The 57,671-nt window shown below is 61.0% G+C and carries 46 protein-coding genes (2 of these 46 only partly in view); 36 read left to right on the top strand and 10 right to left on the bottom strand.

Features of this window, described 5'->3' with window-relative positions:
• The 5 genes from ACEN8R_RS21040 to ACEN8R_RS21060 form a co-directional block, all read right to left on the bottom strand.
• Nucleotides 1-1,303, bottom strand: the 5' portion of a protein-coding gene (locus tag ACEN8R_RS21040; protein WP_086944040.1) for a contractile injection system protein, VgrG/Pvc8 family. The gene continues 20 nt to the left of window position 1, outside the view; the window shows 1,303 of its 1,323 coding nt (coding positions 1-1,303); the start codon lies at nucleotides 1,301-1,303; the stop codon falls past the left edge of the window.
• Nucleotides 1,304-1,536: 233 nt separating this feature from the next.
• Nucleotides 1,537-3,450 (bottom strand): arginine decarboxylase, encoded by a 1,914-nt coding sequence (gene speA / locus ACEN8R_RS21045; protein ID WP_018928415.1) that lies wholly within the window; start codon nucleotides 3,448-3,450, stop codon nucleotides 1,537-1,539.
• 220 nt (nucleotides 3,451-3,670) lie between these two features.
• Nucleotides 3,671-4,042 (bottom strand): translation initiation factor Sui1, encoded by a 372-nt coding sequence (locus tag ACEN8R_RS21050; RefSeq protein WP_007914613.1) that lies wholly within the window; start codon nucleotides 4,040-4,042, stop codon nucleotides 3,671-3,673.
• Between the two features lie 175 nt (nucleotides 4,043-4,217).
• A complete protein-coding gene (locus tag ACEN8R_RS21055) occupies nucleotides 4,218-4,775 on the bottom strand; it encodes an NUDIX hydrolase (RefSeq protein WP_019582277.1) in 558 nt (185 codons plus the stop codon).
• Nucleotides 4,776-4,778: 3 nt separating this feature from the next.
• The gene (locus ACEN8R_RS21060; RefSeq protein ID WP_018928417.1) at nucleotides 4,779-5,846 is read right to left on the bottom strand and encodes a DUF2333 family protein; all 1,068 of its coding nucleotides are present in this window, start codon (nucleotides 5,844-5,846) and stop codon (nucleotides 4,779-4,781) included.
• Nucleotides 5,847-6,136: 290 nt separating this feature from the next.
• Between ACEN8R_RS21060 and gcbA the strand changes: the two genes are divergently transcribed.
• From gcbA to ACEN8R_RS21130, 14 genes are all read left to right on the top strand, one after another.
• Nucleotides 6,137-7,807: a diguanylate cyclase GcbA gene (gcbA, locus tag ACEN8R_RS21065; RefSeq protein ID WP_477812998.1), complete on the top strand. Its 1,671-nt coding sequence runs from the start codon at nucleotides 6,137-6,139 to the stop codon at nucleotides 7,805-7,807.
• A gap of 51 nt (nucleotides 7,808-7,858) precedes the next feature.
• Nucleotides 7,859-9,805, top strand: a complete 1,947-nt coding sequence (locus tag ACEN8R_RS21070) for a methyl-accepting chemotaxis protein (protein WP_495624336.1) — start codon at nucleotides 7,859-7,861, stop codon at nucleotides 9,803-9,805.
• Between the two features lie 98 nt (nucleotides 9,806-9,903).
• Nucleotides 9,904-11,646, top strand: coding sequence for a protein-disulfide reductase DsbD (locus ACEN8R_RS21075; RefSeq protein WP_018928420.1), 1,743 nt, complete (start codon nucleotides 9,904-9,906; stop codon nucleotides 11,644-11,646).
• Nucleotides 11,647-11,778: 132 nt separating this feature from the next.
• Nucleotides 11,779-12,231 (top strand): type II 3-dehydroquinate dehydratase, encoded by a 453-nt coding sequence (aroQ, locus tag ACEN8R_RS21080; RefSeq protein WP_007937215.1) that lies wholly within the window; start codon nucleotides 11,779-11,781, stop codon nucleotides 12,229-12,231.
• A 48-nt stretch (nucleotides 12,232-12,279) separates the two neighbouring features.
• Nucleotides 12,280-12,744 carry an acetyl-CoA carboxylase biotin carboxyl carrier protein gene (gene accB, locus ACEN8R_RS21085; protein WP_495624337.1) on the top strand — a complete coding sequence of 155 codons (465 nt, stop codon included), beginning with the start codon at nucleotides 12,280-12,282 and terminating at the stop codon, nucleotides 12,742-12,744.
• Nucleotides 12,745-12,761: 17 nt separating this feature from the next.
• A complete protein-coding gene (gene accC, locus ACEN8R_RS21090; protein ID WP_018928422.1) occupies nucleotides 12,762-14,120 on the top strand; it encodes an acetyl-CoA carboxylase biotin carboxylase subunit in 1,359 nt (452 codons plus the stop codon).
• Nucleotides 14,121-14,445: 325 nt separating this feature from the next.
• Nucleotides 14,446-15,324 carry a 50S ribosomal protein L11 methyltransferase gene (gene prmA, locus ACEN8R_RS21095; protein WP_018928423.1) on the top strand — a complete coding sequence of 293 codons (879 nt, stop codon included), beginning with the start codon at nucleotides 14,446-14,448 and terminating at the stop codon, nucleotides 15,322-15,324.
• Between the two features lie 30 nt (nucleotides 15,325-15,354).
• Nucleotides 15,355-16,593 (top strand): DUF3426 domain-containing protein, encoded by a 1,239-nt coding sequence (locus ACEN8R_RS21100; RefSeq protein ID WP_495019411.1) that lies wholly within the window; start codon nucleotides 15,355-15,357, stop codon nucleotides 16,591-16,593.
• Between the two features lie 185 nt (nucleotides 16,594-16,778).
• A complete protein-coding gene (dusB, locus tag ACEN8R_RS21105) occupies nucleotides 16,779-17,789 on the top strand; it encodes a tRNA dihydrouridine synthase DusB (RefSeq protein WP_018928425.1) in 1,011 nt (336 codons plus the stop codon).
• Nucleotides 17,786-18,106 carry a DNA-binding transcriptional regulator Fis gene (fis, locus tag ACEN8R_RS21110; RefSeq protein WP_007907419.1) on the top strand — a complete coding sequence of 107 codons (321 nt, stop codon included), beginning with the start codon at nucleotides 17,786-17,788 and terminating at the stop codon, nucleotides 18,104-18,106. Before dusB ends, fis begins: the two co-directional genes overlap by 4 nt.
• Nucleotides 18,107-18,187: 81 nt before the next feature.
• On the top strand, nucleotides 18,188-19,795 hold the full coding sequence (purH, locus tag ACEN8R_RS21115) for a bifunctional phosphoribosylaminoimidazolecarboxamide formyltransferase/IMP cyclohydrolase (protein ID WP_018928426.1): 1,608 nt from the start codon (nucleotides 18,188-18,190) through the stop codon (nucleotides 19,793-19,795).
• A gap of 189 nt (nucleotides 19,796-19,984) precedes the next feature.
• Complete coding sequence (gene purD, locus ACEN8R_RS21120) at nucleotides 19,985-21,280, top strand: phosphoribosylamine--glycine ligase (protein WP_064616059.1); 1,296 nt, start codon at nucleotides 19,985-19,987, stop codon at nucleotides 21,278-21,280.
• 99 nt (nucleotides 21,281-21,379) lie between these two features.
• Nucleotides 21,380-24,154 carry a hybrid sensor histidine kinase/response regulator gene (locus ACEN8R_RS21125; RefSeq protein ID WP_018928427.1) on the top strand — a complete coding sequence of 925 codons (2,775 nt, stop codon included), beginning with the start codon at nucleotides 21,380-21,382 and terminating at the stop codon, nucleotides 24,152-24,154.
• 82 nt (nucleotides 24,155-24,236) lie between these two features.
• A complete protein-coding gene (locus tag ACEN8R_RS21130; RefSeq protein ID WP_018928428.1) occupies nucleotides 24,237-24,833 on the top strand; it encodes a MarC family protein in 597 nt (198 codons plus the stop codon).
• A gap of 119 nt (nucleotides 24,834-24,952) precedes the next feature.
• Here the strand turns inward: ACEN8R_RS21130 and ACEN8R_RS21135 are convergent, their stop codons facing one another.
• From ACEN8R_RS21135 to cobG, 5 genes are all read right to left on the bottom strand, one after another.
• Nucleotides 24,953-32,020 (bottom strand): TcdA/TcdB pore-forming domain-containing protein, encoded by a 7,068-nt coding sequence (locus ACEN8R_RS21135; RefSeq protein WP_495624338.1) that lies wholly within the window; start codon nucleotides 32,018-32,020, stop codon nucleotides 24,953-24,955.
• Nucleotides 32,021-32,495: 475 nt separating this feature from the next.
• Nucleotides 32,496-34,196: a precorrin-3B C(17)-methyltransferase gene (gene cobJ, locus ACEN8R_RS21140; RefSeq protein WP_495624339.1), complete on the bottom strand. Its 1,701-nt coding sequence runs from the start codon at nucleotides 34,194-34,196 to the stop codon at nucleotides 32,496-32,498.
• Nucleotides 34,196-34,927, bottom strand: a complete 732-nt coding sequence (locus ACEN8R_RS21145; protein WP_018928431.1) for a precorrin-2 C(20)-methyltransferase — start codon at nucleotides 34,925-34,927, stop codon at nucleotides 34,196-34,198. The genes cobJ and ACEN8R_RS21145 overlap by 1 nt, the downstream gene beginning before the upstream one ends.
• Nucleotides 34,927-35,553: a precorrin-8X methylmutase gene (locus tag ACEN8R_RS21150; protein WP_007937188.1), complete on the bottom strand. Its 627-nt coding sequence runs from the start codon at nucleotides 35,551-35,553 to the stop codon at nucleotides 34,927-34,929. Before ACEN8R_RS21150 ends, ACEN8R_RS21145 begins: the two co-directional genes overlap by 1 nt.
• Complete coding sequence (cobG, locus tag ACEN8R_RS21155) at nucleotides 35,546-36,847, bottom strand: precorrin-3B synthase (RefSeq protein ID WP_495624340.1); 1,302 nt, start codon at nucleotides 36,845-36,847, stop codon at nucleotides 35,546-35,548. Before cobG ends, ACEN8R_RS21150 begins: the two co-directional genes overlap by 8 nt.
• Nucleotides 36,848-36,990: 143 nt before the next feature.
• Here cobG and ACEN8R_RS21160 point away from each other — a divergent pair, with 143 nt between their 5' ends.
• From ACEN8R_RS21160 to ACEN8R_RS21265, 22 genes are all read left to right on the top strand, one after another.
• On the top strand, nucleotides 36,991-38,202 hold the full coding sequence (locus ACEN8R_RS21160) for a bifunctional cobalt-precorrin-7 (C(5))-methyltransferase/cobalt-precorrin-6B (C(15))-methyltransferase (RefSeq protein ID WP_019582259.1): 1,212 nt from the start codon (nucleotides 36,991-36,993) through the stop codon (nucleotides 38,200-38,202).
• On the top strand, nucleotides 38,195-39,292 hold the full coding sequence (locus ACEN8R_RS21165; protein WP_111455273.1) for a cobalt-precorrin-5B (C(1))-methyltransferase: 1,098 nt from the start codon (nucleotides 38,195-38,197) through the stop codon (nucleotides 39,290-39,292). Before ACEN8R_RS21160 ends, ACEN8R_RS21165 begins: the two co-directional genes overlap by 8 nt.
• Nucleotides 39,289-40,011 (top strand): cobalt-precorrin-6A reductase, encoded by a 723-nt coding sequence (locus ACEN8R_RS21170; protein ID WP_495624341.1) that lies wholly within the window; start codon nucleotides 39,289-39,291, stop codon nucleotides 40,009-40,011. Before ACEN8R_RS21165 ends, ACEN8R_RS21170 begins: the two co-directional genes overlap by 4 nt.
• Before the next feature lie 253 nt (nucleotides 40,012-40,264).
• Nucleotides 40,265-40,576, top strand: a complete 312-nt coding sequence (locus ACEN8R_RS21175; RefSeq protein WP_018928436.1) for a hypothetical protein — start codon at nucleotides 40,265-40,267, stop codon at nucleotides 40,574-40,576.
• A gap of 48 nt (nucleotides 40,577-40,624) precedes the next feature.
• Complete coding sequence (locus tag ACEN8R_RS21180; RefSeq protein ID WP_019582256.1) at nucleotides 40,625-41,023, top strand: DUF2946 domain-containing protein; 399 nt, start codon at nucleotides 40,625-40,627, stop codon at nucleotides 41,021-41,023.
• 48 nt (nucleotides 41,024-41,071) lie between these two features.
• Complete coding sequence (locus ACEN8R_RS21185; protein ID WP_430954336.1) at nucleotides 41,072-41,551, top strand: copper chaperone PCu(A)C; 480 nt, start codon at nucleotides 41,072-41,074, stop codon at nucleotides 41,549-41,551.
• A gap of 21 nt (nucleotides 41,552-41,572) precedes the next feature.
• On the top strand, nucleotides 41,573-42,040 hold the full coding sequence (locus tag ACEN8R_RS21190) for a DUF2946 domain-containing protein (protein ID WP_026286604.1): 468 nt from the start codon (nucleotides 41,573-41,575) through the stop codon (nucleotides 42,038-42,040).
• Nucleotides 42,041-42,265: 225 nt separating this feature from the next.
• Nucleotides 42,266-44,383 (top strand): TonB-dependent copper receptor, encoded by a 2,118-nt coding sequence (locus ACEN8R_RS21195; protein WP_495624342.1) that lies wholly within the window; start codon nucleotides 42,266-42,268, stop codon nucleotides 44,381-44,383.
• Nucleotides 44,384-44,507: 124 nt separating this feature from the next.
• Entirely contained in the window at nucleotides 44,508-45,887 is a 1,380-nt protein-coding gene (locus ACEN8R_RS21200) for a PepSY-associated TM helix domain-containing protein (protein WP_495624343.1), read from the top strand.
• A gap of 246 nt (nucleotides 45,888-46,133) precedes the next feature.
• A complete protein-coding gene (locus ACEN8R_RS21205) occupies nucleotides 46,134-46,922 on the top strand; it encodes an ABC transporter ATP-binding protein (protein WP_413697090.1) in 789 nt (262 codons plus the stop codon).
• Nucleotides 46,919-47,866, top strand: coding sequence for an ABC transporter substrate-binding protein (locus ACEN8R_RS21210; protein ID WP_413697091.1), 948 nt, complete (start codon nucleotides 46,919-46,921; stop codon nucleotides 47,864-47,866). The genes ACEN8R_RS21205 and ACEN8R_RS21210 overlap by 4 nt, the downstream gene beginning before the upstream one ends.
• Nucleotides 47,863-48,873: a FecCD family ABC transporter permease gene (locus ACEN8R_RS21215; RefSeq protein ID WP_495624344.1), complete on the top strand. Its 1,011-nt coding sequence runs from the start codon at nucleotides 47,863-47,865 to the stop codon at nucleotides 48,871-48,873. The genes ACEN8R_RS21210 and ACEN8R_RS21215 overlap by 4 nt, the downstream gene beginning before the upstream one ends.
• Nucleotides 48,874-49,277: 404 nt before the next feature.
• Complete coding sequence (locus tag ACEN8R_RS21220; protein ID WP_495624345.1) at nucleotides 49,278-49,646, top strand: DUF6124 family protein; 369 nt, start codon at nucleotides 49,278-49,280, stop codon at nucleotides 49,644-49,646.
• Between the two features lie 237 nt (nucleotides 49,647-49,883).
• The gene (urtA, locus tag ACEN8R_RS21225) at nucleotides 49,884-51,149 is read left to right on the top strand and encodes an urea ABC transporter substrate-binding protein (protein WP_007937152.1); all 1,266 of its coding nucleotides are present in this window, start codon (nucleotides 49,884-49,886) and stop codon (nucleotides 51,147-51,149) included.
• Nucleotides 51,150-51,339: 190 nt separating this feature from the next.
• On the top strand, nucleotides 51,340-52,842 hold the full coding sequence (gene urtB, locus ACEN8R_RS21230) for an urea ABC transporter permease subunit UrtB (protein WP_495624346.1): 1,503 nt from the start codon (nucleotides 51,340-51,342) through the stop codon (nucleotides 52,840-52,842).
• Nucleotides 52,842-53,921 (top strand): urea ABC transporter permease subunit UrtC, encoded by a 1,080-nt coding sequence (gene urtC / locus ACEN8R_RS21235; RefSeq protein WP_018928447.1) that lies wholly within the window; start codon nucleotides 52,842-52,844, stop codon nucleotides 53,919-53,921. Before urtB ends, urtC begins: the two co-directional genes overlap by 1 nt.
• Nucleotides 53,918-54,787, top strand: a complete 870-nt coding sequence (gene urtD / locus ACEN8R_RS21240; protein ID WP_018928448.1) for an urea ABC transporter ATP-binding protein UrtD — start codon at nucleotides 53,918-53,920, stop codon at nucleotides 54,785-54,787. Before urtC ends, urtD begins: the two co-directional genes overlap by 4 nt.
• A 57-nt stretch (nucleotides 54,788-54,844) precedes the next feature.
• The gene (urtE, locus tag ACEN8R_RS21245; RefSeq protein WP_019582243.1) at nucleotides 54,845-55,543 is read left to right on the top strand and encodes an urea ABC transporter ATP-binding subunit UrtE; all 699 of its coding nucleotides are present in this window, start codon (nucleotides 54,845-54,847) and stop codon (nucleotides 55,541-55,543) included.
• Between the two features lie 31 nt (nucleotides 55,544-55,574).
• Complete coding sequence (locus tag ACEN8R_RS21250) at nucleotides 55,575-56,414, top strand: urease accessory protein UreD (RefSeq protein WP_495019423.1); 840 nt, start codon at nucleotides 55,575-55,577, stop codon at nucleotides 56,412-56,414.
• 48 nt (nucleotides 56,415-56,462) lie between these two features.
• Nucleotides 56,463-56,765 (top strand): urease subunit gamma, encoded by a 303-nt coding sequence (ureA, locus tag ACEN8R_RS21255; RefSeq protein WP_007937143.1) that lies wholly within the window; start codon nucleotides 56,463-56,465, stop codon nucleotides 56,763-56,765.
• A gap of 9 nt (nucleotides 56,766-56,774) precedes the next feature.
• On the top strand, nucleotides 56,775-57,308 hold the full coding sequence (locus ACEN8R_RS21260; protein WP_018928451.1) for a GNAT family N-acetyltransferase: 534 nt from the start codon (nucleotides 56,775-56,777) through the stop codon (nucleotides 57,306-57,308).
• Between the two features lie 6 nt (nucleotides 57,309-57,314).
• A protein-coding gene (locus tag ACEN8R_RS21265) for a GNAT family N-acetyltransferase (RefSeq protein ID WP_018928452.1) crosses the window boundary here: on the top strand, nucleotides 57,315-57,671 show its 5' portion. It continues 177 nt past the right edge of the window; 357 of the gene's 534 nt are visible here — the first part of the coding sequence; the start codon lies at nucleotides 57,315-57,317; the stop codon falls past the right edge of the window.

Here is a 57,671-nt window from a genome sequence, read left to right on the forward strand (position 1 = left end):
CAAGCTGCGTCGCTGCCCGGCAAGTGCATAAGGATTGCGCGCAATGACTGAAACTGCCCCCACCTGGCAGCAAACACAGGAGTACCAAGGGTTCGCTGGATTGCAGCAAGCCCAATAAACCATCAACCGCGCGGCTGGCTTCAGTGGTCGAGGCGGATAGCAGCTCGACCATGCCCGGCTCTGCGCTGGACGGTGCACCGGGAAGAAATCCGCTGATCAACGGTTGATCAGGATCACCTTCGATAAAGCTCACCAGCACTTGCGTGCCCTCACTCAAGGGCATGACACCCGCGCTTTCCAGCTCGCCAGACAACGGCAACCAACAGTGGCTGGGGGCTGCGCCTTCGCCCTGATATAGCCAGTCAAACTGCACGGCGACCGATCTGCCGGGATCGGGGCGAGATTCACCGACGTCGACTACCCATCCCCTTTGCAGGCTGTGCATCCTGGGTTTCACAACGGGATGAGCCGCGATGTAAGGCACCTCCTGCGCAACGACGCGCAGCTGGTTGCGATACAAAAAATCTGGCTGTTGTCCTCCCTGATGCTCGACATGGGTCACTAGCCAGAGACGATTCCAGTCCGCATACGGATGACCGGACAACGGCATCAGTTGACCGCTGCGCAGCGTTGGCAGGTTCGTCTGCCCCTCGGCAATCTGCCCGCAGCCATGAAGCTTGAACTGATGCACTCCCGGTCGTTCGCTCACATCCTCGAAGACCCTCTCTTCGCCACGGCGAAACTGCCCCGGACCGTCGCCCAAGACCAGACAATGCCCGCGCGTACGGTGCTCGAAGTAGTAATGAAGCCGCTCCTGGGCGCATAGACGCTGGAAAAACTGCAGGTCCGACTCCCGGTACTGCGTGCAGAAATCACGGGACGGGTAATCGCCGTTCAGGTCGAAACGACGATCCTTGCCGGCAATGCCGTGCTCCTTGAGAACCTGGGCGAGAATGTCCGGCACCGAGCGATCGCTGAAAATTCGCTGATTGAAGCGCTGGGCCAGGCAAGCAAGCCTGGGGCCCAGACGCACACGACAAAGCCTGGGCTCATTGCCATGGCCGGGTTGAACGAGGCCAAGCAACTGTCCGTGAATACCCTCCCCCTGCGGCCCGAAGTGCAAAAAGGCCGAGCGGTACAGCAGGCTTGCAAGGTCCAGTGTCGGGTCATCGTTCAGTAGATCCACGTCGAACGCAAAAGGCTCGCTGATCGCTTCACTACCGGTAAAGGTCAAGACCTCAAAGGGGTCGGCAAGACCCGCTATATCCAGACGAAATGACGGCTCGTTGACTGAATCGAACATCGGCGATTCTCTACAGGAGGGGCGGCCGGGGATTCTCGCTGAGAGACATGGCCGAGTAGAGTGCCGAAGTACAACTTAGGAAATGACCTACGCGAAAAGAAGACCACATCGCTTGGATTGCTCGGTATGTGGGCTATTTCGCGTGACAAAAGAGAAGCCCCGCACCAGGTCATCTGAAATTTCCGCAACCTACGGAGAAATTTCAGACAACCTGATGGGCGCGGTGCCCTACCTCAAGAAGACAGGTAAGACGAACGGGTCAGGCCCAGACGCAAGGCATCAAGGAACTGGGTGCGCTCGCTGGCGCTGATGCGGGCACTGGCGCACTTGTCGCGGTAGTGAGTCATCAGCTCTTCCGGCGACAAGTGCACGTAACGCAGCATGTCTTCGATGGTGTCGTGGGTTTCGATACCAGCGTGGTACACGCTGCCGTCAGCATTCTGATAGATGTTCACCGAGTCGGTGTCACCGAACAGGTTGTGCATGTCGCCAAGAATTTCCTGGTAGGCACCGACCAGGAAGATCCCCAGCAGGTAGTCTTCACCCTCGTTCAGACCGTGCACCGGCAGGCTGGTCTCGATGCTCTGCTCGTCGACGTACTGCTTGATCTTGCCGTCGGAGTCGCAGGTCAAGTCTTGCAGCACTGCACGGCGCAGCGGCTCTTCGTCGAGACGGTGCAGCGGCAGGATCGGCAGGACCTGGCCGATGGCCCAGGTGTCCGGCAGGCTCTGGAATACCGAGAAGTTGCAGATGTACTTGTCGGCCAGCTTGTCATTGAGTTCGTCGAGCACCTGACGGTGGGAACGCTGACGGGCCTTCAACGAGTTGTGCAGGCGGCGGCAAACGGCGAAGTAGCATTGCTCGGCCAGGGCTTTTTGCGCCAGGGTCAGCTTGCCATCGGCGTATTGGGTGGCCACGTCACTCATGTAGTGCGTGGCGCGCCAGTAGGTCTCGGTGACCATTTCGATGTCGGTCGGGCCGAGCAGGTCAACCAGCCACTGCACGGTTTCCGGCAGTTCTTCCTTGTTGTCGATCTTCGGCACGTCGTCGTTGTGTTTCTCGACGTCGGTCACCTGCACCACCAGCATCGCGTGGTGGGCGGTCAGGGAGCGGCCGCTTTCAGAGAAGATGTTCGGGTGCGGCAGGCTCTGCGCATCGCAGAATTCCTTGAGCATCCCGACCACGACACCGGCGTAATCGTCCATGTCGTAGTTGATCGAACTGGCGTTACGCGAGTGAGTACCGTCGTAGTCCACGCCCAAACCGCCGCCGACGTCGATGTGATCGACCGGCAGGCCAAGGTTGCGCAGTTCGCCGTAGTAACGAATCGCTTCCTTGAAGCCGTGCTGGTAGTCCGCCAGGTTGGCGATCTGCGAACCCATGTGGAAGTGCAGCAGGCGAATGCCCTGGTCCAGGCCAGCGGCACGGAAACGCTCGACCACCGACAGCAGTTGCGCCGCCGACAGGCCGAACTTGGATTTTTCGCCACCGGTGTCTGCCCACTTGCTCGACGCCAGGGACGACAGACGCACACGCAGGCCGACCTGAGGCTTGACCTTGAGCGACGCCGCTTCTTCGATCACCAGACCGACTTCGGATTCTTTCTCGATCACGATGAACACGTTGTGGCCCAGCTTCTGGCCCATCAGCGCCAGACGGATGAACTCACGGTCCTTGTAACCGTTGCAGACAATGGTGCCGCCCTTCGGCGCCAGCGCCAGTACCGCCAGCAGCTCAGGCTTGGAGCCGGCTTCCAGACCGATCGATACGTTCTGGGTGGCGATGATGTTCTCGATCACCGCTTCCTGCTGGTTGACCTTGATCGGGTACAGCGCGGTGTACTTGCTCTGGTATTCCAGGCGCTCGATGTTGGCGTCGAACGCACCGGTCAGCTGACGCACGCGGTCTTGCAGGATGTCTGGGAAACGCACCAGCAACGGCAAGGACAAACCGCTTTTGCGCAGTTGGTCGACTTGCTCGAACAGGTCGATAGGCGAACTGGTCGGGCCGTTCGGACGAACTTCGACGCGACCGGCGTCATTGATCGCGAAATACCCGGCCCCCCAATGGCGAATCCCGTAAACACTGCGGCTGTCCGCAACTGTCCATTGGCTGCCATCGTCTTTGCGTGTGCGTCTTACGGACATCGAAGTCCCCTATAAAGAAGTCATAGAGCGTCGCCTTGAGTTCAGGCCGGCGCAGTCTAAAGAATGAAAATGACGTTTCGTCAACGAGGGGGTAGACCTCGCTGACCGCAGTGAGTTTAGAAACCGGTCTTGAACAGGCTCTGTGAAAACCATGGAGACGACGCCAGACCAGAATGAAATCAGGACTGGATCAAGCCGCGGGTGGTTTTCACAGAGGCTGCTAGCCGCCGGACTTCTTCGCTTTGAAACCGTGTTTGATCAGCTCAGCCAAGAGTAGCTCGACATGATCGCCCTGGATTTCGATGATCCCGTCTTTCAACGCCCCACCGGTCCCACAACGTTTCTTCAACGTGGTGGCCAGTTCCTTGAGCGCGTCTTCGGCCAGCGGCACGCCGGTGATGGTCGTCACCGTCTTGCCGCCACGGCCCTTGCTTTCACGACGCACGCGAGCGATGCCGTCGCCGGCCGGGATAACGGTTTGTTTGCAGATGCAGGCATCCACCGGTTTACTACATTCCGGGCAATGACGACCTGCGTCGGTGGAAAATACCAGGCCACCAAGGGCGGCGAAGGATGCGGCTTTTTTGGCCACCGGCAATCCTCTTGGGAGGACAAAGACTGATCGCAACCTTGGGCAAGGTTATCGACCGCGAAGCCCCACTCAGGCAGGGGCAGCGCTACTGAGCCGGGCACTGCCGGTTCAGTTTGAAAAGGTCGCGCAGTGTAACGGCAAAAAGCCGACTTGCTAAGAGCCAATCGGCGCCAATTTACAGCTCTTTTGCGACGTCATCCCCTTGGGCGCGAAGATAGCGCTTCAGGGCTGCCAAAGAGTCCGGGCAGTACGGCTTTTGCTGGATTTCCAGCAGGACCTGATCGATCGGGATAAAGCGCGCTTCCAGCACCTCTTCCGGCTGCAGGATCAATGGGCCGTCCCACACCGCCGAAAACGCCGAACACCAAAGCCGATTGCCGGTGTCCTCGAAGAAAAAGTGATCGTGGGCGGTCAGTTCCACACCGCTCACCCCCAGCTCTTCTTCCAGCTCACGGGCCGCCGATTCGGCGTAGGTCTCGGTGGCCAGCACCATGCCGCCGGCCGCCACGTCCCAGTAACCGGGATAAATCGCTTTGCTCAGGGTGCGCCGGTGAACGCACAGCTCGCCGGCAGAATTGAACAGCATGATGTAGGTGCCGCGCCCGATCAGCCCACGTTCACGCAGGTCGGAGCGCACCAAGGCGCCGAGCAGGTTGTCCTGCTCGTCGACCCAGGCGATCTGTTCGGCATCGGAGGCCGCGCGGTGGGCGGCCTCTTTAGCGCTATCTACCATGACTCAGCCCTGATTGAGCAGTTGACGCAAGTCGATCACCGCGGCGTTAGCCCGGGAGATGTAATTGGCCATGACCAGCGAGTGGTTGGCCAGCACACCGAAGCCGCTGCCGTTGAGGATCATCGGACTCCAGACCGGCTCTTGCGAAGCCTCCAGCTCACGGATGATCTGGCGCACGCTGACCGTAGCGTTTTTCTTCGCCAGCACATCGGCGAAGTCGACTTCGATGGCGCGCAGCAGATGGGACAATGCCCAGGCCTGACCACGGGCTTCGTAGAACACGTTATCGATCTGCATCCACGGGGTTTCAACGACTTCTTCGTCAACCTGCGGCACCTGGCCGAGCGCCGGGACTTCGGTTTTCAGCGCGGTGTTGAGCTTGACCCGGCCAACGCTGGCCGACAGCCGTTGCGACAGCGAACCCAGACGAGTCCCTACATCACCCAGCCAGTTGTTCAGGTTGTCGGCGCGGGCGTAGAACAGCGCGCTCTTCTGGTCCGGCCCCGACAGGCGTGCCTGATAGCGGCTCAGGGAGTTGATGCCTTCCTGATACTCGGACTCACTGGATGGCAGTACCCAGCTCTTGTTGTCGAAGTTGAAGCGCGGCTCGGCCTTGGCCAGGTCGGCGTCTTCGGCGGACTGCGACTGGGAGCGGGCGAAGTCTTTACGCAGCGCACGGCTCAGGTCGCGGACCTGGACCAGCACGCCATATTCCCAGCTCGGCATGTTGTCCATCCACAGGCCCGGCGGGAAACGGTCGTTGGAAATATAGCCACCCGGTTTGGTCAGCAAGGTACCGGCGACGGTCTTGAGGGTTTCCACCGTGGTGTACCCGACCACCATCTGCTTGCCTTCTTTCTCAGCTGCCATCTGGGCATTCTGCTGAACCGGGAACAGCGCGGGTTCCTGGCTCCAGTACCAGCCCAGCGCGATAGCCACCAACAAGTAAAGGCAAATCAGAGTGGCCAGCGCCCGGCTGAACAACAGGCCACCAAAATAACTGCGGGTGGCCGATTTCGGTTCAGCGGCACGCTCAGGCGCGCTGCCCGTGCGGTTCTTCCAGTCCAGCATGGCGATATCCTTTCAATCACTTGAGTTCATCGGTTCGACTACAACCCTACGCCATCGTGCCTTATTTGCCGCGCATTAAATCCTGCGGGACACAGCGAGCCATACAATGACTGCAATCGAAGCCATCACTATAAATGAAGCACAGCGTTGAGCCTATGCGACCAGTCGGTCGGGAACTGAATGATGTCGCTTTGCAGATTATTGACATAGGACACTCATGCCATCGAAAAGAGGTGCTAGCATAGAGCCACCAGTCGATCTCAGCATGCACCCTAACTAGTAGTCAGGATATGACCGAGCCAGAAGACCCCAGCCGTGAGCGCCTCAAGCACCACTTTGCCCAGCGGGTAATTCATCAGGCACGTCAGATTCTTGAGATATGGCAACGTCTGCAACGCAATGAATGGTCCATCACCGACCTGTCGGAGCTGAGCGAGGCCAATCTGCGCCTGCTGCGCTTTGCCGAACGTTTCGAACAACCGGAACACACCCTGCTGGCCCGTCATATCGGCCAGTCGCTGGAGGCCGTCGACGCCAATCGCGGACGCCTGAGCAGCGGATTGATCACTGACCTCAACCGCCTGATGCAGCGTTTGTCCCGCACCGGCCTGCGCCATGGCGATCAGCTCGAACACACCTTTCTGCCACCGCTGCGCAAGCCGATCTACGTGATGCTGCAGGATCACGACCGGGCCGAACGGCTGGCCAAGCAACTTGAATTCTTCGGGCTCAGCGCCCAAGCCCTCGACAGCGTCGCCGCGTTCCGCGCCTCGATGGTCGAGCGTTTGCCGGCGGCGATCGTGATGGATGTCGACTTCAGCGGCGCCGGCATCGGCCTGAAACTGGCGGCCGAAGCCCAGCAAGGCTTGGAGCAGCCCTTGCCGCTGTTGTTTTTCAGCCTGCACGAAACCGACACCCCGACCCGCCTCGCCGCCGTGCGCGCCGGGGGCCAGGAGTTTCTCACCGGCACCCTCGAAGCCTCGAGCCTGCTGGAAAAGATCGAAGTGCTGACCTGCGTCGCCCAGTACGAACCCTATAAAGTGCTGATCATCGACGACTCCCGCGCCCAGGCCCTGCACACCGAGCGCCTGCTCAACAGCGCCGGGATCGTCACGCGGACCTTGATCGAACCGATCCAGGCCATGGCCGAGCTGGCGGATTTCCAGCCGGACCTGATCATCCTCGACATGTACATGCCGGCCTGCACCGGTACGGAACTGGCCAAGGTGATCCGCCATAACGACCGCTATGTCAGCGTGCCGATCATTTATCTGTCGGCCGAAGACGATCTGGACAAGCAGCTCGACGCCATGAGTGAGGGCGGCGACGACTTCCTGACCAAGCCGATCAAGCCGCGCCACCTGATCACCACCGTACGCAACCGCGCGGCGCGGGCGCGCAATCTCAAGGCGCGGATGGTGCGCGACAGCCTGACCGGTTTGTACAACCACACCCATATTCTGCAGCTGCTCGAAGACTGTTCATTCCGTGCCCGTCGCGAAAACAAGCCGCTGAGCTTTGCGATGCTCGACATCGACCACTTCAAACGGGTCAACGACAGCCACGGCCATCCCATGGGCGACCGGGTGATCAAGAGCCTGGCGCTGTTCCTCAAACAACGGTTGCGCAAGACCGACTTCATCGGCCGTTACGGCGGTGAAGAGTTCGCCATCGTCATGCCGGACACCGATATTGAATCGGCCTACAAGGTGCTCGATGAAATCCGTCAGCGCTTTGCCGAAATTCACTACCCCGCGCAGCCCCAGGACCTCTGGTGCACCTTCAGTGCCGGTGTCGTCGAACTGCACGAAGGCTCCGACAGCCTGATGATGGCCACACAGGCAGACGAGGCGCTGTACCGCGCCAAGGACGCCGGACGCAACCGAGTGCAAGCCGCGCGGGAGTCAAAGCAAAGTGCCACTTTTTCATCGGAATCGACCGATTCGGTCATAACGCTGTAACAGAAACGCAATAACTTCAGGCACTTACCATTCTGCCGTTGGTAGTCCGCAATGCGCCTGAAGCTGTTGACCAATCTCAATACCCTCCTTCTGGTCGCCGTGTGCGTGGCCCTCGGCGCTACCCTCTGGTGGTCGCAAAAAGCCCTGGAACGCCCCTATCTGTTGATGGAGCATTACCTGGGCCTGTCCCAGCAGTTTCAAAATGAAGTGGCGCGCAACGTCGAGGATTACCTGGCCAGCGGCGATGCCCTGCGTCTGAGCAGCGCCAGCCAGGCCATCGACAGCCTGCAAAAGGAGCTCGGCGAATTACCTCCGAGCCTGGCCGATACCTTGCGCCCCAGCCTGTCGAACCTGGAGGAGTTCAGCAAGACGGACCTGCTGGCTGCCGGCAAACTCGCCGGCGATCCACAAGCCCTGCTGTTGCAAGCTGAACGCGAGCTCGGTGCCAGCCTCGATCAGCTCAGCCAGTACGCCAACGGCAACGCGGCGTACCTGACGCCTTTGCTCGCGGCTTCCCAGCATCTGAGCAAGTTGTCTTTGGCCCGGGACAAACTGGTCAGCAGCGGGCGCAGTGAACTGGCCGCCGATGTCGAGCGCGAAGTCACCAGCATCCGCGTTCAGGCTGAACAATTGAACACTTTGCCGCTGCTGGGGGTGACTGCCAGCAGTGAATCGAACACCGATGACTTCTCCGCCATGATGGGCCTGGAGAACCCCGAGAAAGCCGTCGCCGAAGACGCCGGCGTCAGCCTCAAGCGTGAACTCAACAGCCTGCTCACCCGCTACCCGACTGAACTGGCACGCACGCGCGAACAGATCCAGAAACGCGCCGACCTCAGCACCGCGACTCACTTGAAAATCACCGCCGTGCAGCAGGCCATCGCCGGGCTGGAACCGGTGGTGCGCGCCCAGCACGGGCAGATCCAGGGTGAAGTGCGGCTGATGCAGGGAGTAATGATCGGGCTGATCCTACTGATCGCCTTGCTTATCGACACCTTGCAGCGCCGCCTGGCCCGAACCCTGACCAATCTGGCACCCGCGCTTTCGACCTGGGCCGAGGGCGACTTCAGTCGCGACATTCAACTGGGTGCGACCAACCGCGAACTGCATGACATTCAAGCTTCGCTCAATCGCTTGCGTGCCTATCTGGTAGACCTGGTGGGGACCATTCGCCTCAATGCCGAGCAAGTCGCCGGCAGCAGCCGGACGCTGGCCGAATTGAGCAATGACCTGCACAGCGGCGCCGAGCATCAGGCCGGCGACACCGCGCTGATCCGCGACTCTCTCGGTGAACTCGAAGCAACGATTCAACAAGTCGCCGGTGATGCCAGCCAGGCCGCGGACGCCAGTCGTCATGCAGGGCTGGCGGTGGAGCATGGTCAGAAGGTCATCGGCCTGAGCCTCACCGGGCTGCATGCGCTGGTGGGTGAAGTGCAAGGCAACGCGCAGATGATCGAACATCTGGCCGAAGAGTCGGCGACTATCGGCGGCGTGCTGACGGTGATTCGCTCGATTGCCGATCAGACCAACCTGCTAGCGCTGAATGCCGCCATCGAGGCGGCCCGCGCCGGGGAGATGGGCCGGGGATTTGCGGTGGTGGCCGAAGAGGTTCGTTCACTGGCGCAGCGCACCGCCGGTGCCACCGCCGAGATTCAGACACTGATCGCCGGCCTGCAAACCGCCGCGCGACAATCGGTCGAAGGCATGCGCGCCCAGGTCGAACACGCCGAAGCCACGGCCAACCAGGCCCAGGCCGCCGACGGTGCGCTGGATAAAATCGTCGGAGCGATCCAGACCATTTCCGACACCGCCGTGCGCATCGCCGATGTCACTGCCCAGCAGAGCGGCGCTGTCAGCGAAATCCGCGATCACAGTGAGCGGATTCATCAATTGGGTGGGGATAACTTGCTGCGCATCGGCGAGGGGCGTGAGCAAGGAGAGAATTTGCTGGTGCTGGGCGGACGGTTGCATACCGCCGTTCAAGCCTTCCGCGTCTGATAAATCGCCATCGCGGGCATGTTCACCACCCATTCCCCATTCTGCACACCAGCCCATCGTCCGCTATCATGCCCGCACCTCCAATACGCGAGATTGTCATGCGCCGTTTGCTCTGCCTGCTGTTTTTAGTGCTCGCCCTCCCGGCCTCCGCCGCCGGGTTGCTGGACAGTCGCCCCAGTTCCACCCTGGGTTCGATCAACAACAGCGCCGACTTTCTGCCGGTACGCGAAGCCTTTCAGTTGAGCCTGGTAGAAAGTACGCCGCAATCGATCAAGCTGCGTTTCGTCGCCACCGAGGGTTACTACCTCTACCGCCATCGCTTCCAGTTTCGCGCAGATCCGGCCGACGTTGGCCTCGGTGCGGCTCAACTGCCCAAGGGCGAACAAAAGCACGATGAATACTTCGGCGATGTCGAGGTTTACCACGGCATTCTCGATGTAGAACTGCCGCGCACCGATTCCCGCGCCTTTACGCTGGCCGTGACCTATCAGGGCTGCGCCGACAAAGGCCTGTGCTACCCGCCCGAGACCGAGCGCCTGAGTATTGATGGCAGCGGTGCCACGACCACAGCCTGGGGCTGGCGCGAACTGGCGCTGTTCTTCCTCGCAGGCCTCGGCCTGACCTTCACCCCCTGTGTGCTGCCGATGCTGCCGATCCTCTCCGGGGTAGTCCTGCGCGGGCAGATTGGCGGTTTACGTGGCTTCAACCTGTCACTGGCTTATGTGCTGCCGATGGCCATCTGCTTCGCCCTGTTGGGTGCATTGATGGGCATGTTCGGCGCACAGCTTAATCTTCAGGCGCGCTTGCAATCGGCTTGGGTGCTGGTGCCGTTCGCGATGTTTTTCGCAGTGTTTGCCTTGGCGATGTTCGGGGTGTTCGAACTGAAACTTCCCTACGCCATCAGCAGCCGCCTGGACCGGATCGCCGGGCGCACCGAAGGTGGCTCACTGTGGGGCGCGGCGGTGCTGGGCGTGGTGTCGAGCCTGCTGGTTTCGCCCTGCGTCTCGGCTCCCCTGGCCGGTGCGCTGCTGTACATCAGCGCCAGCGGCGATGCCTTGGGCGGCGGATTGAAACTGTTCATGCTTGGCCTGGGCATGGGCGCACCGCTGTTGCTAGTGGCGACTGGCGGCGCGGCCTGGTTGCCGAAAAGCGGGCCGTGGCTGATCTACGTGAAAAACGCGATTGGTGTGCTCTTGCTGGGGCTGGCGATCGGTTTGCTCAGCCGAGTATTGCCAGGCCAGATCACTTTACTGTTGATCGGCTTGCTCGCCGGTGGCGTCGGTTTGTTCATGGGCGCGCTGGAGTTTGTCTATAAGCCGCCGAGAAAACGCCTGGGGCAATTGCTGGGGATGTTTCTGCTGTTTTATGCACTGGCCTGTTGGTACGGCGCGTTCAGCGGTCAGTCCGATCCATTCAACCCCATTGGCCAGCCGCGCCTCGTCGCCAGCAACGAGCAGCAAGCGCCAATCGCCAGCACCTGGCAAACCATCAGCACTCCAGCCGAACTGGATCGCGTCCTCGCCGAAGCCAAATCCTCCGGCACGCCGCTGCTGCTCGACTGGTACGCCGACTGGTGCATCAGTTGCAAAGTCATCGAACACGAAGTGCTCAACGATGCCAACGTCGTCGAACGTCTCAAAGGCTATCGACTGATCCGCTTCGACATCACCGCCAGCAACACCGAACAGCGCGCCCTGCTCGACCGCTACAAGCTGTTCGGCCCTCCGGCGCTGATGTTTTTCGGCAGGGACGGCGTCGAACGCACCGATGTGCGAGTGATCGGCGAGATAAACGCCACGGACTTCGCCGAACGTGTTGCGAAAGCAAATGACCGGATTTAATCACCCGGTCACATATTTCGCGCAAACATCGGCCATCGTGCTGCCTATTGCATAGAACTGGACAGTCACAAAGTCTTTGCGGCATAGTCGCCGGGTTCTGACAATTGCACACGGATCACAAAGGAGCAGCAGATGGCGACCCTATTGGTTTTGCACGGCCCTAACCTGAACCTGCTCGGCACCCGGGAACCGGGCGTCTATGGTGCAACCACCCTGGCACAAATCAACCAGGACCTGGAACAGCGGGCGCGCAATGCCGGCCACCATTTGCTTTACCTGCAAAGCAACGCCGAGTACGAATTGATTGACCGCATCCACGCTGCTCGCGGCGAAGGTGTGGACTTCATTCTGATCAATCCAGCAGCTTTTACGCATACAAGTGTCGCGTTACGTGACGCGCTGCTGGCGGTGAGCATCCCATTCATCGAAGTGCATTTGTCTAACGTGCATAAACGCGAACCTTTCCGCCATCACTCTTACTTCTCCGATGTAGCGGTGGGAGTGATCTGCGGCCTTGGCGCCAGCGGTTATCGACTGGCCCTGGAGGCCGCACTAGAGCAGCTTGAAAGACAGGCAACGGCTTGAACAACAAGCGTTAAACGCCCCTGACCGACCCTTGGGAGTTGATGATTCATGGATATCCGTAAAGTTAAGAAATTGATCGAATTGCTGGAAGAGTCCGGCATCGACGAGCTTGAGATCAAGGAAGGCGAAGAGTCCGTACGCATCAGCCGTCACAGCAAGACGCCGGCTCAGCAGTACTATGCACCGGCTCCGATGCATGCGCCGGCACCGGCTCCAGTTGCTGCCGCCGCTCCGGTTGCTGCCGCTACGCCTGCGGCTCCAGCGGCTCCAACGCTGAACGGCAATGTTGCCCGTTCGCCGATGGTCGGCACGTTCTATCGCAAATCTTCGCCGTCCTCGCCATCCTTCGTTGAAGTTGGCCAGACCGTGAAGAAAGGCGACACCCTGTGCATCGTCGAAGCCATGAAGATGATGAACCACATCGAAGCTGAAGCCAGCGGTGTGATCGAATCCATCCTCGTCGAAGACGGCCAGCCGGTTGAGTACGACCAACCGCTGTTCACCATCGTTTGAATCGCGGAGAGCCTTTGATGACTGCGAAGTTGGAAAAAGTTCTGATCGCCAACCGCGGTGAGATCGCCCTGCGGATTCTGCGTGCCTGCAAGGAAATGGGCATCAAGACCGTCGCCGTTTACTCCAAGGCCGACAAAGAGCTGATGCACCTGGGCCTGGCAGACGAATCCGTCTGCATCGGTCCGGCCTCCGCCGCTCACTCCTACCTGCACATTCCGGCCATCATCGCCGCTGCTGAAGTGACCGGCGCTACCGCCATTCACCCAGGCTACGGCTTCCTTGCGGAAAACGCCGACTTTGCCGAACAGGTCGAGAACTCCGGTTTCGCGTTCATTGGCCCGAAAGCCGATACCATCCGCCTGATGGGCGACAAGGTATCGGCCAAGCACGCCATGATCGCCGCTGGCGTTCCAACCGTTCCGGGCTCCGACGGCCCACTGCCTGAAGACGAAGAAACCGCTCTGCGCATTGGTCGCGAAGTCGGTTATCCGGTGATCATCAAAGCCGCTGGCGGCGGCGGTGGTCGTGGCATGCGCGTGGTGCACAAAGAAGAAGACCTGATCTCCTCGGCGAAACTGACCCGCTCCGAAGCGGGCGCAGCGTTCGGCAACCCGATGGTCTATCTGGAAAAATTCCTGACCAACCCACGTCACGTGGAAGTTCAGGTGCTTTCCGACGGTCAGGGCCACGCCATCCATCTGGGCGACCGCGACTGCTCGCTGCAACGTCGTCACCAGAAGGTTCTCGAAGAAGCGCCGGCACCAGGCATCGACGAGAACGCGCGCGAGGAAGTCCTCGCCCGTTGCGTCAAGGCTTGCATCGACATCGGCTACCGTGGCGCCGGCACTTTCGAGTTCCTGTACGAGAACGGCCGCTTCTACTTCATCGAGATGAACACTCGTGTCCAGGTAGAGCACCCGGTATCGGAAATGGTCACCGGCATCGACATCGTCAAGGAGATGCTCAGCATCGCCGCCGGCAACAAGCTGTCGTTCACCCAGGATGACGTGGTCATCCGCGGTCACGCGCTGGAATGCCGGATCAACGCCGAAGACCCGAAAACGTTCATGCCGAGCCCAGGCACGGTCAAGCATTTCCACGCACCAGGCGGCAACGGCGTTCGCGTCGATTCGCACCTGTACAGTGGCTATGCCGTTCCGCCGAACTACGACTCGTTGATCGGCAAGCTGATCACCTACGGCGCAACCCGTGACGAAGCCATGGCGCGCATGCGTAATGCGCTGGACGAGATCGTTGTCGACGGGATCAAGACCAACATCCCGCTGCACCGTGATCTGACCCGTGACGAAGGCTTCTGCAAAGGGGGGGTGAACATTCACTACCTCGAGCACAAGCTGGCTGGCGAGAAGCACTAAGCTTCAGCCGGAACATGACAAGGCCGCCTTCGGGCGGCTTTGTTGTTTCTGGAGATGCCGCCCGGAAACCTTGTGGCGAGGGAGCTTGCTCCCGCTCGGTTGCGCAGCAGCCGCAAGACCATTCATCCGAGTTGTGTCAGACAGAGCCGTATCTGCCATTTTGGGACCGCTTCGCGCTCCAGCGGGAGCAAGCTCCCTCGCCACAGAGACCGACGTCTCCGCTATTGGATGGCAACCCGGTCGTCTTCTGCCGCGCGCTCGCGTAAACTTGCGCGCTTCTCGCAGCCCGCTAGGCTGCAATCTATATTTTTCAAAGGTGCCCGCCATGCCTTGGCTGCAAGTCCGTCTCGCCATCAGCCCAGAACAAGCCGAAACCTACGAAGACGCTTTCCTTGAAGTGGGCGCCGTATCGGTGACCTTCATGGACGCCGAAGATCAGCCGATCTTCGAGCCGGAACTCAACACCACTCCGCTGTGGTCGCACACACACCTGCTGGCCTTGTTCGAAGGCGGCACTGACGCCGCCAGCGTGCTGGCCCACCTGGAGTTGCTGACCGGCAGCCCGCTGCCCGAGCATCACAGCGAAGTGATCGAAGACCAGGACTGGGAACGCAGCTGGATGGATGGCTTCCAGCCGATGCGCTTCGGTCAGCGCCTGTGGATTGTCCCGAGCTGGCACGCCGCCCCTGAGCCTGACGCGGTGAACCTGCTACTGGACCCGGGCCTGGCGTTCGGCACCGGCACTCACCCGACCACCGCGCTGTGCCTGGAATGGCTCGATGGCCAGGACCTGAAAGACTGCAACGTGCTGGATTTCGGCTGCGGCTCGGGGATTCTGGCGATTGCCGCCCTGTTGCTGGGCGCCAAACAAGCCGTCGGCACCGATATCGATGTGCAAGCCCTGGAGGCCTCCCGCGACAACGCCGGACGCAACAACATTGCCGACGAGCTGTTCCCGCTCTATCTGCCGGAAGATTTGCCGCAGGTTCAAGCCGACGTACTGGTCGCCAATATCCTCGCCGGCCCGCTGGTTTCCCTGGCGCCGCAACTGTCCAGCCTGGTCAAGTCCGGCGGTCGCCTGGCACTGTCGGGCATCCTCGCCGAACAGGGCGAAGAGGTTGCCGCTGCCTATGCCCGGGACTTCGATCTGGATCCGATCGCCAATCGCGACGGCTGGGTACGCATCACTGGCCGTCGGCGCTAGAATGAGCGCCTGCATAAACCGGATTGCCGCATGACCGATAGCTTCGTCACCCAATGCCCGCATTGCCAAACCAGCTTCCGCGTCAGCCACGCTCAGTTGAGCGTGGCCCGTGGGGTGGTTCGTTGCGGCTCGTGCTTGCAGGTGTTCAACGCCGCCAGGCAGTTGCTTGAGCAACGGGCCGGCAAGGAAGCGGTAAAACCGGCTGCATCGGCGCCCGTAGAACCGCCCGTGCAGCGGGCCATCAGCCAAAAGCAATGGACCGCGGCCGAGATGGACCTGGACAGCCTGGACCTGGACGAAGAGCTCGCCCGGCTCGAACAGCGGGAAATCCAGCCGACGACGGAGTTCGGTCACCCCCGCGAAGACAGCCTCAGTGCTCGTCGCGACAGCACCGAACACGACGAAGCCCCTTGGCCCGACAGTCTCTTCAGTGAGTCGGCCGCCGATCGTGCGCAAGCCGCCGACGTGCAGACGCCATCACCGATGGTCGAACCGACGATCGAGCCAAGCAAACACTCGCGCACCGAGCCTTCGCTGTCCATGGAGCCCGTGCCGCTGGACGATGAGCCCGAGATACAGCAGCTGCGCCTGCACGACCCGCTCGACGCCCCGATCCCTTTTGGCAGCCTGTCGGCGAAAACCGATGACGACGAGATCGACGATGACCTGCCCTCCGTCGAGCCCCTGCGCAAGCGACGCGAACGCAGCGAACCGGCCATGCGCGCTGAAGTGCTGCAGGACCTGACCGACGACCCGCTGCAACTGGATTGGCAAAAACGCCGCTCCCCCTGGGGTCGGCGCTTTTTCTGGCTGCTGCTGATCCTGCTCGGCGCCGCCGGCCTCGTTGGCCAGTACGTCGCCTACCACTTCGACGAACTGGCGCGCCAGGACCAGTATCGTCCGTGGTTCCAGCAACTCTGCCCGCACATCGGTTGCACAGTGCCGTCCAAGGTCGACATCGCGAAAGTCAAAAGCAGCAATCTGGTGGTCCGCAGCCACCCGGACTTCAACGGGGCGCTGGTGGTCGATGCCATCATTTATAACCGTGCGCCCTTCTCCCAGCCGTTCCCGCTGCTGGAGCTGCGCTTTGCCGACCTCAACGGCCACCTGATCGCCAGTCGTCGCTTCAAGCCCGGCGAGTACCTCAACGGCGATCTCGAAGGCCTGGCCGAAATGCCGCCGCAAACGCCGATCCACATCGCGCTGGACATTCTCGACCCAGGCCCCAAAGCGGTGAACTACAGCCTGAGCTTCCATTCGCCCGAGTAAAACACTCAAGCGTTGCAGGCTTGACGGCGGTTTCCTGACTTTGACCGTTCAAACCAAACCGCTGGCGATAACGAATTAGTTGTTCAGATTTTGTTCAATTCAGCCTTTATCCAGTCATCGAGAGCGGGTATCATGCCAACCCTTTTTCGAACTCTCATGATCCGGCCCCACAACAGGGAAGTCCTATGTCGGCGGTACGCATCGGTCCATATACATTGCACAACGGCTTGATCCTCGCCCCCATGGCGGGCGTCACCGACCAGCCCTTTCGTCAGCTGTGCAAACGATTGGGCGCTGGACTTGTAGTCTCGGAAATGGTCACCAGCGACATGAGCTTGTGGAACACCCGCAAATCGCGGATGCGCATGATCCACGAAGGCGATCCCGAGCCCCGCTCGGTACAGATCGCCGGCGGAGATGCGCAGATGCTGGCGGATGCGGCCCGGGCCAACGTCGAGCTGGGCGCACAGATTATTGACATCAACATGGGCTGTCCGGCGAAGAAGGTCTGCAACAAGGCCGCCGGTTCCGCACTGTTGAAAGATGAAGCATTGGTGACCGAGATCCTGCAGGCCGTGGTGGCTGCGGTCGATGTGCCGGTCACCCTGAAGATCCGCACCGGCTGGGACCGGGCGAACAAGAACGGTCTGACGGTGGCGAAGATCGCCGAACAGGCAGGCATCACGGCGTTGGCCGTACATGGCCGCACGCGTGCCGACCTGTACACCGGGGAAGCTGAGTACGACACCATTGCCGCGATCAAGCAGGCGGTGTCGATTCCGGTCTTCGCCAATGGCGATATCGATTCGCCCGAGAAAGCCCGGTACGTGCTCGACGCGACCGGTGCCGATGGCCTGTTGGTGGGCCGGGCTGCCCAGGGGCAGCCATGGATTTTTCGTGAAATCGACCATTATCTGCGTACCGGTGAAAAACTCCCGGCACCGGAACTGATCGAGGTGGAATGTATTCTGCTTGAGCATCTGGCCGCGCTGCATGCCTTCTATGGCGACGTCATGGGCGTGCGCATAGCTCGCAAGCATGTGGGCTGGTATCTCGCAACCTTGCCGGGCGCCAGGGAGTTTCGCGCCCACTTCAATCGTTTGGAAGATACGGAAGCACAATGCGCCTACGTTCGAGGCTTCTTCGCCGAACGTTACAAGAGCCTGACAGGGGACGGAGAAGGGGTGGCCGCATGACGATGATGACCGAGACTTTAGTGAGTGGAACAACACCCGTGAGCGACAACGTGAATTTGAAACAGCACCTCAATACCCCGAGCGAAGAAGGTCAGACCCTTCGCGGGAGTGTCGAGAAGGCGCTGCACAATTATTTCGCCCACCTTGAGGGCGCTGCCGTCACGGATGTGTACAACCTGGTGCTCTCCGAAGTCGAGGCCCCCCTGCTCGAATGCGTGATGAACTACGTCAAGGGCAACCAGACCAAGGCCAGTGAGCTGCTCGGACTGAACCGGGGCACCCTGCGCAAGAAACTCAAGCAGTACGATTTGCTGTAAGCATTCAATCAAACCAGAAAGGCGCCCACGTAAAACCGGTCGCCTTTTTTGCTGACTCCTTTGCTTTTGATGGAAATTGAGATGACCGACCAGACTACCCGCCTGCCGATCCGCCGCGCCTTGATCAGCGTTTCCGACAAGACCGGGATCCTTGAATTCGCCAAAGAGCTCGAAGCCCTGGGCGTAGAGATCCTCTCCACCGGCGGGACGTTCAAGCTGCTGCGCGACAATGGTGTTGCCGCAGTGGAAGTCGCGGATTACACCGGTTTCGCAGAAATGATGGACGGCCGGGTGAAAACCCTGCACCCGAAAATCCACGGCGGGATCCTTGGTCGTCGCGGTATCGACGACGCCATCATGAGCGAGCACGGCATCAAGCCGATCGATCTGGTAGCGGTCAACCTGTACCCGTTCGAAGCCACCATCAACAAGCCAGGCTGCGACCTGCCGACTGCCATCGAGAACATCGACATCGGCGGCCCGACCATGGTCCGTTCGGCGGCAAAAAACCACAAAGACGTGGCCATCGTGGTGAATGCCAGCGATTACGCCAACGTTCTGGAAAGCCTCAAGGCCGGCGGCCTGACCTACGCTCAGCGTTTCGACCTGATGCTCAAGGCCTTCGAACACACCGCCGCCTACGACGGCATGATCGCCAACTACATGGGCACCGTGAACCAGGCGGCTGAAACCCTCTCGACCTCCGGCCGCAGCGAATTCCCGCGCACCTTCAACAGCCAGTTCATCAAGGCTCAGGAAATGCGCTACGGCGAGAACCCGCACCAGAGCGCGGCGTTCTACGTTGAAGCCAAGCCTGCCGAAGTCGGCATCGCCACCGCGACCCAACTGCAAGGCAAAGAGCTGTCGTACAACAACGTGGCCGACACCGACGCCGCGCTGGAATGCGTGAAGAGCTTCGTCAAGCCGGCCTGCGTGATCGTCAAGCACGCCAACCCGTGCGGCGTGGCCGTGAGCCCGGACGCCGAAGGCGGCATCCGTCAAGCCTACGAACTGGCCTACGCCACCGACACCGAGTCGGCGTTCGGCGGCATCATCGCGTTCAACCGCGAGCTGGATGCTGAAACCGCCAAGGCCATCGTCGAGCGTCAGTTCGTCGAAGTGATCATCGCCCCATCCGTCAGCGCAGAAGCCCGCGCCATCGTGGCCGCCAAAGCCAACGTACGCCTGCTGGCCTGCGGCGAGTGGTCGGCTGACCGCGTTCCAGCCTGGGACTACAAACGCGTCAACGGCGGTTTGCTGGTACAGAGCCGCGACATCGGCATGATCGGCAGCGAAGACCTGAAAGTGGTGACCAAGCGCGCGCCAACCGAGCAGGAAATCAACGACCTGATCTTCGCCTGGAAAGTCGCCAAGTACGTCAAGTCCAACGCCATCGTCTACGCCAAGAACCGTCAGACCATCGGTGTCGGCGCCGGCCAGATGAGCCGCGTGAACTCCGCGCGTATCGCCGCGATCAAGGCTGAACATGCCGGCTTGCAAGTGCAGGGCGCGGTCATGGCGTCGGATGCGTTCTTCCCGTTCCGCGACGGCATCGACAACGCAGCCAAGGTCGGTATCACTGCGGTGATCCAGCCAGGTGGCTCGATGCGTGATAACGAAGTGATTGCGGCAGCTGATGAAGCCGGCATCGCCATGGTCTTCACCGGCATGCGCCACTTCCGTCACTAATAAGACAACGGCCGCACTGAACCCGGTACCTGCTGCGTTGGAGCCGACCTCGATGATGCTCATTGCCAAAAGGCAACTCCGCTCATCGAGGTCGACTCCGCCTTGCATCTACCGGCTTCATTGCGACCTCCTACGGCGTGAAGCGCTTTAGGTTCCAAAACAGAATTAGCGTCATCCGAGGTTTTTGAAATGAATGTTTTGATCATTGGCAGCGGTGGCCGTGAACACGCCCTGGCCTGGAAAGTGGCTCAGGATCCGCGCGTGCAGAAAGTGTTCGTTGCCCCGGGCAACGCAGGCACCGCCATTGAAGCCAAGTGCGAGAACGTCGCCATCGACGTGCTGGCCCTCGAGCAGCTTGCAGATTTCGCGGAGAAAAACGTTTCCCTCACCATCGTCGGCCCGGAAGTGCCGCTGGTTGCAGGCGTTGTCGACCTGTTCCGCTCCCGTGGCCTGGATTGCTTCGGCCCGACCGCAGGTGCCGCGCAACTGGAAGGTTCGAAAGCCTTTACCAAGGATTTCCTGGCGCGTCACAAGATCCCGACCGCCGACTACCAGAACTTCACCGAGATCGAGCCGGCCCTGGCTTATCTGCGTGAAAAAGGCGCACCGATCGTGATCAAGGCCGATGGCCTGGCCGCCGGCAAAGGCGTGATCGTGGCCATGACATTGGCTGAAGCTGAAGACGCGGTGCGCGACATGCTCGCTGGCAACGCGTTTGGCGATGCCGGCTCCCGCGTGGTCATCGAGGAGTTCCTGGACGGCGAAGAAGCCAGCTTCATCGTCATGGTCGACGGCAAGAACGTGCTTCCGATGGCCACCAGCCAGGACCACAAACGCGTCGGCGACGGCGACACCGGTCCGAACACCGGCGGCATGGGCGCCTACTCCCCGGCACCGGTCGTCACTGCCGAAGTCCATCAGCGGGTCATGGACCTGGTGATCTGGCCAACCGTGCGCGGCATGGCCGAGGAAGGCAATGTTTACACCGGTTTCCTCTATGCCGGCTTGATGATCGACAAGGCTGGTAACCCAAAAGTTATCGAGTTCAACTGCCGTTTCGGCGATCCTGAGACCCAACCGGTGATGCTGCGTTTGCAGTCGAGCCTGGTGTTGCTGGTCGAAGCGGCCCTGGCGCAAGCGCTGGACAAGGTCGAAGCACAGTGGGATCCACGTCCGAGCGTCGGTATCGTATTGGCCGCTGGCGGTTACCCGGGTGACTACGCCAAAGGCGTTGCCATCAACGGTCTGGATGCAGCCGCGGCACTGGAAGGCAAAGTCTTCCACGCTGGCACTGCACTCAAGGACGGTCAGGTGGTGACGGCCGGTGGTCGGGTACTGTGCGCAACCGCCATGGGCACCAGCGTCGACACAGCCCAGCAGCAGGCTTACAAACTGGCGGCTAAAATCGACTGGGAAGGCTGCTTCTATCGTAAGGACATTGGCTACCGTGCCATTGCCCGCGAGCGTGGCGAAAATCAGGAATAAGCCATCCATTCGGCCAGGCAAGGGCTTGCAGCCCTTGCCGGACTATTCCGGCGCCGCGCATAGTTATACTCTGGCATCAACCTACGAAGGGATTTCGCCGTGCGCTGGCTCAGGATTGCCATAGGCTTCACCGTCACTCTGCTGACCTTGCTCTGCATGCTCCCGGCCCAGGCCTCGCAAGGCAGTGGCTGGGCGGTATTGCTCGACGAACAGGGCGATCTGCAGCTGAGCGACATCCGCTCCGGCCGCTACACCAATCAATTCAGCCCCGTTGAACTCGACCGCCTCACCGCAGCCGGGCCTGACGGTGCGCTGTGGCTGCGTTTCAGGCTGGCACCCGGCAAACACGAACAGTTGCTGAGGGTGTTCGCTCCCGACCTGTCGCACCTCAATCTGTATGTGCTCGATGGCGACCAGCTGATCGATCAATTGAATACCGGCACCGGGCAGCCTCAGGCTGAGCGCCCCCTGCCCGGCAACGACTTCATGTTGCCGCTGCCGCAAAGCGACAAAACCCTCGACGTCTATATGCGACTGGTCTCCGAACACCAGTTTCGGCCTTACATCACCCTGCAATCGGCGGTCATGAGCGCAGCCACTCAGAACCAGACGTTGATCTACGGTCTGCTCTTTGGCTGTCTCGGGATGCTGATCCTGCATAACCTGACCCGCTACACCTACACCCGCTCGCGCAGCAGCCTCTGGCTGGCAGCGTGCGAAGGGTTGTTGCTGCTCAGCCTGGTGCTGCTGCTGAACCTGGCCCGACCATGGTTGCCGAACTGGTCCGTCGTACAAACACCCGGTGCCTATCTTGCCTTGCTGCTGACCGCACCTTGCGGTCTGATGTTCGCCTACCGTTTTTTCGCCCCGCTCGGCCCGCACCCGCTGAACAAGCTGCTGCTGGGGGACATCCTGTTCATCGTGGCCTGCGGCCTGCTGCTGTTGTTCGTCAACACCCTGCCGCTGAACCTGATCACGTACGCACTGGTTGCCCTGGCCGGCCTGAGCATGTTGTTCGTCAGCGCCCATCACTGGCAAAAAGGTTATCGCCCGGCTCGCCTGTTCGTGGCGGCCATGGTGGTATTCAACCTTGGCACGTTGATTATCCTGCCGGCGCTGCAGGGGCTGACCCTTGTCGCCCCGCAAGGCCTGATCATCACCCTGCTGGTGTTTATCTGTATCAGTGGCCTGTTGATGAGTGTGGCCCTGGGCGAGCGACAGCGTAGCATCACCGAAGACCGTTTCAGCGTCAGTCGCGACCTGGCTGCCAGCAATGCCGAAATAAACGCCAAAGCTGAATTCCTGGCGAAAATCAGCCACGAAATCCGCACCCCGATGAATGGTGTGCTGGGCATGACCGAACTGCTGCTGGGCACACCGCTGTCGGTCAAGCAGCGCGACTATGTGCAAACCATCCATAGCGCCGGCAACGAACTGCTGACACTGATCAACGAAATTCTCGACATCTCCAAGCTCGAGTCCGGACAGATCGAGCTGGACGATGTGCAGTTCGACCTCAATGCCCTGATCGAAGACTGCCTGAGCATCTTCCGCGCCAAGGCCGAACAACAGAACATCGAGCTGATCAGCTTTATCCAGCCACAGGTACCGCGCGTCATCAGCGGCGATCCGACGCGCCTGCGCCAGACCCTGCTGAGCCTGCTGGAAAACGCCCTGAAGAAAACCGACGAAGGCGAGATTCTGATCGTTGTCGCCCTGGATGAACGCAGCGCCAAACCGCGGCTGCGCATCGCCGTGCAGGACAGCGGCCAGCCGATGGAGGCTGAAGAGCGCGACGCACTGATGCACGCCGAGCTGCACAGCAAGCATTTCCTCTCGGCCACCAGCCTGGGGGGCAATCTGGGGCTGGTGATTGCCCGTCAGCTGATCCGTTTGATGCAGGGCGAATTCGGCATCAAGAGCGGCGCCAACCAAGGCAGCACATTGTGGCTGACCCTGCCACTGGACCCGGACCGTCTCGAGCATCCGACCTCGGACCTGGACAGTCCGTTGCAAGGCGCACGCGTACTGGTCGTGGACGACAACGACACCTGTCGCAAGGTGCTGGTGCAGCAGTGCAGCGCCTGGGGCCTGAACGTCAGCGCCGTACCGTCCGGCAAGGAGGCCCTGGCGCTGCTGCGCACCAAGGCCCACCTGCGCGATTATTTCGACGTGGTCCTGCTGGACCAGAACATGCCCGGTATGACCGGCATGCAACTGGCCGCCAAGATCAAGGAAGACCCGAGCCTGAACCACGACATTCTGCTGATCATGCTCACCGGCATCAGCAACGCGCCGAGCAAGATCATCGCGCGCAACTCCGGGATCAAACGCATCCTCGCCAAGCCAGTGGCCGGCTACACCCTCAAGACCACCCTGGCGGACGAACTGAACCAGCGCAACAACGGCCCGGCGACCTCGCAGCACCTGCCCACCGGCCCTACCCTTCCGGTCAAGGTGCCCAGCGACTTCCGCATCCTGGTGGCCGAAGACAACAGCATCTCGACCAAGGTCATCCGCGGCATGCTGGGCAAGCTCAACCTGCAACCGGATACCGCCAGCAATGGCGAAGAAGCCTTGGTGGCAATGAAGGCCCAGCGTTACGACCTGGTGCTGATGGACTGCGAAATGCCAATCCTTGACGGCTTCTCCGCCACCCAGCAATTGCGTGCCTGGGAAGTCGGCAACCAGCGGATTCGCACCCCCGTGGTGGCGTTGACCGCGCACATCCTCGCCGAGCACAAAGAGCGCGCGCGTCAGGCCGGCATGGACGGGCACATGGCCAAACCGGTCGAGCTGTCGCAGTTGCGCGACCTGATCGAGCATTGGGTTGCCCAGCGCGATCATCAGAATCGTACGGCTTCGACGTTCTGAGCAATCTCCCGTCGCGCGCCGACAACTTTCTAAACCGGCTGATAGACTCCGCTCCAACAATCTCCTGCCGCGAGCCGACATTATGCTCCACGTGTTATTCAGCGTTTATCTGAAGATGCTGGTGCTCTACAGCCCGTTCTTCGTGTTGTCCTGTTTCATCAGTCTGAGCCGCGGTTATTCGCGCAAGGAACAACGTCGCCTGGCCTGGAAAGTGGCAATTGCCACACTGGTTTCCAGCGTCTTGCTGTACCTGTTCGGGAGGGTGATATTTGACGTGTTCGGCATTACCGTGGATGCATTTCGCATCGGCGCCGGCAGCGTGCTATTCATCTCGGCGCTGGGCATGGCCCAGGGTAAGTCGGTGGTGCAAACCGACAACGTGCAGCAAGACGTGACCATCGTCCCGTTGACCATCCCCCTGACCGTCGGCCCGGGCACCATCGGTGCGCTGTTGGTGATGGGTGTCAGCCAACCGCACTGGGACGACAAACTCACCGCGATCCTCAGCATTGCCCTGGCCAGTTTCACGGTGGGGGTGGTGCTTTACTTGTCGAACCGTATCGAGCGGATTCTTGGCGATCAGGGCCTGCAAATCGTCAGTCGCTTGATGGGACTTTTTGTCTGTGCGCTGGCAGCACAGATCATCTTTACCGGCGTAAAAGGCTATCTGGTGCCCTGATAGGCGAACAACTCCGTCATCCCGTGAACGTGGTGATCGCCACACCGCCCCCATCATGTCAAAGGCCGCGAACGGAATCGTTCGCGGCCTTTTTTCATGAACCCGGCGCCAGTCGCTGCTTATCCTGCGACTACCGGCTCCGCCAACAACTCCTGCAGCGTTGCACTGCCGTTTTTTTCTTTCCTGTCGCGCAACCGCGCCACGAACATCGATACCGGATGGGATTGCAGCTTTTCAAACGCTAGGAACACATCACCGCGCAATGCCGGGTCGACGGAACACACATCACGGAAGATCAAACTGTGCTCACTGTCCGGGTCAACGATGACCAGATGTTCCTGAACAATCTCGAACAGCAATCTTTGCGGATCATCGAAGGCCCAGATCAATTTGCCTGGAATGGCCGGCACTTCACCCAGTGCGTGCCGGCAGTCGACGATGACTGAGTCGAGCCTCAGCCAGACAGCCTTCGTCAGGTGATAAGTCACGGCACCCTGCCCCAATCGCAGAATCAACGTATTGACGTCATCGGGAATCAGCGGCAGGAGATCACCCAGGGTCTTTTCTCCTTCGACAACCAGCACTTCGGCGTTGCGCTGGACATAATCGAACGGCCCGATGCTTCGCCTGTCCGGATACACACGTACCCGTCCTTCCCGGGCCTCATGCACCAACACATTGACCTGGCCTTGAGTGCCCAGCAGCGAATAATCTGTGGGCAGGTCCTTACCGGTAATCCGGATCAGCCGGGCGCTTTGGACGGCATACCACTGCAAGCTGCCGGGTTCGGACTCCACAGATACAAATTCGGCATGTTCCGTCGTTTCCAGTAACGCCTGGAGACTTTCGATCAAGTGTTCGCCATGGGCGCTCACCCAGTCGTGGCTGACGCCAGTGATGATCTCCACCTCTTGATGGCGGAGTTCGAGCAGTACGCCGTCAACGGTTGTCCCACGCAAGCCGGCGCCCTCGATGGTCACGTCGGCAAAACGCCAATCCGCCCACTCTGGTTGATGAGCCGGCAACCTGTCGCCCAGTAACAATCGCGAGCCCGTGCCGAATGCCTGATCAAGTTGCCGCGGATCGATGAACGTCTGATTCCAGATTTCACCGCTGGACAGATCGAACAGCCAGACCGCCTGATTGTCCGGGGTAACGCCAAGCAGGCGAATTTCCTTGTCGAGTCCCGGATCGCACAGCACCAGGCGGTTACTCACATACCAGGCACCCACGTTGCCGTTATCGGCGAAATTGCGCAGGCCGACAATGGCAATATTTTTGCCCGGGTAACGCTCGGCAATCGGCTCCAGCGCCTGCCACCACTGGGCGCGGCCGTTGAGCCACTGCTCGCTCAGGCCGCCCAGCTGCACCTCGCCTTGCGCGGTCAGGTTGAAAAACAGCCCCTCCTCATCGAGTGCCACATAGCCGCTCTCGACGGCCACGACCTGCTTGAGCCCGGCGGGCTGCACCCATTGGTGGGCCCATTGTCCCTTGTCCTCTGTCACGGTCCGTTGCAGTCGGCAAAGGGTCTGGGCGAGCCGGTCGTAAATGAAGAATATGTCGCTGTCGTCGGCCATCGGCAACAGCATCAGATCGTTCAGGTGCTTGATCGAATCGGCCCAGCCACGCGTGTGTTGAGGTCGGGGCAGCGGATGAATGAGCAACTGATCGCGACTGCGAACCCACGCCATGTCTCGCCGATCCGGGTCAAACTTCCAACAGATCGAAACGTAAGGCGCCGGCTGCCAGTCGACCGTTGTGAAGCCGTCCCGCTGAGGAACAGGATTGAAAGACACATACTTGCCGAACACCGATGACCAGTCGGCCAGCGTTTCGCTGGCAAACACCAACGCCTGCAGTTCCCGCGCCATATCGTGAGTCACGGAACTCAACAGCAATCGACCTTCATGAATCAGGTAACGGTACTGCCTGGCGGCCTGATTGCCCGTGACGTACTCCTGCACGACATGAATCACACCATGAGCATCCGCTTCGATACTGCGAATGGTGCCTTTGCTGTCCTCTAGCAGTAAGCGATAGCGATTCTTGAGCAAGCCTGTGGCGGCATCGACTTGCCAGATCTGGTGGCCCTCCGGTTGGTAGAAATAAGCAGAACCCTCGACCACCATCGACAGCTGCGCCTCGTCGGCCTCAAGGACGGTCTCGTTGCGGATATACAGGAAACGATCTTCAGCGCAGTCATACCAGGCATTGGTGTAACGGGGTTCGTCCGGCGCCTCGTACGGAATCAGGTAACGATGGATCTGCGTGTACGGCAATACCAGTCGATGCTCCTGCGCGAGGCCTTTGTAGTGCGCCAGCAATGCCTGTTCATCGAGTCCTTCAGGCGCTGTCTGCTGGAGAATGTCCAATTGGCGTTTGCCAGGGTCAACGCTGAACAACTGTTTATCCGCCACCTGGATCAGCACCTCATGACGACCTTTGCCGGAAATTTTCACATGGACAGTACCGATGTACAGTTCGCCGTAAGGCTCGATGCGGATATCACTTTCACTCGCCCAGCTTGCCTGCAACACCCAGCGGCATTGCTTCAGGCTGGGAGAGACAAGACGGATACTTGCACCGGGATTGAGCATCAATGAACAGCTCCCCCCCGCGCCTGTCAGCTCATACGACAGCTTGCCGTGCCAGACATCAGGCAAAACGGGGACCACCAGTGAACGATCCACCGCATCCAATTGCACCTCGATGACTGTTTCGCGATACACCGGATTCAGGCGGTGGAGGATGTAATGCGACGGAAAGGAATAGAACGTAAACAGAAATAGCCGCTGACCATCCGCTTGCTTTTTTTCAAGGCGCCGGGCCGTGTCAAAACCAGGGTCGTGAAATGCGGAGGCGAACGGCAGCGCCTTGTACTCATAGCCGTAAAAGGTTTGCGGTGTGCATGGCAGCACAATGGCTTGCCCTGTGGGCGGTGCAAATTCTTTTTGACCGGGCAGGTTCAATTCCTGGCGGATATTGATCGCCCGCGTGTAATCAACATCGAAACCCGGCACTCCAAAGTGGTCGTGCAGTGGAAACAGCTTCGGGCTGTCGAGCAGCAACTTGCCAGCACCCAGATCTATGCGCTGGACGATCAGCGAAGGCCGCACGACCCAGGCGCCAACGGTGTGATCGAACCGGTAGCCGTGCGAGCGATAACCCCGATCCATGTCGTCGAAGAACTTGCCGACCTCCTCGGCGTCTCGCAAGATGCTGGCAAACCCTTGGGCCAGTGCAGCAACACCAATGGCCAGGCCACCAAGAATCACCCCGGCGCCACCGAGCACCGCAGCGGCGGTCGATGCGCCGGCCAGTCCTGCACCGATACCGCCTGCCGTGAGCGCCAGGCTGGCGGTATCGAATGTCAATTGAGTACCGAACTGGGCCTTCTCGACTTCGTTTTGCGCCGTCGACAGCTGATAAATATCAAAGCCGACGTTGGCCAGCCCCAATACGGCGCCGACGCCTTCACCGGCTGCATGCCCCAAAGCTTCGCCGACTACTGGAGCGCAAGTACGAGCGATGATTTTCTCTTCTCTCAACGCGGTGCGAACCAACTGCACCAGGCCAACCACATCCACGACGGTGCCATGCACCAACTGGGCATAGTTGACGTAAGCGTGCAGGCGCACGGCGGTGGTCAATGTCCGGCCCTCCCCTTCCCGGCCACGCAACGCGTTCATCAACGCCTGAATGGCGAACCCTGCGTTGAGGGTGTGAACACTGCCGATCTCTGTCGGATCCACGACACCGCCCGTCCCGGCCGGTTTACGCGCCAGGGTCGAAAACTGTTCCGACAGCCAATTCTTGATCCGCAACAGACGGTGATCGCCGCTGATCACCTGAACCTCGTGTTCCGGGTCTGACGGATTGATCAGACTCACCCGATATTTACCCTCGGGCGTAATTTCCAGCGTTTCGAACAACGGCACCAGCGGCGTTACCGACGCATGCAACTCCTGCAAACCGACGCTGGCGTGTGCGATCTGCTGTCCCCACCAGTGGCTATCGAGCTCCAGCAAACTGCTGCCCAGATGCCAATTGTTGACCAGCGATTGCCCACGGGCACTGTTCAGGCGCTGGCGAATCGGACGCAGCGGTGCTCCCGGCAACGGTTCGGACTTCAGTAGCTGCTCCACGGCAAATCCGGCAGACAGCTTCAAGTCAGACACCTTTCCCCCATGCAGGTCAATCAGGTCAAACTCCGGCCGGGCTTGCGAACCATAGGCCGCGTAATGCCGTGCCATGCCTTGCTTCAGAAAAAAGTATTCCAGCGCCCGCTTGAACATGGCCGGTTGCTCGAACTCGAACAACGCGAAGTTGGGGTCGTAAAAATGATAAGTGGTGTGATCGCCCTCTACGGTCTTGGCCACCAGCATCGAATGATTGTCGGAGTTAAGCATCAGTGCGCGGCTGCCTTCATGTTGCTCGAGAGCGGCAGTGACCTGATCCAGGTCCGCGCGGTCAAGCGGTGCCCCTACATCGTTCAATTGCACATCCCGCAGCTCTTCCAGCGCTTGAAGGAAGGTTGCCGAATCAGCTTGCTCGGGATCGATGGCGGACAGATAGAAACGTTCACGCAACTGCCGGGAGGCCATGTCGTCCTGCATCAGTGCCGCGCTCATCACCAGGGTCAACGGGTAGCACCGACCACCAACCGCCTCGCCACCGCTGCGCAGCAGCAGATCCTGGGGAACCAGTTTGATGCTGCTGGCTTCGATCTCGTCGAGTATCTGCCCCACCTTCTCGACGATCTGCATGCGATGTTCAAGGGTCGCCACTTGCTGGATTTGCGCCACATGGCGCCCCCACTGGCCCGCCGTCCGCGCCTGTGTCAATGCAGCCTTTTTCAGTTCAAGTGCGCTGCCGACCGCCCTCGGCGCCGGTTCTGAATCACTGTTCAGACTGGCGATGAATCCCGGTGCCTCGCGCTTGTACAGTTGCCGCTCAATGACGGCGTAACGGCCTGAAGCGCCCTGCCCGACCATGCTGTTGGCCAGATTGTCCAGCTCACCGGTGAACTCCACAAAGCGTTGGTTATGCAGTGAGTCCATCCCCAACAACACCCCCAGCGACAGCCTCTGCAAGGGGGTCGTCTCGACGAAGTGACGGGTGCCATTGGCGATGTCGCTCAGCACTTCATCGACACCCGGGTTGTGGCTTTGCCCATCGTTCAGGAAAGCAGGGGCTTGCGATTCAAGGGGCTGATTACGGATGGCCTGGCGATCATCAAAACTCAGCGGCAGTGGAACCTCGAAGCGGATAGCGCCAGTGTGCCCCCGACTCATTGCCGCCATGAACGGCTCGCCCAGCCCTTCGACCAAACGCTCCAGCACGTGGGTCAGCAGCACCGGCCGCTCTTCGATCACCGGCCAGCCCTGCTCGAACTCAATCGTCGGGCCTTTGAGCAATTGCGCGATATCGCCGCTGTAATGGGTCTTGTATTGGCCTTCCTGCCAGCGTTTCTGCTCATTACTGACCCATTTATCAGGGTCGGTTTCATTGTCCTTCCAGGAATGGTCCAGTTCTTCTTCGGTCGCGCGGTTGACCGACGTGTAGCGCGCAATGGCGGCCTCCTTGCGCAAGGCCTCAGCCACCGAGGGGGTAAAGTGGGCTCTTGCGTAATCGGCCATGCCATCACGCACGGCTCCAGGGCCGGTCAGGTAGATAGTCCCTTCGCTCTGAAGCCGAATGCCGTCGCGAAAGTAGGTCGCAATGGCATCGATCAGAAACCCTGCAAATATTTCCTCTTCCATCGACAGCTCAATCAGCGGCCCATACGTTCCTTCCACCACTTCCTGCACCAGCGGTGCCATGGCATCAACATCGCTCAAAGCAACGCCTCGTCGGGCGGCCAACCGGTTCGAAGCCTCAATCACCTCATAGTTGAACCGGAAACGCTCGAGCACGGTTTGCAGAATCGTCGAGCGGGGATGCGCCATCAGAAATGCATTCGTTATCGAACTGCCTTCCGACGCCGCTCGCAGCATAAAGGGTCGGGCCAACCGATCTGCCGGTGGCTGAAATACCTCACTCAGGCCCGGCCGGCTTTTTACAAAAGCCTCCAGTGCCGGCAAATGCTCAGGGGGAATCGTCTCGATGTAACTGGAGGATGCCCGACGCCCAGGCATCCATTCAGGATTGTCATTGAGCAATAACTGCAAAATCCCCAAATGCGCATCGGAACCCAAACCGTGGATATCGACTCCGCCCAGCGTTCTCGATAACGGCGGCAGGTTATCCACATCGGCATAGATGCCACCTTCGCCAAACAGAACTTCAACACGCACCACATCGGACGCCGCCGCCAGATTGCCGCGTAATCGCATTTCCTGTTCGTAGATGCCCTGTAATTGCAACGGCACCTCGGCCGCATCAAGATCGCGCAATTGGAAACCGTTCATGTCCTGCACACTGCGGTGATTGCTTTCCTTCAACGCTTGCAGCTTCGCCGCATCCTGGCCGTAGGCCCGAGTCAGCAAATCCATCCGTGCCTCATCGGCTGACTCACCGTTTGCCACTGCCGCATTGATGTGTGCGTACATCTGTTGCTTCAGAACAATAGCGCGCTCCTCGTACAGGGTTGCCAGTTCATCTTCGGAGATACTTTTGTCTGCGACCTGCGTCAGGGCATGCGCCTTGGCGGCGTCAACAATCAGTTTGTTGGTTTGATATGCCAGCAGCGCATCACTGTCATACCAGAGATTGAGGGTGTAGCCATGCTCGGCCAACACCTGTTTCCATAGGTTGAGGTAATCGCGCTGAATGGCGCCGAGACCGCCACCGAGCCAGACAAAATGCAACACCTTGGGAACTTCCGTCGCCACTGTGTTCATCTGCTCGACACTGAACCGAAGACGCGACTCATACCGTTCGACTTCGTCATGTATCTGCGATAGTTGCATCGCGGTGTCGTCAGCATTGCCCGGCGTCTGCGAATCAAGATTGCGTTTGACTCGCTTGTTGCCCAGCAACAGTGTCAGCGTGTGTTTGAATAACCCTAACGGTTCGAGCAGTCTTGGCGACTCCAGCAACCCCACACAGGCAAAGTAATAACGCAATAGTTCCTCGTAGTGTGGACTGTCTTTATGCGACGACAATCCGCGTTCAAGATCCGCCAGTTTGAAAAGACTGACAAAATCAACATAACCATCCTTGTTTCGGCGCTCAATATCGTGCATGCGTATCCCGTTTACTGTTTCGGTTTAATTATCAACGAATAGGCCAGCCAATAAGCACAGACACTCAAACAACAGGGCATCTAAAACCTTGATCTGGAAGTTGAAAACTACGCTTTGAAACAGGCAAACTCAAACAGGAAGAAATTCAATTAGTTTCAATAAAACAGAAACAAAAAAACTTAACAACACACTCTAACGACACCAAAAGTTACTTAACACATCACCAGCAAACATCAAACTACTGCCATCTCAAATAAACCTGTCACACACTCAACGATGCAAAATATTTAATATTTCCGAATAAATAAAACAAGACATTAGTGACAGAAAAAAGACGACAGGCAACCGCGCCAAATCCCATGACAGCCGCTGAAAAGGACGACACGTTCGAACGTGGAAAAACCCAACCCGACCACTGGGATTCCAGTGCTGGGAAGTGACGGAAAAGACTGCGGCCCCGAAGGGCCGCTGGATATCAGGACGCCGGTTTTTCACCGTACCAGCGTGGCGTATACACCCAATCGCCGCCCTCCGCGCGAGGGAATGCGCAGGTAGTGGAAGAGCCGACGAGCACCATGGTGCGCATGTCCACTTGATCCGGGGTCAACGCCCCCAAGGTGGTCGTGCGTAAGGTCTGTCCCGGTCGGCCGATATCCCGCCCCAGCACCACCGGCGTTTCAGGTTTGCGATGCTGCGCGACGATCTCCAGCGCACGCCCCAGCTGCCATGGCCGTGAACGTGAGATCGGGTTATAGAACGCCAGGGCCAGGTCCGCTTCGGCGGCCAGGTCCAGACGCTTTTCGATGATCGACCACGGCTTGAGATTGTCCGACAGGGACATCACGCAGAAGTCATGCCCCAGCGGCGCACCGGCCTGGGCAGCGGTGGCGAGCGACGCGGAGACGCCCGGCAGGATCTCCAGCTCGACAGTGTGCCAGGCCGGGTCACTCGACTCGTGCAAGGCTTCAAGCACCGCCGCCGCCATCGCGAACACGCCCGGGTCGCCTGAGGACACCACGATCACCGAACGGCCCCGGGCCGCCAGTTCGAAGGCGTGGCGGGCACGCTGCATTTCTTCGCGGTTGTCGGTGCAATGCAGCACCTGATCCGCTCGGAAGGGACCGGCCATGCGCACGTAGGTTTCGTAGCCGAGCACATCGGTGGCCCGGGCCAATTCGGCCTTGACGGCGGGCACCATCAGTTCGGCGGCGCCCGGGCCGAGGCCGATCACGGCCAGACGCCCGCGTGGGCGGCCGACTTGCGTGAGGTCCAGTGGCTGTTCGGTCACGGCCACAGCCGCATTGTTTACCGTTGCGATGATCGTCGCCTCGGGCACCGCGCTACGGGCCAACGCGCCGATATCGCTCGCCGGCGCGACAAAACGCAGCGGCACACCCAGCGCAACGGCCGCTTCATGCAACACCGGGTTGGCCATTTCAGTGTCAGGCGCCACCAGACAGGCCAGCGCCTGCACCGCGACGTTCGCCTGCTGTAACGCCGCGCGAACAGTGCTCGGCAAATCTGCGGCGGCGCCAATCGCCACCGCAACACTGCGCGGATAAATCACCAGCTCATTGGCACTTGCCTCACGGACGTTGCTGCCGACATGGATCGAACGCTGCGCCAGCGGATCTTCCGCCAACTGCGCCTGCTCCAGCCACGGCGCCGCGCCTTCGATGCGCACGCTGTGCCCGGCGAGCAAATCAGAGACAAAACGCTTGCCCAGTTCCAGATCGCCAAGGGCGTAACCGCTTGGCGGATTGAGCAGGCAGGTGCCAAAGCGCAGTTCGCCGCTGGTGGTGATCGCCGCAGCGACCTGCAACCCGGTAGCGATCTCGCGCGCCATGACGTTCACTCCACCGAGGCCACCGAGCAAGGGCACCACCGCGCTGCCGTCTTCGGCCACGGCCAGCACCGGCGGTTCGGCGCCCTTTTCCAGCAACAGCGCGGCCAGGGTGCGAATGACGATCCCCGCCGCGCACAGGGCAATGATCGGCGTGTCCTGCTGATACAGCTCGCGCAGGGTCGCGCCGAATTCGGGATAAGTGCGGTCGGCACCCTCGACCCGTCCGGCCAGGCCGTGGATCAACGCAGCCGGATACACCTGTTGAATGCGGCGGGCAGTGGCCAGACTGCCTTGACCGAGAATGACGATTGCGGGCGTGGAATGAGTCATCAGCCTTGCCACCGCTCGCCTGGAACGATGATCAGCGAGAAATACGGCGAGGACATCGGCTCGACCTGATCCAGCGGCACGATTTTCTGGTTGGCCATGGTCGCGCGCTCCACATACAGCGCACGCTCTGCCAGACCGAGTTCTTCGAGCACCTGACGGACCTTGGGAAAGTTGCGCCCCAGTTTCATGATCACTGCCGCATCGGCATCGGCCAGGCGACGCTTGAGGTCTTCGTGGGGCAGCACGCCGGACAACACCGACAGGCTCTGATTGCGATACACCAGCGGCGCACCGAGTACCGAGGCACCGCCGAGCATCGAGCAGACACCCGGCACGACTTCGGCTTCGTAACGCTCGGCCAGTCGATCGTGCAGGTACATGTAGGAGCCGTAGAAGAACGGATCGCCTTCGCAGATCACCGCCACATCACGGCCCGCGTCCAGATGCGCGGCAAGTTGTTCAGCGGCCGTATCGTAGAAATCGCTGATCACTTGTTCATATGACAACGGCGCCGGCAGCGCTTCGGTGGTCACCGGATAAACCAGCGGCAGCAGGGTTTGTGGATCTTGCAGATGCGCTTCGATGATGCCGAACGCATTGCCCTTCTTGCCCTTGGCGACGAAGTACGCCACCACCGGCGATTCGCGCAGCAGGCGCAAGGCTTTGACGGTAATCAGTTCCGGATCACCGGGGCCGACGCCCAGGCCAATCAAACGTCCAGGTTGCTGCATCATTCGATCTCCGTGGCGAGGGCATTGACGGCGGCGGCGGCCATGGCGCTACCGCCGAGCCGGCCTTGCATGATGACGAAAGGCACGCCACGGCTGTCCGCCGCGAGCATCGCCTTGGATTCGGCGGCGCCGACGAAGCCCACCGGGAAGCCGAGGATCAGCGCCGGCTTCGGCGCGCCGGCATCGAGCATTTCCAACAGATAAAACAGTGCGGTCGGTGCGTTGCCGATCACCACCACGCTGCCTTCCAGATGCGGACGCCACAGCTCCAGCGCGGCGGCGGAACGGGTATTGCCCAACTCACGGGCAAGCTCCGGCACGCTGTCGTCGCGCAGGGTGCAGATCACTGGGTTGTTGGCCGGCAAACGCGCGCGGGTCACGCCCTCGCTGACCATCCGCGCGTCGCACAGAATCGGCGCGCCAGCGGCCAGCGCATCGCGCCCGGCCTTGCCGGCGCCTTCGGAAAACTGCAGACCGTCGATGGCCTCGACCATGCCGCAGGCGTGGATCACCCGCACGGCGAGTTTCTCCAGATCGGCCGGAATACGCGCAAGGTTGGCCTCGGCGCGAATGATTGCGAAGGAGTTGCGATAGATCTCCTGACCGTCGCGGATGTAATCAAGCATCAAGGGGGCTCCGTGAGCGGGCGTCGAGCAAGGCTGCGACCGCTTCAATAGTAAGGTTGTGTGCGTGCAGGGCGCCGAAACCCGGCTGCCCTGCATCGCGAAAATAGAGGTCGTAGTGACCGGGGGCGACAGCCAGCAGCGTGACCGGTGCTACATGGGCCGCGGCGCAGGAACGCTGGCAGCCGGACAAATGCACTGCTTGATCGTGACGTTGCAACAGCGCGGCCAACTGCATGGCGTCGCTCTTGGTATCGGCCAGGCCCTTGCCACAGCCAGCGGAACCGGTGCAGGCGATCAACCGTGACACAGGCTGATCAGCGTCACATAGCAGGCCCAGTTGCTCCAGACGCCTAATCACTTCAGGCGCCCGCTCTTTTCGAACGTTGGGCAGCAACAGACTTTGCCATGGAGTGAAACGCAGACTCGCGTCGCCGAATTCGCACGCCAGTTGCGCCACGCCCCTGAGCATGACGGGATCGAGCCGCCCCAAAGGGGGGACGGCGCCGATATAGACGTGTTCGGCTTCACGTTGCGGATGAGCGCCGATGTGCAGAGTGTCCAGGTTCAGTGAACGCTGCCAATCGGCAATCGACTTCAAGGGCACACGCTCGGCCAGGCGAGCGAGAAACTCTGCGAGTGGATACTCGGCCAGCAAATGACGCATTCGTGTTTGATCCGGACGCGCCAGGTCGAGAAACAACTCCAGCACCGCTACCACCAGTGCGTGCCCCTGCTCGAGTGACACCGCGCCTGCGGGCCTGTCCGTAGGGCAACCCGCCAGACCGAACGCCAGCAGCAGCTCGCCGTTTCGCTCAGCAGCAGACAACCACAGATCATGCGGGTGCTCGAGCATCGCCAACGCCTCGCCGCCATCGAGTTGCACGGCAAACTTGGCGCTGAGCTCGTGGAAACGTTCGTGGCTTTGCAGCGTGGTGAGGATCTGCTCCGCCAGCGCATGCGTGTCGAAGAGCATGTGCCGGTCAATCCCGGCAGACGGGCTGAGCATCAGATTGCGCACATCGTCGCCCGCCGCGGTACGCGGCCCCAACCCTGCGGCGAGCAGGCTGTCGATCAAAGCCGTCTGCTCACTGCCAATTCCGCGAATCTGCAGGTTGGCCCGGTTGGTCGCCTCGATCACGCCCCCGGCAAACCGTTCGGCCGCGCTGGCCACCGCTTCAGCCTGGGCCGCGCTGATCGAGCCGCCGTTCAATTTGATCCGGCAGATGCCGCCATCCAGCGCCGGAACGATACGCAGCAACCCCGGGCAGGCCGAGGGGCGTAAGGCGGTAGACATCGGGCGTTCGTTCAAAGGGGCGACCGGCTGTGTGGGAAAGGCGCTTCGCGGGCGAAGGCGCGGTATTATGCCTGCTTTGTCCGACGGCATGAAAAGCCTGCCCGTCGGAACACCCCGTTTGAGGCATTTTTTGAGGACTGCAGATGTCGCCCTGGCTGACAGTAGTAGGTATCGGTGAAGACGGCTTCAAGGGGCTGGGCAAGAACGCCCGTCGCGCCCTGCTGGGCGCTTCGCGGATATTCGGCGGCCAACGGCAACTGGATTTGTTGCCCGTGTGCATTCGCGGTGAGCGCCAGCTCTGGCCCAGTCCATTCTCACTTGAACCCCTATTGGCGCTGCGGGGCGAGCCGGTTTGCGTGCTGGCCAGCGGCGACCCGATGTTCTTTGGCGTCGGTGCCAGCCTGGCGCGGCAACTGCCCGGCGCAGAAATGCTGATCCTGCCCGCCCCATCCTCCGTGTCACTGGCGGCCGCTCGCCTGGGCTGGCCGTTGCAGGATGTGGTGACGCTGTCGGTGGTCGCCCGTCCCGTCGCGGCGCTCAACGCTCATTTGTTCAGTGGTGTGCGTTTGCTGGTGCTGAGCAACGACGGCCAGAGTCCAGCGGCCATTGCGGCGCTGCTGCGTGAGCGCGGTTTCGGGCCGAGTCGCCTGACCGTGCTGGAACATCTGGGCGGCGAAGCCGAACGGCGCATCGAGGGCGCTGCCAACGACTGGAGCGACCCGGCGATCGCCGATCTGAACCTGATCGCCATCGAATGCATCGCTGAACCCAACACACCGCGCCTGTCGCGCCTGGCCGGCCTGCCGGATTCGGCCTTCCAGCACGACGGCCAACTGACTAAACGCGACGTGCGCGCCATCACCCTTTCTCGCCTCGCCCCGATCCCCGGCGAACTGCTGTGGGACGTCGGCGCCGGCAGCGGCTCGATCGGCATCGAATGGATGCGCGCTCACCCAAGTTGCCGGGCGCTGGCCATCGAAGCGGATGAGGGACGGCAAGCGTTGATTGAACACAACCGCGATGCCCTGGGCGTTCCCGGCCTGCAATTGATTCGCGGCAGTGCGCCGCAAGCCCTGAGCGGACTCGAACGCCCGGACGCGATTTTCATCGGCGGTGGCGTCACTCGTGAGGGCGTGCTCGATACTTGCTGGGCGCAACTCAAACCCGGCGGCCGGTTGATCGCCAACGCTGTGACACTGCAAAGCGAAGTGACCTTGATGGCCTGGCGTGAACGGCATGGCGGTGAGCTGACCCGCATTCACGTCGCCCAGGCGCAACCGTTGGGCGAGTTCGATACCTGGCGTCAGGCGCTGCCGATTACCTTGCTGGACGTGACGAAACCCCTCGATGCGTGACGAAACCGCCGAACAACCCGCCCCGCTGCGCAGCGGCCTGACCACCGGCAGCTGCGCCACCGCCACCAGCCTCGCGGCCGCCCGCCTGCTGCTCGGCGGCGTGGAAGCGGACGCCGTCGAGATCATTCTGCCCAAAGGCAAACGGGTGCAAATGCGCCTGGAATTCTGTCGGCTGACGGACGACGGCGCCGAAGCCGGAACGATCAAGGACGCCGGCGACGACCCCGACGTGACCCATGGCGCCCTGCTGTTTTCCCAGGTGCGCTTGCACAGCGAACCGGGTATCCGCTTCAGCGCCGGCCGTGGCGTCGGCACCGTCACCCGGCCCGGGCTGGTGCTGAACGTCGGCGAACCGGCGATCAACCCGGTGCCGCGCAAGATGATCACTGATCACCTGACGTTGCTGGCCGAGGAACTGAATTACCAGGGCGGCTTCGAGGTCACGGTAAACGTCGAGGACGGCGAAGCCCTGGCGCTGAAAACCATGAACCCGCGGCTGGGCATTCTCGGCGGCTTGTCGATCCTCGGCACCAGCGGCATCGTCCGGCCATTCTCCTGCGCCGCCTACATCGCCTCGATCCACCAGGGCATCGACGTCGCCAAAACCAACGGTTACCTGCACATCGCCGCGTGCACCGGCAACGCCAGCGAAGACACCATGCGCCGGGTCTACGACTTGCCGGAAATCGCCCTGATCGAAATGGGCGACTTCGTCGGCGCGGTACTCAAGCACTTGCGCAAAGTGCCTGTGGAAAAACTCAGCCTGTGCGGTGGCTTCGGCAAGATCAGCAAACTGGCGGCCGGGCACATGGATTTGCACAGTCGGCATTCAAGTATCGACCTGCCGCAACTGGCCGAATGGGCCGCGGCGGTCGGTGCCGATGCGGCGTTGCAACAGGCGATCCGCGATGCCAATACCAGTCAGCAAGCCTTGGCCATGGCCAGCGCCGCCGGGATCGCCCTTGGCGACGCAGTGTGCCAGCACGCCCTCGACTTTGCCCGCAGCGTGGTGCCGGCGCAGGTTCAGGTCGAAGTGTTCGCCATCGATCGCCAGGGCGGGATTGTCGGCCATGCGGGAGTTTTTCAATGAAGCGTGTGTTGTTGCTCGGCGGCGTCACTGAGGCCCTGGCCATCGCCCGAACCCTGGGGCCGGAGCACATCTATAGCCTGGCCGGTGTCGGTCGGGTGCCGACGGATCTGAACTGTCAGGTCCGCGTTGGCGGCTATGGCGGCGCCGAAGGTCTGGCGCAGTTCATTCGTGACGAAGGCATTGACCTGCTGCTGGATGCGACCCACCCCTACGCGGCCCGCATCAGCCACAACGCCGCCACCGCCGCGAAGTTGAGCGGCATTGCCTGTTGGGCCTTGCGCCGTCCGGCCTGGCAGCCACAAGCCGCAGATGACTGGCGCGAAGTCAGCGACTGGGCCGAGCTGATCGAAGCGCTGAAACCTTTTCGCCGACCGCTGTTCACCCTCGGTCGCGAGCCATTGCAGCACCTGCACGAAATCCCGTCGGAGCAATTCTGGACGTTGCGTGCACTGGACGTTTATCCGGGCCACGCGCGCTGCGAAGTGATCGGCGCCCGTGGGCCGTTTCTGATCGAGGATGAACGCGCGTTGTTCGAGCGGCGGCGGATCGACGTGCTGATCAGCAAGAACAGTGGCAGCACCGCCACCGAGCCGAAGCTGGAAGTGGCGCGGGAACGTGGAGTGCCGGTGCTGGTGTTGAAGCGGCCGGTGTTGCCGGGGGTTGAGCGGGAGTTTGGGGCGGTGACTGAGGTTTTAACGGCCCTCACACAAAACTGGTAGCAGCTGGCGAAGCCTGCGTTCGGCTGCGCAGCAGTCGTAAAATCAAACACCACGGTCTGCCAGGTTGACTGCGGCGCATGGGATCACGACCGCTACGCAGCCGAACGCAGCCTTCGGCAGCTGCTACATAAAATGCGCAATCCCCTACATATCCATCGGACCTAACGCACAACATCATCCAAATCGACTGACTTGTGGGCTCACAACCCAACCCCCATATTTCAAGCCCCACCCATGTAACGGGAAATGGCGGATGACTGAAAAATTCACTCGCTTCGATATCACTGAGTTTCTCCTGACGTCTGCCGATATGTGGCACTACATCAAGGCCTGCGAAGAGGAAGACCCGGGCGATGGAAGCTTCAATCGTGTAGCGCTCAGAGATGTCAAACACACAATCCGGGCAAGAATCCAAAGTGACCCTCAATTCGCTCAGGCATTAAGAGTCGAAGTCGCTACACTCTTTCAAAACGGCGAGGCTGAGCTTGCACGCCGGCTGCTCGATATGCTGACTGACTCGCTGCGACACCACACCGCACGCGGTCTTTTTACTTATCGCCCCTGATCAGGCTAAATAGCCGCGCCTGATCGCCCACTCAAACGGATCTGTCCCATGTCCCGACAACGGCTCGCATTTGCCTGGATCGCCTGCTTTGCAGTGCTGTTCAACATGCTCGCCATGCCGATGTCCGGAGCGATGGCGCAAACGGCGAAATCGCCGGCCGAACAGTTGCTGTGGGGCAGTTTCTGCTCTTCCAGCGGCACGAAGCTGGTGGCGATTTCCCTGGGCGACATCGAGCAGAAAGCCCCGCAGAACGACGATCATTCCAACATGCAGCATTGCTGGTGTTGCTCGGGCTCCGCGCCGTTGGTGGCGTTGCCGGGGCATACGCCGCAGTTGTATTACGCGCGATTCGAGGCCAATCGAAGCGTGCCGCCTGCCACGCTCGACACACCGACACCGCGCCAGCAATGGCCGAGTCTTAACCCCCGCGCGTCCCCTCTGGTGTGATTCCTTCTCGCAATTGACCTGCGTTTTGAATCGTTCTGGAGAACTGCCATGTTGAACAAACTCATCGTCCTGGCTGCGTTGCTGCTGCCTGCCTGTTTTGCCAATGCCCACGAATACAAGGTTGGCGAACTTGAGATCGCCCATCCGTGGTCGCAGGAGTTGCCGCCCAACGCGCCCACCGTCGCGGCGTATTTCGTGATTCACAACAGCGGCAAAACCGCTGATCGGCTGCTCAGCGTCGGCTCGCCGATATCCGGCAAGGCCGAGTTGCACGAACATGTGATGCAAAACGATCTGATGAAAATGCAGCAAGTGCCCGACGTCGAAATCCCGGCTGGCGGCGAAGTCACCTTCGCGCCGATGGCGTACCACGTGATGCTGCTGGAGCTCAGAGACCGCAGCCTATTGAGCGACGGCAAGCACTTTCCGCTGACCCTGCACTTTGAGAAGTCCGGTGATGTAACGGTCGAGGTCTCGGTGCAGAAAAAGGCACCGGACAGCATGCAAGCGCACATGCACGCCCAGTAATCGCCCCCGTTGAAAACGTCTATGCGCCCGCATAGCGCCAGGCCATCCGTGCGCCGCCGTCAGCCAATGAGCCTGACCCGCGGCAGCTGGATCAGCCTGTTCGCCATGCTGATGATCTTTATCGGCCCGCTGATTTCTCAGTCGATGCCGATGGATTCGCGCGCGGCTGCTTCGAGCATGGCGATAGGCATGTCCATGAACATGTCGATGGACATGGGCTCGGACATGTCGGCAATGGAGCACGCCGACCACGACGCACAACCCGCCGCCGAACACTGCCGGCCGACAGCCGAGCATCACGCGCTGTGGGAAAAATGCGGCTATTGCAGCCTGCTGTTCAATTGCCCAGCGCTCACCGGTGGCGCTTCATTCACCGCGTTCGACACCCCGTCCGCCACCACCTTCACCACACCCGCCACCCGCCTGGGCCACGCCCGGCAAACCTTCTTCCCCGGCGCCCGCACCCGCGCCCCGCCCATCGTCGCGTAAACACCTACCTCCGATCCCACACGGTCCGCAAGTCAACCCAAGCAACCTGTGGGGGCGATTTTTTTGTGGCGAGGGAGCTTGCTCCCGCCTGAGTGCGCAGCACTCACAAAAGGGGCCGCTGCGCAGCCCAGCGGGAGCAAGCTCCCTCGCCACAAAAGCTCGCTCCTACAGGAATTTGCGTCGGCTGCCAGCCGTGTCGTTTACGACTGTTCGATGGAAATTTTCATGTCCAGGTTTTCTGCTGACACACGTTTGGGCGCTGCCCAGGCTTTTTTTGCCCTGAATCCATCCCGCGTTCGCTTCAGGCACGCCACCGCCGTCCTTTGCGGCTTGTTGCTGACACCGCTGGTGCTGGCCGATGAACACGCCGGCCACACCGAAGAACTGAGCCCGACGGTGATCACCGCCATCGCGCCGAGCTCGCCGCTGACTGTCGTCACCAACCCCAAGGAGCCGCGCCAACCGGTGCCGGCCAGCGACGGTGGTGATTATCTGAAGACCATCCCCGGCTTCGCCCTAGTGCGCAACGGCGGCACCAACGGCGACCCGGTGCTGCGCGGCATGTTCGGTTCGCGCCTGAATATCCTCACCAACGGCAGCATGATGCTCGGCGCCTGCCCCGGCCGGATGGACGCGCCGACCTCGTACATCTCACCGGAAACCTACGACAAACTCACCGTGATCAAAGGCCCGCAAACCGTGCTCTGGGGCCCCGGCGCATCCGCCGGCACCATCCTGTTCGACCGGGAGCCGGAAAGCTTCGGCGAACTCGGCACCCGGGTGAATGCCAGCGTATTGGCCGGCTCCAACGGCCGCTTCGACAAAGTGGTGGACGCCGCCGCTGGCGGGCCGCTGGGTTACGTGCGCGTGATCGGCAACACCGCGCACTCCGATGACTACAAGGACGGCAACAACGACACCGTGCCCTCGCGCTACGACAAATGGAACGGTGATATAGCGCTGGGCTGGACGCCGAACGCCAACACTCTGCTGGAATTGACTGCCGGCAAGGGCGACGGCGAAGCCCGTTACGCCGGGCGTGGCATGGACGGTTCGCAGTTCTTGCGCGAAAGCCTGGGCCTGCGCTTCGAGCAGTCGAACATCGGTGAGGTGCTGGATAAGGTCGAGGCGCAGGTCTACTACAACTACGCCGACCACGTGATGGACAACTACACCCTGCGCACGCCGTCCGGCACCGGGATGATGGCCGGTCCCATGGCCTCCAATGTCGATCGCCGAACCCTCGGCGCGCGGATCAAAGCCACCTGGCGCTGGGCCGATGTGCAACTGATCAGTGGCCTGGACGCGCAAACCAACGAACACCGCCAACGCAGCGCCACGGGCGTCGACGCCTACAAGGATGTGCCGCGCAACAAGGACGCCGACTTCCACAACTACGGCGTGTTCAGCGAACTGACCTGGTACGCCGCCGACCGTGATCGGCTGATCACCGGCGCACGACTGGACCGTGCTTCGGCCAAGGATTATCGGCAGACCATCGGCTCCGGGATGATGGCCCGCCCCAACCCGACCGCCGACGACACCCGCGCCGACACCCTGCCCAGCGGTTTCGTGCGTTACGAGCATGATCTGGCCGACAGCCCGACCACGCTGTATGCGGGCCTCGGTCATGCCCAGCGTTTCCCGGATTACTGGGAGCTGTTTTCACCCAAGTCCGGCCCTGCCGGTTCGGTGAATGCGTTCGACGCGATCAAGCCGGAGAAAACCACCCAGCTCGACTTCGGCCTGCAATACAAGACCGCCGACCTCGAAGCCTGGGCCTCGGGTTATGTCGGGCAGGTGCGTGACTACATCCTGTTCAACTACACGCCGGGAATGATGGGCATGACCTCGCAAGCCGAGAACATCGACGCGCGAATCATGGGCGGCGAACTCGGTACAGCCTACAAACTGACGGCCAACTGGAAAGCCGATACGACCCTGGCCTATGCCTGGGGCAAGAACAGCAGCGATGGCACTGCCCTGCCGCAAATGCCACCGCTGGATGCACGTTTCGGCCTGACCTACAGCGAAGACAACTGGAGCGCCGGCGCCTTGTGGCGGGTGGTCGCGGCGCAAAACCGCATCGACCGGAACAAGGGCAACGTGGTCGGCAAAGACTTCGACAAAAGCTCGGGGTTCGGCGTGTTCTCGCTCAACGGCGCGTACCGGATCAATAAGAACTGGAAGGTCAGCAGCGGCGTCGACAACTTGTTCGGCAAGGCCTACGCCGAACACCTGAACCTGGCCGGTAACGCCGGTTTCGGCTTCCCGGCCAATGATCCGCAAGCCATCAACGAACCGGGGCGCACGCTCTGGACCAAGGTCGACATGAGCTTCTAAGAGCATCGCGGGCAAGCCCGTCCCCACAGCTTCAACACCGCCGTGGGAGCGGGTTTGCCCGCGAATGACTGCGCAGCAGTCACCAGACAATGACAAAAGATCCAAGCCTAGCGGAGCACTTGAAGTGAAACAGCCCAAACCGAATTTCTACAACCTGGCCTGGCGTTGGCATTTCTACGCCGGCCTGTTCGTCGCGCCGTTCATGGTGATGCTGGCCCTGACCGGCATCGTCTACCTGTTCAAACCGCAACTCGATCCATTGATGTACGGCAGCCTGATGAACATCCCGGCCGGTCATCACACCGTGGCCGCCGACGACCTGCTCAAACGGATGAAAGAGGCGTATCCACAAGCCCGGATCAAACAATACCTGCCGCCGGTCAACGCCGAACGCAGCGCGCAATTCGTGGTGATCAATGAAGGTCATGAACTGAACGTGTTCATCGATCCGTACCACGGCGATATCCTCGGCGAGCAGGATGCGAAGAACAATCTGCAGGCGCTCGCACGCTCGATTCACGGCGAGTTGATGATCGGCACCGTCGGTGATCGGCTGGTGGAGCTGGCCGCCGGTTGGGGTGTGGTGTTGGTGGTCTCCGGGGTATTTTTGTGGTGGCCGCGTGGCCAGCGCGCCGGCATTCTCTGGCCCCGTTTGAACAGTCGCGGCCGCGTGCTGTGGCGTGATCTGCACGCAGTGACTGGCTTATGGGGGGCGGCGCTTTTGCTGGTGATGCTGCTCAGCGGCATGACCTGGACCGGCTTCTGGGGCAAGCAATACGCCGACCTCTGGAACCGCTTTCCGGTCGCCATGTGGAATGACGTGCCCAAGTCCGACGTCGAGGCCCGCAGCCTCAACAGCGCCACACGCCAGACCGTGCCGTGGGCCATGGAAAACACGCCGATGCCAATGTCTGGCGACCATGCCGAACACATGGCTCACGCCAGCACGCAAGCCGGCCCGGCGGCGCCGACCATCAGCCTGCAAGACGTACAAAACATCGCTGTGCAGCGCAAGGTCGAGCCCGGCTACAGCATCACCTTCCCGACCACCGCCACCGGCGTGTTCACCATCGCGGTGTTCGCCGACGATCCGCGCAACGACGCTACCCTGCACGTCGACCAGTACACCGGCGACGTCCTCGCCGACGTGCGCTGGCAGCATTACAGCAACGTCGCCCGCGCCACGGAGGTCGGCGTGATGCTGCACGAAGGCAAGATGTTCGGCCCGTTCAATCAGATCATCGTGCTGCTGATCTGCCTGATGATTTTGCTCAGCGCCGTCAGCGGCGTGGTGATCTGGTGGAAGCGTCGGCCACAGGGCAAGTTCGGTGTGCCACCCTTGCGTCACGACCTGCCGAAATGGAAAACCGCAATGGTCATCATGTTCGCCCTGGCGGTGATGTTTCCGTTGGTGGGGGCTTCGCTGGTTGTCGTGTGGCTATTGGATTGGGGGCTGCTGTCGCGCCTGGGCCGGCAAATTGAATCCACCTCACCTTCATCATGAAACAGGCGAGATACGCGTACGCGTAAAGCCAATACAATGCGGGCCAGCATTGAATCCTTGGCAAACCGCCAAGTTTTTGTGGCGAGGGAGCTTGCTCCCGCTGGGTTGCGCAGCAACCCCAAACCTGACGCCGCGGTTTCTCCGGGTATACCGCGTTGTCGGGCTTTACGACTGCTGCGCAGCCGAGCGGGAGCAAGCTCCCTCGCCACAGGTTGTGTGCTGGCTTGAACGATCATCAGGAATGAAATGACTTCGCTGAACATCACCAACCTCGCCTGGACACCCCTGGGCCACGGCCACTGCCATCACCAGTTCCAGCTGCGTGACGCCTCCTTGCACGTGGCTGCCGGTGAGTTCGTCGGGTTGATCGGCCCTAACGGCAGCGGCAAGACCAGCCTGCTGCGGTGCGCCTATCGCTTCAGCAAACCCGAGAGTGGCGAGGTCAAGCTCGACCATCACAACGTCTGGAAGCAATCCTCCCGCTGGTGCGCGCAACGCATCGCGGTGGTGTTGCAGGAGTTTCCCGACGCCTTCGGTCTGACCGTCGATGAAGTGGTCGCCATGGGCCGCACGCCGCACAAAGGTCTGTTCGATGGCGATACTCTCGAAGACCGGAAGCTCGCAACCCAAGCCCTCGAATCGGTCGGCCTCAAGGGCTTCGAAGACCACGCCTTCGCCACCCTGTCCGGCGGTGAAAAGCAGCGCGTGATCCTCGCCCGCGCCCTGGCCCAGCAACCGCAATTGCTGATCCTCGATGAACCGACCAATCATCTCGACCCGCGCTATCAACTGGAACTGCTGCAACTGGTCAAACGCCTGCAGATCGGCACATTGGCGAGCATCCACGACCTCAATCTGGCGGCAGCCTTCTGCGATCGGCTGTACGTGATCCATCACGGTCGCATCGTGGCCAGTGGCACCCCCAAAGAAGTCCTGACCACACACCTTTTGCACAACGTGTTCGGCGTCGACGCCCTGATCGATGACCATCCCTTGCACGGCTACCCACGAATCACCTGGATAACCCAACCATGACTTTGCGTTCCCTGCTTTGCGTCGCGTTGTTGCTGGGCAGTGCCCATGCCTTCGCCGAGGCCACGAAATATCCGCTGACTGTCCAGAGCTGCAACCGCGCAGTGACCTTCAAGCAAGCGCCGAAACACGCGGTCAGCCACGACATCAACATGACACAGATGATGCTCGCCCTAGGCCTCAAACCCAGGATGGCCGGCTACAGCGGCGTGACCGGATGGAAATCGGTGACGCCCCAGATGCAGACCATCCTCGATGGCTTGCCGGAACTGGCGGCCAAGTACCCATCGGTGGAAACCCTGCTCAACGCCAACGTCGATTTCTTCTTCGCCGGTTGGGATTACGGCATGCGCGTCGGTGGTGATCTCACGCCGCAAACCCTGCAACCGCTGGGCATCAATGTCTACGAACTCACCGAGTCCTGCGCGTTCGTGATGAAGCGCCCACCGGCCAGCCTGGATGACACCTACAACGACCTGCGCAACCTCGGCAAAATCTTCGACGTGCAGGATCGCGCCAATGCCGTGATCGCCCGGATGCAGGCGCAAGTCGCCGAGGTGCGCCAGGATCTGCCAGCGGACAAGCCTCGGGTATTTCTCTACGACAGCGGTGAAGACCGGGCCATGACCTCCGGGCGCCTGGGCATGCCGCAGGCGCTGATCGACGCGGCCGGCGGGCGCAACATTCTCGACGACGTCGAGGCGAGCTGGACCCGGGTCAACTGGGAGAACGTGGTCGAGCGTAATCCGCAGGTGATCGTGATCGTCGATTACGGCGAAGTCACCGCTGAACAGAAGGAGCAGTTTTTGCTGAACAACCAGGCCCTGCAATCGGTGGACGCGATCAAAAACCAGCGCTTCATCGTCATTCCGTACGTGCAAGCCACGCCGGGGATCGACAACGTGCTGGCGGTCGAAACCCTGGCCAAGGGTTTCCACGGCGAATGATCGACCGTCGCTATGCCTTGTTGCTGATCGGCCTCGGCGTGCTGTTGCTGATGTCGTGTGTGGTGTCGCTGGGTTTTGGCCCGGCGCGGGTACCGGTGGAGGTGGTGTGGCAAATTCTGCTGCACAAGGCGTTCGGTGTTGGCGAGCAGAACTGGACGGCCGGCCAGGAACACATCGTCTGGCTGATCCGCGTGCCGCGCATGTTGCTCGGCGCGCTGGTGGGCGCCGGCCTGGCGCTGATCGGTGCGGTGCTGCAAGCGGTGACGCGCAATCCATTGGCCGATCCGCACTTGTTGGGCGTGACCTCCGGCGCGACCCTCGGCGCGGTGATCGTGGTGTTGCATGTCGGTGAAATCGTCGGCCTGCTGACCTTGCCCATCGCGGCGTTTATCGGCGCGCTGCTGAGCATGCTGGTCGTGCTGATGATCGCCAACCGTCATGGGCGGCTGGACAGTGATCGGTTGCTGCTGTGCGGTGTCGCGGTGTCGTTCGTGATGATGGCGATCGCCAACCTGCTGCTGTTTCTGGGCGACCATCGCGCCAGTTCGGCGGTGATGTTCTGGATGCTCGGCGGCCTCGGGCTGGCGCGTTGGGAATTGCTCGCCGTGCCCGCCGCGAGTGTGTTGCTCGGGCTGGTATTGCTGCTGGGCATGGCCCGGCCGTTGAATGCGTTGATGGCCGGCGAGCAGACCGCCGTGACCTTGGGCCTCAATGCCCGCACCGTGCGGCTGCGGGTGTTTTTGATTGCCTCATTGATGACCGGGGTACTGGTGTCGATCAGTGGCTCGATTGGTTTTGTCGGGCTGATGGTGCCGCACATTGCACGACGGTTGGTGGGGGCCGAGCATCGACGGTTACTGCCGGTGTGCGTGTTGTTGGGCAGCCTGTTCCTCGCCTGGGTCGACGTAGCCGCACGCACCCTGATCGCCCCGGAAGACCTGCCCATCGGCGTCGCCACCGCCGCGATTGGCGGGCTGTTCTTCATCGGCCTGATGCGCCGGCGCTGACTCACCGCTCCCACAGGGTGATCATTCCCACGCTCCGCGTGGGAATGCCGCCAGGGACGCTCCGCGTTCCGCTTTTGAATGTTTAACGGATGTATCAGAACGCAGACCTTTCCCACGCATCTTTCAGGTTGTCCGTCGGAAGCGGGCTCTCTAGTCTTTGGCTGTCGCTGACAACTCAGCGATCGGGTGTGAGAAGCCCGGCAACTTATGGTCATCCAGTGTCTGTACACGCATAATCGCCGCCAGCTTATTAGCTGCCTGCAAATGTGTTATGGCGGCTGTGTGCGGGCGGACTTCGGTCCGGCCGGGTGTCCATAACCGGTCTTCTCACCTCGCACATAGCTGCCACCTCTTCCCGTGTGAGAAGCGGCAAGTGGAGGCTCCAACGCTGGAGAAATTTTTCAATGGACAAATTAATTCCTGACCCACCCTTCAACACCACCACCCCCAATGCCGAAGCCTCGCGTAACGAAGAATTACTCAAGGATCGCGAAGCCATCAAACGCGCCCTCGACTACTACCTCAATCCCCCGGCGCCCTACACCGAAAAACCTCGCCGCCCCAGCACCATGTTCATCGTCGCACCGAATATGGATACCGAAAGCCTGCTGGCCCACGCCTGTGAATCGTTAGCCACGGCGAGTGTCCTGGCCAGCGACTTCGCCAACGACCTGACCGCCCCGCAGCGCTACACGGCGCTGGCGATTCAACAGAGCATCATGCTGGCGGAGCTGGCGGTAAACCGGGCGCTGGATAACGTCGACCCGGCGTAGACCGCGTTATCGACCATCGCGGGCTTGCCCGCGATGGCTGCATCGCCCCAATGTGGCGCATCTTCTCGCACCAACGCGCCAGCCCCATCCCTTCATGGTGCGTCACGCAAACCCCGCAACCACTCTAATACGACATTTCCTTGCCCGTCCCCGACCGGGCACAGCCCTTGCAAAACAGCCTTCAGTCGTCCGCATCTGCCAACCATAAAAAACTTTAACGTTCATGGAGATCGCACAATGAAGCGTCGCAGTTTGATCAAGGCTTTCACACTCACGGCAAGCATTGCCGCGATGGGCATGACCTGGACTGTCCAGGCCGCCGAGACCATCAAGGTCGGTATTCTGCATTCGTTGTCCGGGACCATGGCGATCTCCGAAACCTCGCTCAAAGACATGGCGTTGATGACCATCGACGAAATCAACGCCAAGGGCGGTGTGAACGGCAAGATGCTGGAACCGGTGGTCGTGGACCCGGCATCGAACTGGCCGCTGTTCGCCGAAAAGGGCCGGCAGTTGCTGACCCAGGACAAAGTGGCGGTGGTGTTCGGTTGCTGGACCTCGGTGTCGCGTAAATCGGTGCTGCCGGTGTTCGAAGAGCTCAACGGCCTGCTGTTCTACCCGGTGCAATACGAAGGCGAAGAGATGTCGCCGAACGTGTTCTACACCGGCGCGGCGCCCAACCAGCAGGCGATCCCGGCAGTGGAATACCTGATGAGCGAAGAAGGCGGCAGCGCCAAGCGCTACTTCCTGCTCGGCACCGACTATGTCTACCCGCGCACCACCAACAAGATCCTGCGCTCGTTCCTGCACTCCAAAGGTGTGGCGGACAAGGATATCGAAGAGGTCTACACCCCGTTCGGCCACAGCGATTACCAGACCATCGTGGCCAGCATCAAAAAATTCTCCGCCGGTGGCAAGACGGCGGTCATCTCCACCGTCAACGGCGACTCCAACGTGCCGTTCTATAAAGAGCTGGCCAACCAGGGCCTGAAAGCCACCGACGTACCGGTCGTGGCGTTCTCCGTGGGTGAAGAAGAACTGCGCGGCATCGACACCAAACCGCTGGTGGGCAACCTCGCGGCGTGGAACTACTTTGAGTCGGTGGAAAACCCGGTGAACAAGAAGTTCGTCGATGACTGGAAAGCCTACGCCAAGAAACACAACCTGCCGGGCGCCGACAAAGCGGTGACCAACGACCCGATGGAAGCCACTTACGTTGGCATCCACATGTGGGCGCAAGCCGCCGAGAAGGCCAAATCCACCGACGTCGACAAAGTCCGCGAAGCCCTGGCCGGCCAGACCTTTGCCGCACCGTCCGGCTACACCCTGACCATGGACAAGACCAACCACCACCTGCACAAGCCAGTGATGATCGGCGAGATTCAGGCCGACGGTCAGTTCAACGTGGTGTGGCAGACCGAAGGACCGATCCGCGCCCAACCGTGGAGCCCGTTCATTCCGGGCAACGACAAGAAGCCGGAGTATGCGGTGAAGAGCAACTAAGCCACCGGGGCCTGAGCATGGAGCTCAGGCCCGACACAACTCCTGTGTGAGCGGGCTTTGTGGTGAGGGGGCTTGCCCCCGTTGGGCTGCGAAGCGGCCCCAAAAAACGGGACTACTGCGTAGTCCAGCGGGAGCAAGCTCCCTCGCCACACAGTTTGCTCCCACACTTAGTCCGCGCAAGGACACTGACATGCCCACTGCCTTTTACCGCTTGATCCTTGCCATCGTACTGTTACTGCCGATGGTCACCCACGCCGGCGACGCCGAAGACTTCGTCGCGGCCAATCCCGTGCAGCAAGCCAAGCTTCTGGAAACCTGGGCCGCGCAGCCCGATCCGGCCCGTATCGAACTGATCAACGCCCTGCAACAAGGCGAGCTGACCATCGATGGCCAACCGAAAACCCTGCGCCTGAACAATCGCCTGCGGGGTCTGATCGACACCGCTTTGGCCAGCCACCAATTGCTCGCCGCCGACGCCAAAACCCGTCTGGCCGCCGCGCAGCAATTGCAGAAAAGCGCCAAACCGGCGCAGCTGAAATTCCTCGACCAACAGCTGACCAGCGAACAAGACGAAACCGTTCACGCCGCCCTGAGCCTGGCCTTGGCCAATCTGCAACTGGTCGACAGTGACCCCGCCGTGCGCCTCGCCGCCGTGCGTTTGCTCGGCGAAACCGGCGACCCGCTGGCCCGCACCCGCCTCGAAGGCTTGCTCGAACCCGGCGTCGAAACCGACGCCAGTGTGCACACCGCCGCCGAAACCAGCCTGGCCCAGGTCAAACGCAAATTGCTGATCGGCGAAATGCTCGGCCAGGCCTTCAGTGGCATGTCCCTGGGTTCGATTCTGCTGCTCGCGGCATTGGGCTTGGCGATCACCTTCGGCCTGCTCGGGGTGATCAACATGGCCCACGGCGAGATGTTGATGCTCGGCGCGTACTCGACGTACGTGGTGCAGCTGATGTTCCAGCGCTTCGCCCCTCAAGCCATCGAGTTCTATCCGCTGATTGCGCTGCCGGTGGCGTTTTTCGTTACCGCCGCCATCGGCATGGCGCTGGAGCGCACGGTGATTCGCCACCTCTACGGCCGCCCGCTGGAAACCCTGCTCGCCACGTGGGGCATCAGCCTGATGCTGATCCAGTTGGTGCGGCTGGTGTTCGGCGCGCAGAACGTCGAAGTGGCCAACCCGGCGTGGTTGTCGGGCGGGATCCAGGTACTGCCCAACCTAGTGCTGCCATACAACCGCATCGTGATCATCGCGTTTGCCTTGTTTGTGGTGGTGCTGACCTGGCTGCTGTTGAACAAGACGCGCCTTGGCTTGAACGTGCGCGCCGTCACCCAGAACCGCAACATGGCGGCGTGCTGCGGGGTGCCGACCGGGCGTGTCGACATGCTCGCCTTCGGCTTAGGCTCGGGCATCGCCGGCCTCGGTGGCGTGGCGCTCAGCCAGATCGGCAACGTCGGCCCTGACCTCGGCCAGAGCTACATCATCGATTCGTTCCTGGTGGTGGTGCTCGGCGGTGTCGGTCAATTGGCCGGCAGCGTGTTGGCCGCATTCGGCCTGGGCATCGCCAACAAGATTCTCGAACCGCAGATCGGTGCGGTACTCGGCAAGATCCTGATCCTCGCGTTGATCATTCTGTTCATCCAGAAACGTCCGCAAGGCCTCTTCGCACTGAAAGGACGGGTGATCGACTGATGAACCAGCCTCTGCTCGTTACCGCGACAAAAAAAGCCGGCCCCAAAGTCACCATCACTGTTGGCGCGGTGATTCTGGTTTTGCTACTGGCGTTGCCATTGCTGTCGTTGTTATCGCCCGACAGCGCGCTGCACGTCTCGGCCTACACGCTGACACTGGTGGGCAAGATTCTTTGCTACGCCATCGTCGCCCTCGCCCTCGATCTGGTCTGGGGCTACGCCGGCCTCCTGTCCCTCGGTCACGGTCTGTTCTTCGCCCTCGGCGGTTATGCGATGGGCATGTACCTGATGCGCCAAGCCTCGGGTGACGGCTTGCCGGCGTTCATGACGTTCCTGTCCTGGACCGAATTGCCGTGGTACTGGACCGGCACCAGCAGCTTCCTCTGGGCCATGTGCCTGGTGGTATTGGCGCCGGGTTTGCTGGCATTGGTATTCGGTTTCTTCGCCTTCCGCTCGCGGATCAAGGGCGTGTATTTCTCGATCATGACCCAGGCCCTGACCTTCGCCGGGATGCTGCTGTTTTTCCGCAACGAAACCGGGTTTGGTGGCAATAACGGCTTCACCAATTTCCGCAGCATTCTCGGGTTTGGCATCACGGAACCGGGAACTCGCGCGGTGTTGTTTTTCGCCACGGTACTGTTGCTGGTGGCGAGTCTGTTCATCGGCTGGCGGCTGGCGCAAAGCAAGTTCGGCCGGGTGCTGACCGCGTTGCGCGATGCCGAGAACCGCCTGATGTTCTGCGGCTACGACCCGCGCGGCTTCAAGCTGTTTGTCTGGGTGTTGAGTGCGGTGTTGTGCGGTCTGGCGGGGGCGCTGTATGTGCCGCAAGTCGGGATCATCAACCCGAGCGAAATGTCGCCGACCAACTCGATCGAAGCGGCGGTCTGGGTTGCCTTGGGGGGGCGCGGCACGCTGATCGGCCCGCTGCTGGGTGCCGGCGTGGTCAACGGGATGAAGAGCTGGTTCACCGTGGCGTTTCCGGAATACTGGCTGTTCTTCCTCGGCGCGCTGTTCATCGTCGTGACGTTGTATCTGCCTAAGGGTGTGATCGGGCTGCTGAAGAAAAGGGGTGAACAATGAGGATCACTGCAACGGCTGAATTCATGCTCGAACCGGCCTTTTTCCCACCGCAGCCCAACAAGGATGCCGGTAGCAGCCGCGATGCCATCGGCCTCGGCCAACGCGTCGGCCCCGGCCTGAATACACGTCACGGCACCATCCTGACCCTGGAAGACATCAGCGTCAGCTTCGATGGTTTCAAGGCCCTCAACAATCTGAACCTGTACATCGGCGTCGGCGAATTGCGCTGCATCATCGGCCCCAACGGCGCGGGCAAGACCACGTTGATGGACGTGATCACCGGCAAGACTCGCCCCAGCCACGGCAAGGCCTGGTTCGGCGAAACCCTGGACCTGACGCAGATGAGCGAAGTGCAGATCGCCCAGGCTGGTATCGGTCGCAAGTTCCAGAAACCAACCGTGTTCGAAGCCCTGAGCGTGTTCGAAAACCTGGAGCTGGCGCAGAAAACCGACAAGTCGGTGTGGGCCAGTTTGCGGGCTCGCCTGAGTGGTGAACAAAAAGATCGCATCAGTGAAGTGCTGGAAACCATTCGCCTGACCAGTTCGGTCAATCGCCCGGCAGGGTTGTTGTCTCACGGGCAGAAGCAGTTTCTGGAAATCGGCATGCTGCTGATGCAAGACCCGCAACTGCTGTTGCTCGACGAGCCGGTGGCGGGCATGACCGACGCCGAAACCGAATTCACCGCCGAGCTGTTCAAGCGCCTGGCCGGCAAGCATTCGCTGATGGTGGTGGAACACGACATGGGCTTCGTCGGCTCGATCGCCGACCACGTCACCGTGTTGCACCAGGGCAGCGTACTGGCCGAAGGGTCGCTGGAGCAGGTGCAGGACAATGAGCGGGTGATCGAGGTCTACCTCGGCCGCTGATGAGCAATTGATCGATTCCGCGCTCTGCGTGGGAACGATCACAGGGGGAATTTGAAGATGCTGCAAGTCGACAAGCTGCACCAGTACTACGGCGGTAGCCACATCCTGCGGGGCCTGACGTTTGAGGTGAAGGTCGGCGAAGTCACCTGCCTGCTCGGGCGCAACGGCGTGGGCAAGACCACCTTGCTCAAATGCCTGATGGGTTTGCTGCCGGCCAAGGAGGGCGCGGTTAACTGGGAAGGTAAACCGATCACCACGTTCAAGCCGCACCAACGGGTTCACGCCGGGATCGCCTACGTGCCTCAGGGCCGGGAAATCTTCGGCCGGCTGACCGTGGAAGAAAACCTGCTGATGGGCCTGTCGCGGTTTCCGGGTTCCGAAGCCAAAGAGGTCCCGGCGTTCATCTACGAGCTTTTCCCGGTGTTGCTGCAAATGAAGCAACGGCGTGGCGGTGACTTGTCCGGCGGTCAGCAACAGCAGCTGGCGATCGGCAGGGCATTGGCCAGTCGTCCACGGCTGCTGATTCTCGATGAGCCCACCGAAGGCATCCAGCCGTCGGTGATCAAGGAAATCGGCGCGGTGATCAAAAAGCTCGCGGCCCGTGGCGACATGGCGATTTTGCTGGTGGAGCAGTTCTACGATTTCGCCGCCGAGCTGGCCGATCAGTACCTGGTGATGTCCCGGGGCGAGATCGTGCAGCAGGGTCGTGGCGAAAATATGGAAGCCGAAGGTGTGCGCGGGCTGGTTACGATCTAACCTGCAGCCTTCTGACGATAAATTAGACGATATGAATTTACCTCTCCCCACTGCGCTGTTTAACCCGAGCTGGCATGCCGAGCTGGAGCTGGGCTACGCCCGTTTCGGCGCCAGCACCCGCCCGGTACAGCGCCGTCATCAAGGCCCGCTGCGGGTGCAGAAGCACTTGTATGCCGAAGGCCCCGAGGTGTGTCAGCACATCATCGTCCACCCGCCGGGGGGGATTGCCGGCGGTGATCGGCTGGATATATCGGCCAGCGTCGGCACCCACGCCTGGGCGCAAATCACCAGCCCCGGCGCTGCCAAGTGGTATCGCGCTGCCGGGCCGGCTTATCAGAAACTCGACTTGCGCGTTGCCGCCGGTGCTACGTTGGAGTGGCTGCCGCAAGAGACGATTATCTTCAGCGCCGCTCAGGCTGAACTCAGCACGAGCATTGATCTTGAGGGCGATGCCCGGTTGTTCTACTGGGACGTGGTAGCGCTGGGGCGTCCGGCCAGTGGCGAGCGCTTCGACCTCGGGCACTTCCAGGCCCACCTGGATATCCGCCGCGACGGCCAGTTGCTCTGGCACGAACGCCAGCGCATTACCGGGGATGACGGTTTGCTGGACTCGCCGATCGGGCTGGATGGGCAACCGGTGTTTGCGACGTTGCTGGTGACCGGAGAGATTGATAGTGAATTGCTGGAGAAGTGCCGCTCGCTGCCCAATGAGGTGCGCGGGGATCTGACGCAGCTGCCGGGGCTGTTGGTCGCCCGGTGCCTGGCCAGCGAGGCGTTGTTGGCACGGGGTTGGCTAATTGAATTGTGGCGATTGCTCCGGCCTGCGTTGCTCGGCCGCGAAGCCGTTCCGCCCAGAATATGGGCCACCTGAATACGCTCCTACAGAAGACTTTTTAACTGCCGATTATGGATTTCTACGATGGACCTGACCCCACGCGAAAAAGACAAGCTGCTGATCTTCACCGCCGGCCTCGTGGCCGAGCGGCGTTTGGCTCGCGGCGTGAAACTCAATTACCCGGAGGCCATGGCCTACATTTCCGCGGCGCTGCTCGAAGGCGCGCGTGACGGCCAGACCGTGGCCGAGCTGATGCACTACGGCACCACCCTGCTCAGCCGCGAGCAAGTGATGGAAGGCATCCCGGAAATGATCCCGGAGATCCAGGTCGAAGCGACGTTTCCCGACGGCACCAAACTGGTCACCGTTCACCAACCGATCGCCTGAGGCTGCGCCATGACTTACCACATCCGCGATGCGCTGCACGCCGACCTGCCGGCGATCCGCGACATCTACAACGACGCGGTGCTCAACACCACGGCGATCTGGAACGAACAGGCCGTGGACCTGGGCAACCGCCAGGCCTGGTTCAGCGCGCGGCAAGCCCAGGGCTATCCGATTCTGGTAATCGTCGACGGCGACGACAACGTACTCGGCTACGCTTCATTCGGTGACTGGCGCCCCTTCGACGGGTTCCGCCACACGGTCGAGCACTCGGTGTACGTGCGCAACGACCAGCGTGGCAATGGCCTCGGCCCGCAACTGATGGCAGCGCTGATCGAGCGCGCCAAAGGCTGCAACAAACACGTGATGGTCGCCGCCATCGAAAGCGGTAATAGCGCCTCGATCCGGCTGCATGATCGGGCCGGTTTTGTCGTCACCGGCCAAATGCCGCAGGTGGGTACCAAGTTCGGCCGCTGGCTGGACCTGACCTTCATGCAACTGATCCTCGATCCGGGCGCAATGCCACCCGATCCCCACAAGGAGTGATGCCCCATGAACGCCGCCCAACTGCGACGCGTCAATGTTGAAAGCTTTGCGCACTATCGTCAGGGATTGATTGATCTGCTGCTCGACGCCGTCGGCTATGGCGCCAGCGTCGGGTTCATGGCGGATCTGGACGCCACCCAGGCCCGAGCCCATTTCGATGAAGTCCAGGACAACCTGAACAAAGGCAACGTGCTGCTGTGGGTGGTGGTCAAGGACGAACAGGTGCAGGCCAGTGTGCAACTGAACCTGTGCCAGAAAGCCAATGGGCTGAATCGCGCCGAAGTGCAGAAACTGCTGGTGCGTGAACACGCCCGTCGTCGCGGCCTGGGCCAGCAGTTGATGCATGCCCTGGAGCTCGCCGCC

It is taken from the genome of Pseudomonas sp. Pseusp15 (genome assembly GCF_059492165.1).

Coding starts and splice junctions, on each gene's coding strand:
- speA (WP_018928415.1), bottom strand. CDS start 3,450: ATGTCCGTAAGACGCACACGCAAAGACGATGGCAGCCAATGGACAGTT.
- ACEN8R_RS21055 (WP_019582277.1), bottom strand. CDS start 4,775: ATGGTAGATAGCGCTAAAGAGGCCGCCCACCGCGCGGCCTCCGATGCC.
- ACEN8R_RS21060 (WP_018928417.1), bottom strand. CDS start 5,846: ATGCTGGACTGGAAGAACCGCACGGGCAGCGCGCCTGAGCGTGCCGCT.
- gcbA (WP_477812998.1), top strand. CDS start 6,137: ATGACCGAGCCAGAAGACCCCAGCCGTGAGCGCCTCAAGCACCACTTT.
- ACEN8R_RS21070 (WP_495624336.1), top strand. CDS start 7,859: ATGCGCCTGAAGCTGTTGACCAATCTCAATACCCTCCTTCTGGTCGCC.
- ACEN8R_RS21075 (WP_018928420.1), top strand. CDS start 9,904: ATGCGCCGTTTGCTCTGCCTGCTGTTTTTAGTGCTCGCCCTCCCGGCC.
- aroQ (WP_007937215.1), top strand. CDS start 11,779: ATGGCGACCCTATTGGTTTTGCACGGCCCTAACCTGAACCTGCTCGGC.
- accB (WP_495624337.1), top strand. CDS start 12,280: ATGGATATCCGTAAAGTTAAGAAATTGATCGAATTGCTGGAAGAGTCC.
- accC (WP_018928422.1), top strand. CDS start 12,762: ATGACTGCGAAGTTGGAAAAAGTTCTGATCGCCAACCGCGGTGAGATC.
- prmA (WP_018928423.1), top strand. CDS start 14,446: ATGCCTTGGCTGCAAGTCCGTCTCGCCATCAGCCCAGAACAAGCCGAA.
- ACEN8R_RS21100 (WP_495019411.1), top strand. CDS start 15,355: ATGACCGATAGCTTCGTCACCCAATGCCCGCATTGCCAAACCAGCTTC.
- dusB (WP_018928425.1), top strand. CDS start 16,779: ATGTCGGCGGTACGCATCGGTCCATATACATTGCACAACGGCTTGATC.
- fis (WP_007907419.1), top strand. CDS start 17,786: ATGACGATGATGACCGAGACTTTAGTGAGTGGAACAACACCCGTGAGC.
- purH (WP_018928426.1), top strand. CDS start 18,188: ATGACCGACCAGACTACCCGCCTGCCGATCCGCCGCGCCTTGATCAGC.
- purD (WP_064616059.1), top strand. CDS start 19,985: ATGAATGTTTTGATCATTGGCAGCGGTGGCCGTGAACACGCCCTGGCC.
- ACEN8R_RS21130 (WP_018928428.1), top strand. CDS start 24,237: ATGCTCCACGTGTTATTCAGCGTTTATCTGAAGATGCTGGTGCTCTAC.
- ACEN8R_RS21135 (WP_495624338.1), bottom strand. CDS start 32,020: ATGCACGATATTGAGCGCCGAAACAAGGATGGTTATGTTGATTTTGTC.
- cobJ (WP_495624339.1), bottom strand. CDS start 34,196: ATGACTCATTCCACGCCCGCAATCGTCATTCTCGGTCAAGGCAGTCTG.
- ACEN8R_RS21145 (WP_018928431.1), bottom strand. CDS start 34,927: ATGCAGCAACCTGGACGTTTGATTGGCCTGGGCGTCGGCCCCGGTGAT.
- ACEN8R_RS21150 (WP_007937188.1), bottom strand. CDS start 35,553: ATGCTTGATTACATCCGCGACGGTCAGGAGATCTATCGCAACTCCTTC.
- cobG (WP_495624340.1), bottom strand. CDS start 36,847: ATGTCTACCGCCTTACGCCCCTCGGCCTGCCCGGGGTTGCTGCGTATC.
- ACEN8R_RS21160 (WP_019582259.1), top strand. CDS start 36,991: ATGTCGCCCTGGCTGACAGTAGTAGGTATCGGTGAAGACGGCTTCAAG.
- ACEN8R_RS21165 (WP_111455273.1), top strand. CDS start 38,195: ATGCGTGACGAAACCGCCGAACAACCCGCCCCGCTGCGCAGCGGCCTG.
- ACEN8R_RS21170 (WP_495624341.1), top strand. CDS start 39,289: ATGAAGCGTGTGTTGTTGCTCGGCGGCGTCACTGAGGCCCTGGCCATC.
- ACEN8R_RS21175 (WP_018928436.1), top strand. CDS start 40,265: ATGACTGAAAAATTCACTCGCTTCGATATCACTGAGTTTCTCCTGACG.
- ACEN8R_RS21180 (WP_019582256.1), top strand. CDS start 40,625: ATGTCCCGACAACGGCTCGCATTTGCCTGGATCGCCTGCTTTGCAGTG.
- ACEN8R_RS21185 (WP_430954336.1), top strand. CDS start 41,072: ATGTTGAACAAACTCATCGTCCTGGCTGCGTTGCTGCTGCCTGCCTGT.
- ACEN8R_RS21190 (WP_026286604.1), top strand. CDS start 41,573: ATGCGCCCGCATAGCGCCAGGCCATCCGTGCGCCGCCGTCAGCCAATG.
- ACEN8R_RS21195 (WP_495624342.1), top strand. CDS start 42,266: ATGTCCAGGTTTTCTGCTGACACACGTTTGGGCGCTGCCCAGGCTTTT.
- ACEN8R_RS21205 (WP_413697090.1), top strand. CDS start 46,134: ATGACTTCGCTGAACATCACCAACCTCGCCTGGACACCCCTGGGCCAC.
- ACEN8R_RS21210 (WP_413697091.1), top strand. CDS start 46,919: ATGACTTTGCGTTCCCTGCTTTGCGTCGCGTTGTTGCTGGGCAGTGCC.
- ACEN8R_RS21215 (WP_495624344.1), top strand. CDS start 47,863: ATGATCGACCGTCGCTATGCCTTGTTGCTGATCGGCCTCGGCGTGCTG.
- ACEN8R_RS21220 (WP_495624345.1), top strand. CDS start 49,278: ATGGACAAATTAATTCCTGACCCACCCTTCAACACCACCACCCCCAAT.
- urtA (WP_007937152.1), top strand. CDS start 49,884: ATGAAGCGTCGCAGTTTGATCAAGGCTTTCACACTCACGGCAAGCATT.
- urtB (WP_495624346.1), top strand. CDS start 51,340: ATGCCCACTGCCTTTTACCGCTTGATCCTTGCCATCGTACTGTTACTG.
- urtC (WP_018928447.1), top strand. CDS start 52,842: ATGAACCAGCCTCTGCTCGTTACCGCGACAAAAAAAGCCGGCCCCAAA.
- urtD (WP_018928448.1), top strand. CDS start 53,918: ATGAGGATCACTGCAACGGCTGAATTCATGCTCGAACCGGCCTTTTTC.
- urtE (WP_019582243.1), top strand. CDS start 54,845: ATGCTGCAAGTCGACAAGCTGCACCAGTACTACGGCGGTAGCCACATC.
- ACEN8R_RS21250 (WP_495019423.1), top strand. CDS start 55,575: ATGAATTTACCTCTCCCCACTGCGCTGTTTAACCCGAGCTGGCATGCC.
- ureA (WP_007937143.1), top strand. CDS start 56,463: ATGGACCTGACCCCACGCGAAAAAGACAAGCTGCTGATCTTCACCGCC.
- ACEN8R_RS21260 (WP_018928451.1), top strand. CDS start 56,775: ATGACTTACCACATCCGCGATGCGCTGCACGCCGACCTGCCGGCGATC.